This is a genomic window from Cedecea neteri NBRC 105707 = ATCC 33855, assembly GCF_001571265.1.
GTDB classification, from domain to species: domain Bacteria; phylum Pseudomonadota; class Gammaproteobacteria; order Enterobacterales; family Enterobacteriaceae; genus Cedecea; species Cedecea neteri.
The window spans coordinates 1-44374 of sequence record NZ_BCTL01000049.1; the positions used below are offsets into that span (position 1 = coordinate 1).

The 44374-nt window shown below is 56.8% G+C and carries 34 protein-coding genes and 1 tRNA gene; 15 read left to right on the top strand and 20 right to left on the bottom strand.

Features of this window, described 5'->3' with window-relative positions:
- Positions 1-111 precede the first annotated feature (111 nt).
- The 3 genes from treC to treR form a co-directional block, all read right to left on the bottom strand.
- Positions 112-1770: an alpha,alpha-phosphotrehalase gene (gene treC, locus CNE01S_RS19145; RefSeq protein WP_061277814.1), complete on the bottom strand. Its 1659-nt coding sequence runs from the start codon at positions 1768-1770 to the stop codon at positions 112-114.
- A 197-nt stretch (positions 1771-1967) separates the two neighbouring features.
- A complete protein-coding gene (gene treB / locus CNE01S_RS19150) occupies positions 1968-3386 on the bottom strand; it encodes a PTS trehalose transporter subunit IIBC (protein WP_061277815.1) in 1419 nt (472 codons plus the stop codon).
- Positions 3387-3506: 120 nt separating this feature from the next.
- Positions 3507-4454, bottom strand: coding sequence for a trehalose operon repressor TreR (gene treR, locus CNE01S_RS19155; protein ID WP_061277816.1), 948 nt, complete (start codon positions 4452-4454; stop codon positions 3507-3509).
- Between the two features lie 497 nt (positions 4455-4951).
- On the opposite strand from treR, the gene mgtA reads away from it, so the two are divergent.
- Complete coding sequence (mgtA, locus tag CNE01S_RS19160) at positions 4952-7669, top strand: magnesium-translocating P-type ATPase (RefSeq protein WP_061277817.1); 2718 nt, start codon at positions 4952-4954, stop codon at positions 7667-7669.
- A gap of 115 nt (positions 7670-7784) precedes the next feature.
- On the top strand, positions 7785-10175 hold the full coding sequence (locus CNE01S_RS19165; protein ID WP_061277818.1) for a beta-N-acetylhexosaminidase: 2391 nt from the start codon (positions 7785-7787) through the stop codon (positions 10173-10175).
- A gap of 55 nt (positions 10176-10230) precedes the next feature.
- Here CNE01S_RS19165 and ridA read toward each other — a convergent pair whose 3' ends face one another.
- The 9 genes from ridA to argF (CNE01S_RS19210) form a co-directional block, all read right to left on the bottom strand.
- A complete protein-coding gene (gene ridA, locus CNE01S_RS19170) occupies positions 10231-10617 on the bottom strand; it encodes a 2-iminobutanoate/2-iminopropanoate deaminase (protein WP_061277819.1) in 387 nt (128 codons plus the stop codon).
- 199 nt (positions 10618-10816) lie between these two features.
- Positions 10817-11278 carry an aspartate carbamoyltransferase regulatory subunit gene (pyrI, locus tag CNE01S_RS19175; RefSeq protein WP_061277820.1) on the bottom strand — a complete coding sequence of 154 codons (462 nt, stop codon included), beginning with the start codon at positions 11276-11278 and terminating at the stop codon, positions 10817-10819.
- A gap of 16 nt (positions 11279-11294) precedes the next feature.
- On the bottom strand, positions 11295-12227 hold the full coding sequence (gene pyrB / locus CNE01S_RS19180) for an aspartate carbamoyltransferase (protein WP_061277821.1): 933 nt from the start codon (positions 12225-12227) through the stop codon (positions 11295-11297).
- 267 nt (positions 12228-12494) lie between these two features.
- Complete coding sequence (locus tag CNE01S_RS19185; protein WP_061277822.1) at positions 12495-12974, bottom strand: arginine repressor; 480 nt, start codon at positions 12972-12974, stop codon at positions 12495-12497.
- A gap of 155 nt (positions 12975-13129) precedes the next feature.
- The gene (gene arcD / locus CNE01S_RS19190) at positions 13130-14599 is read right to left on the bottom strand and encodes an arginine-ornithine antiporter (RefSeq protein ID WP_061277823.1); all 1470 of its coding nucleotides are present in this window, start codon (positions 14597-14599) and stop codon (positions 13130-13132) included.
- A gap of 73 nt (positions 14600-14672) precedes the next feature.
- Entirely contained in the window at positions 14673-15677 is a 1005-nt protein-coding gene (gene argF / locus CNE01S_RS19195) for an ornithine carbamoyltransferase (protein ID WP_061277824.1), read from the bottom strand.
- Between the two features lie 134 nt (positions 15678-15811).
- Positions 15812-16726 carry a carbamate kinase gene (locus tag CNE01S_RS19200; protein WP_061277825.1) on the bottom strand — a complete coding sequence of 305 codons (915 nt, stop codon included), beginning with the start codon at positions 16724-16726 and terminating at the stop codon, positions 15812-15814.
- 13 nt (positions 16727-16739) lie between these two features.
- A complete protein-coding gene (gene arcA / locus CNE01S_RS19205) occupies positions 16740-17960 on the bottom strand; it encodes an arginine deiminase (RefSeq protein ID WP_061277826.1) in 1221 nt (406 codons plus the stop codon).
- A 649-nt stretch (positions 17961-18609) separates the two neighbouring features.
- Positions 18610-19614, bottom strand: coding sequence for an ornithine carbamoyltransferase (gene argF / locus CNE01S_RS19210; RefSeq protein WP_061277827.1), 1005 nt, complete (start codon positions 19612-19614; stop codon positions 18610-18612).
- Positions 19615-19777: 163 nt separating this feature from the next.
- On the opposite strand from argF (CNE01S_RS19210), the gene rraB reads away from it, so the two are divergent.
- The 8 genes from rraB (at position 19778) to CNE01S_RS19250 (ending at position 27503) form a co-directional block, all read left to right on the top strand.
- Entirely contained in the window at positions 19778-20206 is a 429-nt protein-coding gene (gene rraB, locus CNE01S_RS19215) for a ribonuclease E inhibitor RraB (RefSeq protein WP_038478623.1), read from the top strand.
- Between the two features lie 47 nt (positions 20207-20253).
- Entirely contained in the window at positions 20254-21015 is a 762-nt protein-coding gene (miaE, locus tag CNE01S_RS19220; RefSeq protein WP_061277828.1) for a tRNA isopentenyl-2-thiomethyl-A-37 hydroxylase MiaE, read from the top strand.
- A gap of 11 nt (positions 21016-21026) precedes the next feature.
- Positions 21027-21842 (top strand): hypothetical protein, encoded by an 816-nt coding sequence (locus tag CNE01S_RS19225; protein WP_061277829.1) that lies wholly within the window; start codon positions 21027-21029, stop codon positions 21840-21842.
- 92 nt (positions 21843-21934) lie between these two features.
- Positions 21935-22525 (top strand): response regulator transcription factor UhpA, encoded by a 591-nt coding sequence (gene uhpA, locus CNE01S_RS19230; RefSeq protein WP_061277843.1) that lies wholly within the window; start codon positions 21935-21937, stop codon positions 22523-22525.
- Complete coding sequence (uhpB, locus tag CNE01S_RS19235) at positions 22525-24027, top strand: signal transduction histidine-protein kinase/phosphatase UhpB (protein WP_061277830.1); 1503 nt, start codon at positions 22525-22527, stop codon at positions 24025-24027. Before uhpA ends, uhpB begins: the two co-directional genes overlap by 1 nt.
- Before the next feature lie 9 nt (positions 24028-24036).
- Complete coding sequence (locus tag CNE01S_RS19240) at positions 24037-25365, top strand: MFS transporter (RefSeq protein ID WP_061277831.1); 1329 nt, start codon at positions 24037-24039, stop codon at positions 25363-25365.
- Positions 25366-25503: 138 nt separating this feature from the next.
- The gene (gene uhpT, locus CNE01S_RS19245; protein WP_039298084.1) at positions 25504-26895 is read left to right on the top strand and encodes a hexose-6-phosphate:phosphate antiporter UhpT; all 1392 of its coding nucleotides are present in this window, start codon (positions 25504-25506) and stop codon (positions 26893-26895) included.
- Positions 26896-27050: 155 nt separating this feature from the next.
- Complete coding sequence (locus CNE01S_RS19250) at positions 27051-27503, top strand: DUF1198 domain-containing protein (protein ID WP_061277832.1); 453 nt, start codon at positions 27051-27053, stop codon at positions 27501-27503.
- A 20-nt stretch (positions 27504-27523) separates the two neighbouring features.
- On the opposite strand, the gene CNE01S_RS19255 is transcribed toward CNE01S_RS19250, so the two are convergent.
- The 4 genes from CNE01S_RS19255 to pepA all read right to left on the bottom strand — a co-directional run bounded on the left by CNE01S_RS19255 (position 27524) and on the right by pepA (position 33122).
- Positions 27524-28033 (bottom strand): GNAT family N-acetyltransferase, encoded by a 510-nt coding sequence (locus CNE01S_RS19255; RefSeq protein ID WP_061277844.1) that lies wholly within the window; start codon positions 28031-28033, stop codon positions 27524-27526.
- Positions 28034-28154: 121 nt separating this feature from the next.
- The gene (locus CNE01S_RS19260; RefSeq protein WP_061277833.1) at positions 28155-31010 is read right to left on the bottom strand and encodes a valine--tRNA ligase; all 2856 of its coding nucleotides are present in this window, start codon (positions 31008-31010) and stop codon (positions 28155-28157) included.
- Between the two features lie 6 nt (positions 31011-31016).
- Complete coding sequence (locus tag CNE01S_RS19265; RefSeq protein WP_039287963.1) at positions 31017-31475, bottom strand: DNA polymerase III subunit chi; 459 nt, start codon at positions 31473-31475, stop codon at positions 31017-31019.
- A 135-nt stretch (positions 31476-31610) separates the two neighbouring features.
- Positions 31611-33122, bottom strand: coding sequence for a leucyl aminopeptidase (pepA, locus tag CNE01S_RS19270; RefSeq protein WP_061277834.1), 1512 nt, complete (start codon positions 33120-33122; stop codon positions 31611-31613).
- 274 nt (positions 33123-33396) lie between these two features.
- On the opposite strand from pepA, the gene lptF reads away from it, so the two are divergent.
- Both lptF and lptG read left to right on the top strand, forming a co-directional pair.
- On the top strand, positions 33397-34497 hold the full coding sequence (gene lptF / locus CNE01S_RS19275; RefSeq protein WP_061277835.1) for an LPS export ABC transporter permease LptF: 1101 nt from the start codon (positions 33397-33399) through the stop codon (positions 34495-34497).
- Positions 34498-35577 carry an LPS export ABC transporter permease LptG gene (gene lptG, locus CNE01S_RS19280; protein ID WP_061277836.1) on the top strand — a complete coding sequence of 360 codons (1080 nt, stop codon included), beginning with the start codon at positions 34498-34500 and terminating at the stop codon, positions 35575-35577.
- Between the two features lie 90 nt (positions 35578-35667).
- Here lptG and CNE01S_RS19285 read toward each other — a convergent pair whose 3' ends face one another.
- Both CNE01S_RS19285 and CNE01S_RS19290 read right to left on the bottom strand, forming a co-directional pair.
- Positions 35668-36897, bottom strand: a complete 1230-nt coding sequence (locus tag CNE01S_RS19285; protein ID WP_061277837.1) for an amino acid permease — start codon at positions 36895-36897, stop codon at positions 35668-35670.
- Between the two features lie 179 nt (positions 36898-37076).
- The gene (locus CNE01S_RS19290; RefSeq protein WP_061277838.1) at positions 37077-38579 is read right to left on the bottom strand and encodes a helicase HerA-like C-terminal domain-containing protein; all 1503 of its coding nucleotides are present in this window, start codon (positions 38577-38579) and stop codon (positions 37077-37079) included.
- 136 nt (positions 38580-38715) lie between these two features.
- Between CNE01S_RS19290 and CNE01S_RS19295 the strand changes: the two genes are divergently transcribed.
- Positions 38716-40356 (top strand): dihydroxyacetone kinase subunit DhaK, encoded by a 1641-nt coding sequence (locus tag CNE01S_RS19295; RefSeq protein WP_061277839.1) that lies wholly within the window; start codon positions 38716-38718, stop codon positions 40354-40356.
- Positions 40357-40390: 34 nt separating this feature from the next.
- Here CNE01S_RS19295 and ahr read toward each other — a convergent pair whose 3' ends face one another.
- The gene (ahr, locus tag CNE01S_RS19300; protein WP_061277840.1) at positions 40391-41410 is read right to left on the bottom strand and encodes an NADPH-dependent aldehyde reductase Ahr; all 1020 of its coding nucleotides are present in this window, start codon (positions 41408-41410) and stop codon (positions 40391-40393) included.
- Between the two features lie 81 nt (positions 41411-41491).
- Complete coding sequence (locus tag CNE01S_RS19305) at positions 41492-42550, bottom strand: Gfo/Idh/MocA family protein (protein ID WP_061277841.1); 1059 nt, start codon at positions 42548-42550, stop codon at positions 41492-41494.
- Between the two features lie 207 nt (positions 42551-42757).
- Here CNE01S_RS19305 and CNE01S_RS19310 point away from each other — a divergent pair.
- Positions 42758-42842, top strand: a tRNA-Leu gene (locus CNE01S_RS19310).
- A gap of 200 nt (positions 42843-43042) precedes the next feature.
- Complete coding sequence (locus tag CNE01S_RS19315; protein WP_061277842.1) at positions 43043-44314, top strand: tyrosine-type recombinase/integrase; 1272 nt, start codon at positions 43043-43045, stop codon at positions 44312-44314.
- Positions 44315-44374: the final 60 nt, after the last annotated feature.

Consider the following 44374-nt stretch of genomic DNA (forward strand, 5'->3'; position numbering starts at 1 on the left):
AAATGACGGTGATTTCCCCGAGTCGTTCACCGGTTCGATGGCGGCATGTGAAACTGTATTTGAAGTGAACGGAATATTCGCCTGCTCTGCATAAATAGAGCAAGTACCAGGTTAACGCTTAACCCAGTACACCGCCTCAAACGGCCTCAGGCTCATCTCACCTGGCTTAGCGGCGGCGTCAGAGTAGTTACTCATCAGCACTTCCCATTCACCGTCATGGCCTTCCAGCTGCAGCCACTGCGCTTCACCGCTGAGGTTAGCGGCAACCACCAGCGTTTGCCCTTCGTGTTGACGGCTGTAGCTCCACACCAGCGGATGCTCCGGCAGCAGATCCTGATAATCACCCCAGGTCAGCACCGGCTCTGACTTACGCAGCTTGATCAATTGCTGATAGGTGTAGAACACCGAGTCGCTGTCTTTCAGCGCCGTCTCGGCGTTGACCGTCTGGTAGTTATCGCACAGGCCAATCCACGGCGTGCCTTCGCTAAAGCCTGCATTGTTGCCCGCATCCCACTGCATCGGCGTACGGCTGTTGTCGCGTGACTTGCTGGCAAGAATTGCCATCAGCGTGTCGCTGTCGCGCCCAAGGGTTCGCAGCTCGGCGAACATATTGAGGCTTTCCACGTCGCGATACTGATCGATGCTGGAGAAATGTGGATTGGTCATCCCAATCTCTTCCCCTTGATAGATGTACGGCGTGCCCTGCATACCGTGCAGCACCATCGCCAGCATCTTCGCGGACGTAGTACGCAGCTTGCCTTCGTGCCCGAAGCGGGAAACGATGCGCGGCTGGTCGTGGTTACACCAGAACAGCGCGTTCCAGGCCACGTTGTGCATGCCCTGCTGCCAGTGATTGAAGATGGACTTCAGCTCCACGTAGTCGGGTTTTGCCAGCGTCCATTTCTCGCCGCCCGGATAGTCGACCTTCAGGTGGTGGAAGTTAAATGTCATCGACAGCTCGCTGCCGTCGAGGGCGCCATATTTCTGGCAGTTATCCAGCGAGGTGGAGGACATCTCGCCGACGGTCATCAGACCGAGCGGCTTAAAGGCATCGCGGCTGAATTCCTGCAGATACTCGTGGACGCGTGGCCCGTCGGTGTAAAAACGGCGACCATCGCCTCCGTCAACGTCGTTCGGGAATTGCTGATCTTTGGAGATCAGGTTAATCACGTCGAGGCGCAGACCGTCCACGCCGCGGTTGGCCCAGAACTCACAGACCTTTTTCAGCTCGGCGCGAACCTCCGGGTTCTCCCAGTTGAGATCGGCCTGCTCGGGCGCGAACAGATGCAGGTAGTACTGCCCGGTTTCCGCCTGCCACTGCCAGGCGTTACCGCCAAACTTCGAGCGCCAGTTATTCGGCAGAACATCCGGCGTGCCGTCTCGCCAGATATAGAACTCGCGATACGGGCTGCGTTTATCCTGCGCCTGCTTGAACCAGTCGTGCTCCGTGGAGGTGTGGTTGAACACCATATCCAGCACCAGACGAATACCACGCTGGTGGGCTTCCGCAACCAGCAAATCAAAATCTTCCAGCGTGCCGTAGGTTGGATCTATCGCGCAGTAATTAGCGACGTCGTAACCGTTATCTATCTGAGGCGAGACATAAAACGGCGTAATCCATAGGGCATCGACGCCCAGCGTCTTGAGATAATCCAGACGCTTAATCACGCCCTTCAGATCGCCGGTCCCGCTGCCGGTCGTGTCCTGGAAACTCTTTGGGTAAATCTGGTAGATGACGCCGTTTTGCCACCACGGAGGAGTGATATTCATAGCGAGTTCCTGCTAGCTGAAGGGGCGGAGTTGCCCCACAAACTGATGACAAGCTTCTGGCAGTAGAAAGAACCTTAAGTGCCATCAAAAAATAAACAAGGAAAATCAATGGCTGATTTTCAGCTGATAACCCGCAAAGCGTAAAAATACACTTTGCTCTGACGAAAAGGGGGCATTTCTGCCCCCGGTCAATCTCACTACACCACCAGCAGCGTGCCCTGGCGGAATTTACGCTTGTAGACGATAGATGTCAGGACAATCGGCACAATCACCGCGATAACAATCGCAATGGCGTAGATGCCCCAGAACTTAGGCTGAATGGACAGAATGCCCGGCAGGCCGCCGACGCCAATCCCGTTCGCCATTACGCCGTTGAGTCCGCACAGCAGGCCGGCCAGGCCGGAACCTACCATCGCGCACAGCATCGGGAAGTGATACTTCAGGTTGATCCCGTACATGGCCGGCTCGGTGACGCCGAGGTAGGCCGAAATGGCCGCCGGGACGGAGATTTCACGTTCATTCTGCTTGCGGCTGCAAATAATGATGCCGACAACCGCAGAAGCCTGCGCAATGTTAGACAGCGCAATCAGCGGCCAGACCGGCGTGCCGCCCAGGCTCTGAATCATCTGCATGTCGATGGCAAGCGTGGTCTGGTGAACGCCGGTGATAACCAGCGGCGCATACAGGAAGCCAAACAACGCGGCGCCTACAGGGGCGAAGCTGCCGGTCATCAGATGGCGAACCGCAAACGCAACGCCGTCACCGATCATGCGGCCGAATGGCCCAATCACGGTGTGAGCCAGGAACACGGCCAGGATCAGCGAGCACACCGGCACGATAACCAGATAAAGGTAATCCGGCACGATGCGTTTCATGCGAGTTTCAATAAAGCCGAGCGCCAGGCCCGCCAGCAGCGCAGGAATAACCTGTGCCTGGTAGCCCACTTTCTCGATGGTGAACCAGCCGAAGTTCCACACTTCTGGGATCTTGGTGCCCAGCTCGTAGGCGTTCATCAGCTGCGGGGATACCAGCGTAACGCCCAGCACGATGCCGAGGATCGGTGTGCCGCCCATTTTCTTCACCGCAGACCAGCAGATACCCACCGGCAGATAGAAGAAGATCGCCTCACCAATCAGCCACAGGAAGTCATACACGGTTTTCAGCGCCGGATACATCTGGGCAAGGGTTTCCCCGTTGCTCATCGGCAGGTCGCCAATCACGTTACGGAAGCCGAGGATCAGACCCCCGCTGATCAGCGCTGGCAGCAGCGGGAAGAAGATCTCTGCGAAGTGGGAGATCAGCTGCTCGTGCCATTTCATGTTTTGACGGGCCGCCGTTTTGGCCTGCTCCTTGTCGGCGGAGTCCAGTCCGGTCGTGGCAATCAGCGCTTTGTAATAATCATCCACATCGGTACCGATAACCACCTGGAACTGACCGGCGTTGGTAAAGCAGCCTTTCACCATCGGCAGGTTTTCGATCTCTTTAGGATGGGCATTTTCGGGATGGTTCAGCACAAAACGCAGTCGGGTAATGCAGTGGCTCACGGTAGCGATATTCTCGCGTCCACCAACGAGTTCGATCAGTTTGTCGATGTCTTGTTGTTTTACTTTGCTCATAAGTAACACCCTGGGTAGGAGGTAATGACCTGTAGTAAGGGTAGCCGGGAATCTATTTTACGAAAATGGGAACGTTCCCGAAATCAAGCGAAGATCACAAAATCCCGCTTAGGGGAGGTTTTATTGCAGGTGGCTTGGGATGACGATTTGCCGCAGCTGTTGGCCCTGAGAAATCTGCCCGATCAGCTGTAAAGCCGCGGCGCGACCGGCTTCGGCGTAGCCCGGATCAACGGTGATGATTTCAGGATGCAGAAACTTCATCAGCGGCGTGTTCCCCACGCTCGCCAGTTGAATATCGCTGCGGTTTTGCTGCTGGAGGTATTTGCTTGCGCCCAGCGCCAGGGTGTCGGTGGCGCAAAGCAGGGCGGTGGTTTTCGGGGTCAGTACTTCAACTACATGCTCGTAGCCCTGCTTCATGGCGAGGCCCGGCAGAGCGGCATTGGGAACAATATCGTGGTCACGACAAAAAGCGAGATAGGCCTGATGACGGCGATACCCGGTGGTGACGTCGCCGTGCGGCACGCCAAGGAAGCTGATGTCGCGGTGACCTTGCTGATAAAGGCTGGACATCAGGATGTGAATGGAGCCTTCATCGTCATAACACACCGAAGCGAATCCGCTGGCGTCTCTTGCCATCAGCACCAGCGTGGAGCGCCAGGGCTGCAGCATCTTCTCGTTAATGCCGGTGAAGCCAAACAAAATCACGCCGTCGATGTTGCGGCGGCGCAGCATGCCGAGATGTTCTTCAACCATGTCCGGTGAGAACTGGCTTTCCATCATGATCGGATCGTAGCCCTGCTCGTAAAGGCAGGGCAGCATGGTTTGCACCGCCAGATTTTCCGACAGGGAGTCAAGGCGCGTCACGATAATGGCGACCACTTTATCGCTTTGCCCACGCATGGCGCGCGCCGAACGGGAAGGGGAGAACTCGTGCTGCTGCATTACCGCTTCAACTCGTTCCCGCGTGCGGGCGCTGACGCCGCTTTCATTGTTCAATACGCGAGAGACGGTAGATTTCCCCACGCCGCTCAGGCGGGCAATATCTTTGATGGTAAGGCGACTTTGCATAGCTGTTCTTTTCCCTGGCGGTCACGGTGCAAATTGGCTCGTTTGGCAATGGCGGCGGCCCCGTTCCTTTTGGGACACGAATGCGGTGATTGTCACTCGTTTGCCACTAACCTGTAATCCGGATTATTTAGAATATACTTACCAAGAGTAAAATTTTAACGCTGTATCCCGTTCCCGATATGGGCAAAATCTGGTTTACAGAAGGTTTAGTTTTACGGGCGTAGTATACCTGGCATTCTCATTATGCCAGAAGGCGTAATGCTATTTTTCTTTCAACGCTACCGGAGATGACATGGAACCCGATCCCAGTCCTCACCCTGAAGTAACAGGAATTTTCCGGTAAGCCACAGGTTAACGCCCGCTGCCTTACCGGTTTTGTAAGGCAGTGACGACCACTCTCATTTACGTCCCTGCTTGTTGATGCTCTCCTGCCTGGTGCAGCTTTGTTGCGCCTGCAGGAAACTTAGGTACCGCTCAAGACGGTGCTAAGGACGTTTATGCAATTCAAAAACCTCACTCGCCAGCTGATGTCCCAACTGAGCCGTCACCTGCCGCGCCGCCTGGTGCAGCGCGATCCTATGCCTGACGGAAAAGTAGTGGCGAAGGCCGCCGATATTCCGGCGACGCTGACGCAAGCCTGCCTGAAATATGCCGCCGCCAGCGAAGAGCAGCTCTACGTTGAGTTTGGCAGCCATCCGGAAGGGCTGGATGCTCGTGAAGTTGAAAAAGCGCGCGAAACCCACGGCCTGAACCAGATCCCGGCGCAGAAACCCGCGCCGTGGTTTGTGCACCTCTGGGTTTGCTACCGCAACCCGTTCAACCTGTTACTGACGGCGCTGGGCATCTTCTCCTACGCAACGGAAGACGACCTGTTTGGCGCAAGCGTCATTGCTCTGATGGTGGTGATTTCCACGCTGCTGAACTTCATTCAGGAAACCCGCTCCACCCGCGCGGCGGATGCGCTGAAGGCGATGGTCAGCAACACCGCAACCGTGCTGCGCGTTATCAACGATCAGGGCGAATATGCCTATGTCGAGGTTCCGCTGGACCAACTGGTGCCGGGAGATATCGTTAAGCTTGCCGCAGGCGACATGATCCCAGCCGACCTGCGCGTTATGCAGGCGCGTGACCTGTTTGTTGGCCAGGCGTCGCTGACCGGGGAATCTCTGCCGGTCGAGAAAGTGGCCGTCAGCCGCCAGCACGATCAGCACAACCCGCTGGAGTGTGACAACCTCTGCTTTATGGGCACCAACGTGGTGAGCGGCACGGCGCTGGCCATGATTATCGCCACCGGCGGGAACACCTGGTTCGGGCAACTGGCTGGACGCGTCACCCAGCAGGAAAGCGAGCCTAACGCCTTCCAGCGGGGTATCAGCCGCGTAAGCTGGCTGCTGATCCGCTTTATGCTGGTGATGGTGCCGGTGGTACTGCTGATCAACGGCTTCACCAAAGGCGACTGGTGGGAAGCGGCGCTGTTCTCACTCTCCGTGGCCGTCGGCCTGACGCCGGAAATGCTGCCGATGATCGTCACCTCCACGCTGGCGCGCGGGGCGGTGAAGCTGTCGAAACAAAAAGTCATTGTGAAGCACCTCGATGCTATTCAGAACTTCGGCGCGATGGACATCCTGTGTACCGATAAAACCGGTACCTTGACCCAGGACCGCATCGTGCTGGAAACCCACACCGATATCTTCGGCGAGCAAAGCGATCGCGTGCTGCACACCGCCTGGCTGAACAGCCACTACCAAACCGGGCTCAAAAACCTGCTGGACGTGGCGGTGCTGGAAGGCGTTGATGCCGACCACGCCCGCACGGCGGTTGCCCAGTGGCACAAAATAGATGAAATCCCCTTCGACTTTGACCGCCGCCGTATGTCGGTTGTGGTCTCCGAGCAGTCAGACGTGCATCAGCTTATCTGCAAAGGCGCGCTGCAGGAGATCCTCAACGTTTGTACTCACGTGCGCCACGGCGACGAGATTGTGCCGCTCAGCGAAGGGATGCTGAAACGCATTCGCAGCGTGACCGACTCGCTGAACAGCCAGGGCCTGCGCGTGGTTGCCGTTGCCACAAAATTCCTGCCTGCCCGCAGCGCAGACTACAGCCGCGTGGATGAGTCCGACCTGATCCTCGAAGGCTACATCGCCTTCCTCGATCCGCCGAAAGAAACCACCGCTCCGGCGTTAAAAGCGCTGAAAGCCAGCGGCATTGCGGTAAAAATCCTGACCGGCGACAGCGAGCTGGTTGCGGCGAAAGTGTGCCGTGAGGTCGGGCTGGAAGTTGGCGACCTGATCGTCGGCAGCGACATCGAAACAATGAGCGATGACGAGCTGGCGCGAGTGGCGCTGCAAACCACGCTGTTTGCCCGCCTGACGCCGATGCACAAAGAGCGTATCGTTCGCCTGCTGCGCGGTGAAGGCCACGTGGTGGGCTTTATGGGCGACGGTATTAACGATGCCCCGGCACTACGTGCGGCAGATATCGGTATTTCTGTAGACGGCGCGGTGGATATCGCCCGTGAAGCCGCCGATATTATTCTGTTGGAAAAAAGCCTGATGGTGCTGGAAGAGGGCGTTATCGAAGGTCGTCGTACCTTCGCCAACATGCTCAAGTACATCAAAATGACCGCCAGCTCCAACTTCGGCAACGTCTTCAGCGTGCTGGTGGCCAGCGCCTTCCTGCCGTTCCTGCCGATGCTGCCGATTCACCTGCTGATCCAGAACCTGATGTACGATGTCTCTCAGGTCGCGATTCCGTTTGATAACGTCGACGATGAACAAATCAAACAGCCGCAGCGCTGGAATCCGGCCGACCTGGGCCGCTTTATGGTGTTCTTCGGGCCGCTCAGCTCCATCTTCGATATCGTCACCTTCGGCGTGATGTGGTGGATTTTCAAAGCGAATACTCCGGAGGCGCAAACGCTGTTCCAGTCCGGCTGGTTCGTGGAAGGCCTGCTGTCGCAAACGTTGATTGTGCACATGATCCGTACCCGCCGTATTCCGTTCCTACAAAGCCGTCCGGCGTGGCCGCTGATGATGATGACGCTGCTAGTGATGGCGCTCGGGATTGCGCTGCCGTTCTCGCCGCTGGCCGAGTACCTGCACCTGCAGGCGCTACCGCTGAGCTACTTCCCGCTGCTGGTGGTTATTCTGGCGGGCTACGTGATGCTGACCCAGGCCGTGAAAGGCTTCTACAGCCGCCGCTACGGCTGGCAGTAATCCCAAAAAATAGCGAGATGTGATCCACGTCTCGCCGCCGCCTTGCTGAAAAATCCTTCACGTGATAACAGATTGTTTTTGCTATTTTCTGGCCCGTCACGTGAAAGGATTACTCATGTTCAAAACGCTTCGTTTTAGCCTGCTGGCAGCAGGTATCGCCGTTGCCTGCCAGGCGCACGCCGCCCCGGCAGGGGACTTACCGCTCATGCCCTGGCCGCAGCAGGTCGAGCTCCCGGAAACGCAGGGCAGCCTGCCGCTGACTAACGCTGTTTCTATCGCCATTAGCGGCGACAAGCTCGATGGGGCTATTGACCGTTGGCGCCAGCGCATTAGCCTGCAAACCGGCTGGCAGCTTCAGCCTGCGGCCACAAAGCCGGAAAAACCCACAATCGCTATCCAAATCAAACATGCTGTCGATCCGCTGCCTAAAGCCGACAGCGACGAAAGCTATGCATTAAGCGTGACGGCGGACGGCGTGAAGCTCACCGCTAACACGCGCTTTGGCGCGATGCGCGGCATGGAAACCGTGCTGCAGCTGATTCAAAATGGCCCGCAGAATACGTCGATTCCTTATGTAGACATTAAAGATGTGCCACGCTTCCCGTGGCGCGGGCTGCTGCTTGATTCAGCCCGCCACTTCATGCCGGTGAACGACATTCTGCGTCAGCTGGACGGCATGGCCGCCGCCAAGCTGAACGTTTTCCACTGGCATCTGACGGACGATCAGGGCTGGCGTTTCGCTTCCACTCATTATCCGAAGCTGCAGCAGCTGGCGAGCGACGGGCAGTTCTACACTCAGGATCAGATGAAGCAGGTTGTGCGCTATGCCACCTCGCTGGGCATTCGCGTGGTGCCGGAAATCGACCTGCCTGGGCACGGCTCAGCGCTGGCGGTGGCATATCCGGAGCTGATGAGCGCGCCGGGCCCATACCAAATGGAGCGTAACTGGGGCGTCCTGAAGCCGCTGCTTAACCCGGCTAATGAAGCGGCGTACAAATTTGTTGATACGCTAATTGGCGAAGTTACCGCTATTTTCCCGGACAGTTATCTGCATATCGGCGGCGATGAGGTAGACGACAGCCAGTGGAAAGAAAGCGCCGCCATTCAGCAATTCATGAAGCAGCGCAACCTGGCCGACTCTCACGCGCTGCAAACGTATTTCAACCAGCGGCTGGAGAATATCCTCGAAAAGCATAAGCGCCAGATGATGGGCTGGGACGAGATTTACCATCCGGATCTGCCGAAGAACATTTTGATCCAGTCCTGGCAGGGGCAGGACTCGCTGGGCGCGATCGCGGCTAACGGCTACAAAGGCATTCTGTCCACGGGCTTTTATCTCGATCAGCCTCAGTCCACCGCCTACCACTACCGCAATGAAGTCCTGCCGGTAGGGCTGAACGGCGTGGATCATATTAGCGAAGCCGACAGCGCGCAAAGCTGGTTCTTCAGCATGCCTCGCCTGAAAGGCAGCGCGGTGGAAGGCAGCTTCACGCTGGTGAAAAACGATGGCGGCTGGCGCGGATTTATCGACTTCAAGGGCAAATCCCGCCGCGTGGTTCACGATGTGAAATGGCTGAGTCCAACCCAGGTGACCTTCACGGTGGATACCTGGATGGGGGAAACTCGCCCGGTGGTGACGGTGGAAAACGACAAGCTTAGCGGCTACTTCCTCGTGGGCAACGTGCGTTATCCGGCCACCGGGCAGAAGCTGGAAGGTGTGCCGGATGGCAAGCAGCCTGTGGTGCCAACCGAAGCGCAGATGAGCAACATTCTCGGCGGTGAGGCGGCGCTGTGGGCGGAAAACGTAATCTCCCCGCTGCTGGACATCAAGCTCTGGCCGCGCACCTTTGCGGTAGCCGAGCGGCTGTGGTCGGCTAAAGACGTCACCGATGTGGACAATATGTACCAGCGTATGCAGGCGATTGACGCCTGGTCGACGGTGTCCGTTGGCCTGCGCCAGCACACCGAATCTGTCACGCAGCTGACGCGCCTTGCCGGTACGCCGGAAATCATGCCGCTGCAAATCCTCGCTCAGGCCATTGAACCCGCGCAGTATTACACGCGTCAGCACCTGAAGTTCCAGGCCGGAAACTACAATCACTTTGAGCCGCTGAACCGCTTTGCAGATGCGCTGGGGGCTGAAAGTGGCCAGGTGAGGGCAATTAATAGCTGGGTGGATAAACTGATTGCTGACCCGGAAGACAGCCACAGTGCGGAAGCGCTGCGTCATATCTTCACCCGCTGGCAGAACAATACCCCGGACGTGCTGGCGCTGATCGACGGTAACTATGTGCTAAAACCGCTTAAGCCGGTTGCCGAGGACGTGGACAAGCTCGCCGGGCTGGGCTTAAGGCTGACTGATTTGGTGGCGAAGCAAGGTTCGCTCAGCGATGATGAGCTTAAAGCCATTCAGGCTCAGCTGGATGCTGCGGCGCAGACTCGTGATGAAGTGGTGATTGCGGCGGTGTACCCGCTGGAAAAACTGCTGCGGGCCATTGTGAAGTAAGGGCAAAAAAATAGCCCCGTGAAAGCGGGGCTACAAGCAAAAGCGCTGCGGCGAATTAGCGGCGAACGGCGATGGCTTCGATTTCGATTTTCACGTCTTTTGGCAGACGAGCCACTTCAACGCAGGAGCGAGCCGGGAAGGTCGCTTTATGCTCGTTGAAGAAGGCTTCGTAGGTAGCGTTCACGGTCGCGAAATCGTTCAGATCTTTAACGAACACGGTAGTTTTCACGATGTCGCCCACTTTCAGACCCGCGGACTCAACGATAGCCTGCACGTTTTCGAGGGACTGACGAGCCTGAGCGGCTACGTCTTCCGGCACTTCGCCGGTTTTTGGGTTCACCGGGATCTGCCCGGAGGTGATTACCATGCTGCCAAGATCTACGCCCTGAACATAAGGACCGATAGCGGCCGGTGCGTTTTCCGTGCTAAGCGTACGTGACATACTTTCTCCTCAGTATTAGATACAAAGCTCGCGACCATTATATACCCGTCATACTTCAAGTTGCATGTGCGTTGCCTACATCCGCTTACCCCAGTCACATAGTTATCTATGCTCCTGGGGATTCGCGGACTTGGCGCCTTCCTGAAACTCGAATTATTTAGGGTATAGGGATGCGAGCTTGCTTGTCATTAGTCGCTCGTTAATCTGCCAGCACGACGTGACGGGCGAACTCTTTTTCGCAGTATTTGCACTTCAGGCTGATATCGTCGGCACGCTGTTTCACAGCGAACGAAGAAGCGACCGGCTCGTTGTGGCTGATGCAATTGGTGTTCGGGCAGAGCAGCACTTTCTCGATACGCTCCGGCAGGCTCGGGGTGCTTTTACCTACCACTTCGTATTCGTCGATGCGGTTTACCGTCGCGTTAGGGGCATACAGCGCCAGCTGGTTCACCTGCTCGTCGGTCAGGAAGGTGTTCTCAATTTTAATCAGATCTTTGCGGCCCAGCTCGCGGGATGGCAGATTCAGCCCGATGGTGATGCGCTGGTCGGTTTTGGTCAGTTGGAACAGCGTCAGCAGCTTAAAGCCAACCTGAGCCGGAATGTGGTCGATAACGGTGCCGCGCTTGATGGCTTCAACCTGCAATTTATTATCGTGCGTCATCTTCTTGTCCTCTCACTTAAACCAGTTCGCGATTCAACACCAGCGCCAGCAGCGCCTGGCGAGCAAAAATACCGTTACCGGCCTGCTGGAAGTACCAGGCATGCGGCGTGCTGTCTACGTCGGTGGTTATCTCATCCACGCGCGGCAGCGGGTGCAGCACCTTCATGTTGCCGCGTGCGCCGGTCAGGTCGGCGGCGCGCAGGATAAACTGCGCCTTAACGTTGGCGTACTCTGACGGGTCGAGGCGCTCTTTCTGCACGCGGGTCATGTACAGAATATCCAGTTCCCCCACCACGTCGTCGATGGACTCGTGGCGGCTCCAGGCAATGCCTTTTTCATCCAGCATGTCGAGAATGTACTGCGGCATCGCTAGCGCGGCCGGGGCGATGAAGTAGAAACGGTTGCCGTTGAACTTCGCCAGCGCCTGGGCCAGCGAATGCACGGTGCGGCCATACTTCAGGTCACCGACCATGGCGATATTCAGGTTTTCCAGGCGGCCCTGGGTTTCCTGAATGGTGAACAGGTCCAGCAGGGTTTGGGTTGGGTGCTGGTTCGCACCGTCGCCTGCGTTCAGGATGGGGATTTCACCAGAAAACTCGGTGGCGAGGCGAGCCGCACCTTCCTGCGGGTGGCGCATCACGATGGCGTCAACATAGGTACTGATGACGGAGATGGTATCTGCCAGCGTCTCGCCTTTCTTGCCCAGCGAAGTGTTGCTGCTGTCGGAGAAACCCACCACCGAAGCGCCCAGGCGGTGAATGGAGGTTTCAAACGAGAGGCGAGTGCGGGTGGATGCTTCAAAGAAGCAGCTGGCGATAACCTTGTGCTTCAGCAGCTCCGGCTGTGGGTTAGCTTTTAGCTTTGCCGCGGTCGCCAGCACCAGTTCAAGTTCTTCACGACTGAGATCATTGATGGAAATGATGTGTTTTTTATAGAGCGGGTTAGTCATGCTTCTCTCCTGTTCTCGGGCCGACGGGCAAAAAAAAGGCCCCTCAACGAGGGGCCTTAGCAATTTGGGAATTTAGAAATTCGACGGTGCAACGGGAAGAAAAACGCCCTGCCGCGTCTGCTTTCAGACGTCGAGCTGCGACATTTTTTTGAACACAGTAAACCATGCTTCCTCCCGGCAAATTGTGGCGCATTATACGCGCGTGAGTGTTCTCTGCAAGCGCTAAAATCACACTTTTTAGGGGCGCTGCAATCGGTTGCGGTGAGCCTATGCTAAACCCAGCGTGCGCATAATACGGTGATGCACCTGCGGCGTTTTACGGATTTCACGGGGGGCAATCCACACCACGCTGCTGCCGGCGACTACGCCCAAAATCTCAGAGATGGCGTGGTGATCGAGTATTTTGGCTATTGCTCTGCCGTAGCCGGATACCGTATGTACCATCACAAACTCGCTGTTGTGCTCAACGCTGATAACCATTTCGGCCACCGAGCGCGCCGCATTCGGCTGCGGCAGGGTCATCGGGCTGAGGGCATAGATCTTTTGCCCTTTAGCGTTACGCAATTTGATGACGCCCAGCAGCTTGAGCAGGCGGGAGACGGTGGACTGGCTGATGGCTTCAAAGCCGTGCTGCTTCAGGTCATGACGTAGCTGCTCCTGGGAGTGATAACTCTTATGGCTGATCAGCTGCTGGCACAGCTCAAGCTGGCGCTGCTCTTTCTCGGACGAGAGGCGGGAGATCCTCATGATATTCACCACTCCTTTGATTGCTGGCGCGTTACCAGGCATGGTTGATGTCTGAAACCGTTTGATAGAAAAGCCTTTGCCGATCTTATCGTTTAAAAATATCGTCAATCGGTTAAATTAAAGAACTTAACGCCACTAATGTGGCGTTAATGTCGTCAGGCTATCTGTAAATTTCCGCTTATCACCAGTTTTAATGTCCACGCGGCCAACGCCAGGATGGCAATCGCTATCGCCAGCTCATAGCTTTTCAGCAGCGGTTGGCCCTGGGACTTTTTCTGCCACAGGAACACCAGAATCCCTGGCGTAAACAGCAGCGAACTCAGCAGCATTGAGTCACCGGCGGCGTAACAGAGCCAGAAGCCGTAAACCGTCGCAATCAGGCCAAGCACAATGCCACCGGTGCGCGATTCTCCCTGTTTGTAGCGTTCTCCGGTCCAGGCCAGCTTTAACCCGTAGGCGGCGCTGAACAGGTAAGGCGGCAAAATGGCCGCGGTGGCGATGGAAAACAGCGCCTGATAGCCCGCGGCGTAGAACAGGGTCAGGATCAGGAAGATCTGAATTAAACCGTTGGTGATCCACAGCGAAAATGAGGGCGAGTGGCGGGCATTTTCTTTCGCAAAAACTTTGGGGAAAATGCCGTCAATCGCGGCGACACGCGGTAATTCTGCGGCGAACAGCGTCCAGGCCAGCAGCGCCCCGGCAACCGAAAGAATCACCCCGCCGGCAACGAACTTAGCGCCCCACGGCCCGACCACGCTTTCCAGCACCCCGGCCATCGACGGGTTTTTCAGTCCGGCTAGGCTCGCCTGATCGAGAATGCCCATCGACAGCACGCTAACCAGCACGTAAATCGCCAGAGCGCCCAGCAGGCCAATAACCGTGGCCTTACCGATATCCTCACGTTTTGCGGCACGGGCGGAAACGACGGTCGCCCCTTCAATACCGATGAACACCCAGGTGGTCACCAGCATGGTATTTTTCACCTGATCGAAAATCTCCGGGCGTGACCCTTCGACCAGCATCATGCGGCCCCAGAAATCTGCCGTGAACACGCCAATCCGGAAGGCAATCAGCACTGCGACGATAAACACCAGCAGGATAATGACCTTCACCACGGTAAGAATCGTGTTGATATAGGCGGCTTCGCGCACCCCGTGAAGCACCAGGGCATGAACTAACCAAAGCACGACGGAAGCGCCGATAATCGACGGCAGGTTATTCCCGTCGCCAAAAACCGGGATGAAAAAGCTCATGGCGCTGAACAGCAGCACCGCATAAGAGACGTTGCCGAGCCAGGCGGAGAACCAGTAGCCCCAGGCGGACTGGAAGCCGATAAAGTCGCCAAACCCGGCTCGGGCATAGCTGTAAACGCCGCCGTCAAGTTCCGGGCAGCGGGCGCTGAGATTCTGATAAATAAACGCGAGGCAAAGCATGCCCACGCCGGTAATCGCCCAGCCAATCAACAGCGCGCCGGGTGAGGCTACCGAAGCAAAGTTTTGCGGCAGGCTAAACACCCCGCCGCCGATCATTGAGCCTATGACCAGCGCAACCAGCGCGCTGAGCCCGAGTTTTCTCTCACTGCTTGCGGAGGTGTCTGTCGCACCTTCATGGGTAACATCGGCCATTTCCTTTTCTCCCGCTGCGCCAGGCAGCATAAGGGCAAAACGGGCAGCGAGAGGTTCCCACTGCCCGACAGCGTTACGCGCCGAGCGTGGCAACCATCACGGCTTTGATGGTGTGCATACGGTTTTCGGCTTCGTCGAAGACGATGGAGTGTTTTGACTCAAAGACCTCTTCGGTCACTTCCAGCCCCTTCAGGCCGTAGGTTTCTTCGATCTCTTTGCCGACTTTGGTGTGTTCGTTGTGGAAGGCGGGCAGGCAGTGCATGAATTTGACGTTCGGGTTGCCGGTCGCGTTGAGGACGTTTTGGTTAATCTGGTACGGCGTCATGATGCTTACGCGTTCGGCCCAGGCTTCTTTCGGTTCACCCATCGAAACCCAAACGTCGGTGTAGAGGAAATCTACGCCCGCGACGCCCTCCGCCACGCTGTCGGTCAGCATGATGCGCCCGCCGGTTTCTTTGGCGATGGCGCGGCATTGTTCGACCAGCGCCGCCTCAGGCCAGAAGGCTTTTGGCGCTACCAGGCGAATGTCCATGCCCATCTTGGCGGCGCCCACCATCAGGGAATTGCCCATGTTGTTGCGGGCATCGCCGAGATAGGCGAAGGAGAGATCCTGAAGTTTTTTGCCCGGCGCGTGCTCCAGCATGGTCATCAGGTCGGCGAGGATCTGGGTTGGGTGGAATTCATTGGTCAGCCCGTTCCACACCGGCACGCCCGCGTATTCCCCCAGCTCTTCGACGATGTCCTGGCCATAGCCACGGTATTCAATCCCGTCGTACATGCGCCCCAGTACGCGAGCGGTGTCTTTCATCGACTCTTTATGGCCGATTTGTGAACCGCTTGGCCCTAGGTAGGTCACCAGCGCGCCCTGGTCAAATGCGCCGACCTCAAAGGCGCAGCGGGTGCGGGTGGAGGTTTTCTCGAAGATCAGCGCGATGTTTTTACCGCATAGCGTTTTTTTCTCAGTGCCGGCCTGTTTGGCCGCCTTCAGGTCACGGGCCAGGTCGATGAGGTACTGAATTTCTGCAGGTTTAAAGTCGAGGAGTTTCAGGAAATTACGGTTTTTTAAGTTGATAGTCATTTTCGTTATCCTTTGAAGAGTAATAGTTTGCTGACCCTCACCCCGGCCCTCTCCCTGAAAGGGAGAGGGGGAAGTGCGGGCGACTCTATTTATCCCCTCTCCCCTCGGGGGAGAGGGTTAGGGTGAGAGGGCTTTCAGAGTTCCCGAATAAGCGTGCCTTTCTCACCGGCCAGAATCGCCGGGCCATCCTCCAGCGCGCCAATCCCGGCGATGCCGTGGCAGCTGGCGACAAAGCGGCTGCAGGCGGCCACTTTGGGCCCCATCGATCCGGCGTCGAAGCTCATCCCTTCCAGCTCAGTCGGCGTTACGCTGGTGAGCGGACGCTGCGCCGGCGTGCCCCAGTTGAGGTAAACCGCGTCGGCGTCGGTCAGGATCAGCAGGGCGTCGGCCTCTATCTGGCGGGCCAGCAGCGCGGCGGAAAGATCCTTATCAATGACCGCCTCAATGCCGTGGTAGCCGTCGGCCTTCTCCACTACCGGCACGCCGCCGCCGCCGTTGCAGATGACCAGATGGTCACGCTGAATAAGCGCCGTAATGGCGTCGCTCTCGACGATGCGTTTAGGCTGCGGTGACGGCACCACGCGGCGGAAATACTGCCCGTCGGCTTTTACCGACCATCCTTTGTCACGTACCAATTCATCCGCCTGCTCCTTGCTGTACACCGGGCCGATATACTTGGTCGGATTGCTGAAGGCCGGGTCCTGTGGATCCACCTCAACCTGAGTCAGCAGCACGCTGGCTTCGCGGTCAGGCAGATGATTTTTCAGCGCCTGCTGCAGCATGTAGCCGATCATTCCCTGGCTCTCCGCGCCGAGAACGTCCAGCGGATAAGGGCTCACGTTTTGGTAGGCGCTGTTTTGCAGGGCAAGCAGGCCAACCTGTGGACCATTGCCGTGCACCAGCACAACGCGCCAGGCGCCGGTGAGCTGGGCGATAGTTTTTGCCGCCAGCTCAATGTTTTTGCGCTGCAGGTCGGCTTCCAGCGGTTCTCCGCGCTTCAGCAGGGCATTCCCGCCGAGCGCCACAACCAGCGTTGGTTTCAGTTCCATATGCTTTGCTCCCTTAAATTCCGTCGCGGTCCAGCGGGCAGCTCATGCAGCGTGCGCCGCCGCGCCCGCGCCCCAGTTCATCGCCAGGGATCGGCAGAACGGTGATCCCGGCTTTGTCGTATTTCTCGTTGGTCCAGATGTTGCGTTCGTAGCCGATGACAACGCCGGGACGAACGGTCAGCACGTTGTTGGCGTCGTTCCACTGCTCGCGCTCCGCTTCAAAGGCGTCGCCGCCGGTGGTGATGAGCTTGACCTGATCGATCCCCAGCGCTTTTTCGATGGCGTTCACCAGGCTGGTTTCCTGGTGGCGCTTGATGCCGCCGTGGCCGTCAGGGGTTAAGGTCCAGCACTGCACGTCTTTGCGGACGACTTCCGGGTAAACGGAGAAGGTGTCAATATCGAGATGGGTCATGACGGTGTCGAGGTGCATGCAGGAGCGATGTTTCGGCAGCTCGACGGCAATCACGCGGCTTGCCTGCTGGTGTTTGAATAATGATTCAGCGAGAAACTCTATGCCCTGAGGCGTGGTGCGTTCGGACATGCCAATTAATACCGCACCGCGGCCAATGACTAATACGTCTCCGCCTTCCAACGTGGCGTGGTCGTAATTAATATTTTCATCGCCGTAATATTTAATGAATTTTCCGTCGGTAAATGCCGGATGCCAGCGATAAATTGCCCTTAAATTATTGGTTTCGCGTTGGCGAGCCGCTTTGGCCATTGGGTTAATAGAGACGCCGTTATAAATCCAGCAGGATGTATCGCGGGTAAATAAATGATTTGGTAGTGGCTTCATAATAAAATCGGTCAGGGCGTGGGTATCCACTACCATATTTTTTATATGCGTTGGAATTTCCCCGTAGGTCAGCCCGCCGGAAAGGCGACGCGCCAGTTCACGGTGTGGCATATCGGCCAGCCAGCCGCGCACATCGGAGGCGAAAGCTGGCCCCAGCCGATAGTCTGAAACTTGCGTATTCAGCAGCCAGGCCTTGGCATCGCTGACGTCCAGCGTCTGCGTCAGCAGGTCGGTGAGCAGCAGAACCTCAACGCCTTCACCGCGCAGGGTGTTGGCGAACACATCATGTTCTTCACCGGCGCGTTCAACCGACAGCACGTCGTCAAATAATAATTCCTGACAGTTTGAAGGGGTAAGTCTTTTCAGGCTGAGGTTTGGGCGATGCAGCATCACGCTACGTAATTGACCTATTTCGGAACCGACATAATGTTTGTCCATGACTATTCCTTTGCATTAATTCGGAGATAAAAGTGCCTGTGGCGCAATGAATATTGCGTCGCGATTTTAATAACCCGTTAAGTTGTCTTCGTGGCGTATCTTAATTTCTTCACAACCATTTAATGTGAGATTTATCACGTGCTCAAGGCCGTTTTTATTTGTCTTGCTATTAATTGATGAACGTCAGAAAACAGTAATTATGCTGATAATGACAAATGCATAATTACTCGCTGGAGGGTTTTTAATTATTTCTGAGTGTTAAAGGGTTGTGATTTTATGCGAAAAGAGAAATTTCTTAATGCATTGATTATTAATGTTATTTATTTTCAGAGTGAATGATTATTCATTGCGGGTTTTGTTTAATGCCGTGAAGGGAAGAAAAGGAACAATAGTTATTTTCAATCGGGCATTAATGCAGTGAATTGAAACTGTGAGCGGAAAGAGTTTTTTCTTATTACTTTCAATAAAACAAGGTGTTGGTGGTTCATTTAAGCTGGCGTTGTATGAGGTTATGTCTTTTTTGTGCATAAAAAACGCGGGTGATGCACCAGACGTGCAACATCTTTAGTAATAAACATGCGGGAGAAAAGAAAACCCCTCGGGCGGGAAAGCCGCCGAGGGGCCAGGATAAGCCCTGGGAGCGAAGAAACTATTTTGCCAGCGTGGCGACCATAACGGCCTTGATGGTGTGCATCCGGTTTTCAGCCTGGTCGAACACCACGCTATGGGAAGACTCAAACACTTCGTCGGTAACCTCCATGCCGCCGTGGAGATCGAACTCCTGCGCCATTTGTTTCCCCAGCGTGGTTTGATCGTCGTGAAATGCCGGCAGGCAGTGCAGGAATTTGACCTGCGGGTTGCCGGTTAACGCCAGCATAGCGCTGTTAACCTGATAAGGGCGCAGCAGGGCGATACGCTCGGCCCACTTCTCTTTGGCTTCGCCCATCGACACCCAGACGTCGGTATAGATGAAATCCGCCCCTTTAACGCCCGCGGCAACGTCCTCGGTTAGCGTGATTTTCCCGCCCGTTTTTTCGGCCATAGCTTTGCATTCGGCGACCAGCTTTTCATCCGGCCAGCAGGCTTTAGGCGCCACCAGGCGCAAATCCAGCCCGGTCAGCGCGGCGGCTTCCAGCATGGAATTACCCATGTTGTTGCGCGCGTCCCCGGCGTACACCAGCGCCATCTCATTCAGGTTTTTGCCCGGCAGCTGTTCTTGCATGGTGAGCAAATCCGCGAGCAGTTGGGTCGGGTGATACTCGTTGGTCAGGCCATTCCACACCGGCACGCCCGCATAGCTGGCAAGGGTTTCGACGATGTCCTGGCCATAGCCGCGGTACTGGATGCCGTCATAAATACGCCCCAGTACGCGCGCCGTATCCTTAATTGATTCTTTATGCCCAATCTGGCTGCCGCTTGGGCCGAGGTAAGTGACGCGAGCGCCCTGGTCGTAAGCGGCAACTTCGAAAGAGCAGCGAGTACGAGTCGAATCTTTTTCGAAGATGAGCGCAATATTTTTTCCATTAAGATGCTGAATCTCCGTTCCTTTTTTCTTATCGCTTTTCAGTTTGGCGGACAGAGTCAGCAATTCGTTCAGTTGGGCAGGGGTAAAATCGAGCAGCTTAAGAAAGTTTTTCTGATAGAAGTGACTCATTTTTTCCTCGCGTGGCGCAAGCCTTAATTGAATTAAAATTCAATTTATATGTATGAATATTCAATTGCAACCCCGTGTGTTAAAACTTTGCGGTGAAAGGTGGAGGCAAACCCCGGCGTGTGTGAAAATGAGAGTATCTACCTACACATTTGAGGAAAGGGCCATGGCAAATCCAGAACAGCTGGAAGAACAGCGCGAAGAAACACGTTTAATCATTGAGGAACTGCTGGACGACGGTAGCGATCCGGACGCGTTGTACACCATCGAACACCACCTTTCTGCGGATGATTTCGAAACGCTGGAGAAAGCCGCCGTTGAAGCTTTCAAGCTGGGTTATGAAGTCACCGACCCGGAAGAGCTGGAAGTTGAAGAAGGCGATACCGTCATCTGCTGCGACATCCTGAGCGAATGTGCGCTGAACGCTGAACTGATTGGTGCCCAGGTTGAACAGCTGCTGAACCTGGCAGAGAAATTCGGCGTGGAATACGACGGCTGGGGCACCTACTTCGAAGACCCGAATGGCGAAGAAGGTGAGGAAGGCGAAGAAGGCGACGAATATCAGGACGAAGACGACGACGGCGTGCGTCACTAAAAGTAAGCGGTGCAGCGGCGTTCAGCCGCTGCGCTTCAGGATACCTCATGGACTACCAGCAACTCCTCTCCCCGATTACCCAATTCCTGCTGTGCCCCACGCCCGAAGCGTGGATTCAAAAAGCCCGTCGCCCGGAAAACCTGGCGCTGCTGTTAACCGACCACATGGTGTGCGAGCTTAAAGCCGCGCAAACCGCCATGCTGCTGATCCGCAAATACGTTGCCGATAAAGAGAGTTCGCAGGCGCTGCTGGCCTGGCTGCAGCCTTATGAAGCCTTTACCTTCCGCGACGGTGAGGAACCGGATTTTCTCTCGCTCCACAAAGGGCTGAGTAAAAGCATCATGCCGAAAACGGAGCATGGCTGGGGGCAGCGGCTTATCGACAGCATGGTGCTGCTGATCAAAGAAGAGCTGCACCATTTTTGGCAGGTGCGGGAAATTATGATTGCCCGTAACATCCCGTACGCCAAAATCACCGCCAGCCGCTACGCTAAAGGTTTACTGAGTGAAACACGCACTCATGAACCGCTGATGTTGGTCGATAAGCTTATCTGCGGGGCCTACATTGAAGCGCGATCTTGTGAACGATTTGCCGCGCTGGCGCCGCACCTGGATGATGAATTACGGCGTTTTTACCTGTCGCTGCTGCGCTCTGAAGCGCGTCATTACCAGGATTATTTAACCCTGGCGGAACACATTGCCGGGGGCGATATCAGTGAACGCGTTTGTTTCTTTGGCCACGTCGAGGCCGGGCTTATCCAAAGCCACGACGACGAGTTTCGTTTCCACAGCGGCGTACCCGCAGAGTAGAAGGAAGTAACATGAACTGGACCCATGTCATTATTGCAGGCTATGTCGGGGCTGTGATAGCCGCGGCGGTGGCGGTATTTCGCAAGAAAGGCTGGGTCGGTAAAGCGGGCGCGGCGGTCATTGCGCTGGTTGCCATCATGGCGTGGAACATCTTCGACGTAAAATACCTTATCCCTCGCGATCGGGCCGGACAGGAGCTAGCGGGGCTTGATGAGGCGATGGCCCAGATGCCGGTTTACCAGGTGCTGAAAGAGCAAGAGCCTGCGCTGTGGATGTCTATCCGCCAGCAGGCGGTCGAGATGCACCAGCAGGGAAAAACCGAACAGGAGGTTATCGACACCATCCAGCCGCAAATCCTCGCCGTAGAGACGAAACGCCTGCAAAGCGCGACGGATGACAACGTCGTGGCGTTTATGCAGGTAAACATGCAGCAAACGGCGATGGTGCAAAAATCCAGCGATGACGCCTGTTTCCGCTTCCTGTTCCCGGACGTGAAAGGGGGCATCAACTCCACGAAAATTCTGCCCCGCGACGTGACGCTGCGCCGCATGCAGGTGGATGCAGCGATGATGCGCTCCGCCTACGGTTCGGACAAACACAGCGTGACTGACGCAGAACGCGAACAGGCGCGGCAGGATATTCAGCCTATCGTCCGGCAATTGACGAAGCGTTATGGGAGCGATCTCCAGCTCATGTCGGACCCGCATAAAGCGGTGGGCAAAGAGGGGCTGGTCTGTAACCAGGTTCAGGAACTATGGCGCAACGTTCTTCAGCTTCCTCCCGCTCGAGCGGCTGGGATCATCCGCCTGTCGGTTGCGCAGGAATAACCCGCAGCCATAGCGTCAGAATCGCTTAAGACTTGAACAGCCACTCGCTTGCCGCTAAGGTAAGCGCGTTTTTTACCTTCCTGGAAAGCATCATGACCGCTATCGCCCTTATCGACGACCACCTTATCGTCCGCTCCGGCTTTGCCCAACTTCTTGGGCTGGAGGCGGATTTTCAGGTTGTGGCCGAATTTGGCTCCGGGCGTGAAGCGCTGGTGGGGCTGCCGGGTCAAGGCGTGCAGGTCTGCATCTGCGATATCTCAATGCCGGATATCTCCGGGCTGGAACTGCTTAGCCAACTGCCGAAAGGGATGGCGATCATTATGCTGTCGGTGCACGACAGCCCGGCGCTGGTGGAACAGGCGCTGAACGCCGGGGCACGCGGCTTTTTATCCAAACGCTGCAGTCCCGACGAACTCATTGCCGCGGTGCGTACCGTGGCGACGGGTGGCTGCTACCTCACGCCGGATATCGCCATGAAGCTGGCGGCCGGGCGGCAGGATCCGCTGACGAAGCGCGAGCGCCAGGTGGCGGAAAAACTGGCGCAGGGCATGGCGGTGAAAGAGATTGCCACCGAGCTGGGGCTGTCGCCGAAGACCGTGCACGTGCACCGCGCCAACCTGATGGAAAAGCTTGACGTCAGCAACGATGTGGCGCTGGCGCGACGCCTGTTTGACGGTTGGTAATGCGGCCTTTCTTCTCGCGGCTGATCGCCGTTATCGCCAGTTTCTTTATCTTCTCAGCCGGATGGTTTTGCCTGTGGAGTATTAGCCTGCACCTGGTGGAACGTCCCGAGCTGGCGGTGCTGCTGTTTCCCTTTGGGCAGCGTTTAGGGCTGATGCTGCAATGCCCGCGCGGCTACTGGCCGGTTCTGCTGGGCGCAGAGTGGCTGATGCTGGCCTGGCTCGCGCAGGAAGTGGCCCTGGCGCATCTGCCGCTGCTGATGCTGGGCGGGGTGCTCACCATCCTGCCGGTGGCGCTTATCTCCCGCTATCGCCATCAGCGTGACTGGCGAACCCTACTGCGGCAAGGTGCGGCGCTGATTGCCGCAGCGCTGCTCCAGTCGCTGCCGTGGCTGAACCAGGGGCAAGAATCCTTGAATGCGCTATTGCTGACGCTGACCGGCGGCTTAACGCTGGCGCCGACCTGCCTGGTGCTCTGGCACTATCTGACCAGCACCGTCTGGCAGCCTCTTGGCCCGGCGCTGGTTTCCCAGCCGGTCAACTGGCGCGGGCGTCACCTGATTTGGTATTTGCTGCTGTTTGCCGTTAGCCTCTGGCTGCAGCTGGGGTTACCCGCCGAACTCTCCCGTTTTACGCCGTTCTGCCTGGCGTTGCCGATTATCGCCCTGGCCTGGCACTACGGCTGGCAGGGGGCGCTGATTGCCACCCTGATGAACGCCATCGCGCTGATCGCCAGCCAGACCTGGCACGATCATCCGGTGGATCTTCTGCTTTCATTGCTGGCTCAAAGCCTGACCGGGTTGTTGCTAGGCGCAGGGATCCAGCGCCTGCGTGAACTTAATCAGTCTTTGCAAACCGAGCTGGCACGCAACCGCCGCCTTGCCGAACGCCTGCTGGAAACCGAAGAAAGCGTGCGGCGGGAAGTGGCGCGCGAACTGCATGACGACATTGGGCAGACCATCACCGCGATCCGCACCCAGGCCGGCATCGTCCAGCGTCAGGCGCCGGAAAACGAAGGCGTTAAGCTCAGCGGGGCGCACATTGAACAGCTTTCGCTGGGGGTTTATGACTCGGTTCGTCGCCTGCTGGGGCGCTTGCGTCCGCGCCAGCTGGATGATTTATCGCTCGAGCAGGCAATACGTTCTCTGCTGCGCGAAATGGAGCTGGAAAGCCGCGGCATCGTCAGCCACATAAACTGGCAAATCGATGAGCCCCTGCTTAGCGAAGGGCAGCGCGTGACGCTGTTCCGCGTTTGCCAGGAAGGGCTCAATAACATCGTGAAGCACGCCAGCGCCAGCGCGGTAACATTACAAGGCTGGCAGCAGGACGAGCGGCTGATGCTGGTGATTGAGGACGACGGCAGCGGTTTGCCGCCGGGTTCCGGGCAGCAAGGCTTTGGGCTTACCGGGATGCGCGAACGCGTCACGGCGCTGGGCGGAACGTTCGCGATTTCCTGCACTCACGGCACGCGCGTCAGCGTTAGCCTGCCATTGCGTTATGCCTAAGGGGCGAGCATGTTCAGTTTTTTAAAAGTCCCGGCAAGCGCCGCGCCGCTTAGCGACAAAAGTGAGATTGATGCCCGCTACCGTTACTGGCGTCGTCATATCCTGATAACTATCTGGCTCGGCTATGCGCTGTTTTACTTTACCCGCAAAAGCTTTAACGCCGCCGCGCCGGAAATCCTCGCCACCGGCGTGATGGAGCGCACCGATATCGGCCTGCTGGCGACGCTGTTTTACATCACCTACGGCCTGTCGAAATTCTTCTCCGGGATCGTCAGCGATTTCTCCAACGCCCGTTATTTTATGGGCATCGGGCTGATAGCCACCGGCATCGTGAATATCCTGTTTGGCTTCTCGACCTCGCTTTGGGCGTTTGCGCTGCTGTGGGCGCTGAACGCCTTTTTCCAGGGCTGGGGATCGCCGGTCTGCGCCCGCCTGCTCACGGCCTGGTATTCCCGCAGCGAGCGCGGCGGCTGGTGGGCGGTATGGAACACGGCGCACAACGTGGGCGGGGCGTTAATCCCGATTATCATGGGCGCTGCGGCGCTGCAGTACGGCTGGCGTGTCGGGATGATGATTGCCGGCGGGCTGGCGATTATCGCCGGGCTGTTTTTGTGCTGGCGGCTGCGGGACAGGCCGCAAACCGTGGGCTTACCGGCGGTCGGCGACTGGCAGCATGACGAGCTGGAAATCGCTCAGCAGCAGGAAGGTGCAGGGCTGACGCGCAAAGAAATCCTCTACAAGTACGTGCTGGTGAATCCTTACATCTGGCTGCTGTCCCTGTGCTACGTGCTGGTTTACGTGGTGCGGGCGGCGATCAACGACTGGGGCAATCTTTACATGTCGGAGACGCTCGGCGTCGGGCTGGTTACCGCCAACTCGGCGGTGACGATGTTCGAACTGGGCGGGTTTATCGGCGCATTGGTGGCGGGGTGGGGCTCGGACAAACTGTTCAACGGCAACCGTGGCCCGATGAACCTGATCTTCGCCGCAGGCATTCTGCTTTCCGTTGGCTCGCTGTGGCTGATGCCCTTTGCCAGCTACGTGATGCAGGCGGCCTGTTTCTTTACCACCGGTTTCTTCGTGTTTGGGCCGCAGATGCTGATCGGCATGGCGGCGGCAGAATGCTCGCACAAAGAGGCCGCGGGCGCGGCGACGGGGTTTGTCGGGCTGTTTGCCTATCTTGGCGCGTCGCTTTCCGGCTGGCCGCTGGCGCGGGTGATCGACATTTGGCACTGGAGCGGCTTCTTCGCCGTGATCGCGATTGCTGCCGGAATATCGGCTTTGCTGCTGCTGCCGTTCTTGAACGCCCAGGCCCCGCGCGAGGCTAACGAAGCGTGATACGCCTCACTCTTTTGCCCGATAAAGGGCAAAACTAAGAAATTTTCCCGGTTCGGCCTGGACGCTGTCTCAGGCCAGTTTGCTCGCTGATTTTTACAATGCCTGCCATTAAGCAGGTATTCAAATCAGGAGTCATCCATGCTGGCCTTTCTAAACCAGGTGCGCAAACCCACTCTGGATCTGCCGCTCGAAGTGCGGCGAAAAATGTGGTTCAAACCGTTCATGCAGTCGTATCTGGTGGTGTTTATCGGCTACCTGACGATGTACCTGATCCGTAAAAACTTCAACATCGCGCAGAACGACATGATCTCCACCTACGGGCTGAGCATGACGCAGCTGGGGATGATCGGCCTCGGCTTCTCCATCACCTACGGCGTGGGCAAAACGCTGGTTTCCTACTATGCGGACGGCAAAAACACCAAGCAGTTCCTGCCGTTTATGCTGATCCTTTCCGCCATCTGTATGCTCGGCTTCAGCGCCAGCATGGGCGCGGGTTCCGTTAGTCTGTTCCTGATGATCGCCTTCTACGCCCTGAGCGGATTCTTCCAGAGCACCGGCGGATCGTGCAGCTACTCGACCATTACCAAATGGACGCCACGCCGCAAGCGCGGCAGCTATCTGGGCATGTGGAACATCTCCCACAATCTCGGCGGCGCAGGTGCGGCCGGTGTGGCTCTGTTTGGCGCTAACTACCTGTTTAACGGCCACGTTATCGGGATGTTTATCTTCCCGTCCGTTATCGCGCTGATTGTCGGCTTTATTGCCCTGCGCTACGGCAGCGACTCCCCTGAGTCCTACGGCCTCGGGACTGCCGAAGAGCTGTTTGGCGAAGAGGTCAGCGAAGAAGACAAAGAAGCCGAAGATAACTCGATGACCAAATGGCAGATCTTTGTTGAGTACGTGCTGAAAAACAAAGTGATCTGGCTGCTGTGCTTCTCCAACATTTTCCTGTACGTGGTGCGTATCGGCATCGACCAGTGGTCCACCGTGTACGCCTTCCAGGAACTGAAACTCTCCAAAGAAGTGGCGATTCAGGGCTTCACGCTGTTTGAAGTGGGCGCGCTGGTTGGCACCCTGCTGTGGGGCTGGTTGTCTGACCTCGCCAACGGCCGCCGTGCGCTGGTAGCCTGCGTGGCGCTGGCCTTGATCATCGCTACGCTGGGCGTGTATCAGCATGCGAGCAACCAGTACGTTTACCTGGCTTCGCTGTTCGCGCTTGGCTTCCTGGTCTTCGGGCCGCAGCTGCTGATTGGCGTGGCTGCCGTGGGCTTTGTGCCTAAGAAAGCTATTGGCGCGGCAGACGGCATCAAGGGCACCTTCGCTTACCTGATCGGCGACAGCTTTGCCAAGCTGGGCCTGGGAATGATTGCCGACGGCACGCCGATCTTCGGCCTGACCGGCTGGGCGGGCACCTTTGCCGCGCTTGATGCTGCCGCAATCGGCTGTATCGTGCTGATGGCCATCGTAGCGGTATTTGAAGAGCGTAAAATTCGCCGTGAGAAAAAAATCCAGCAGCTGAATATCGCTTAAGCGCATTTTGAGCAGTTCCAGCCCGGCATAACGCCGGGCTTTTTTATGCCCGCGATTAACGCCAGTGCCAGGCATTACTGGGAAAAGTGATTGCGCTATACTGCACGGCATTCATTGCTAGCAAATTGTCGTCAAGCTGCCGGGTATCTAACTTCATGATTTGGATTATGTTAGCCACGCTTTGCGTGGTGTTTATTGTCGGCTTTCGGGTGTTAACCTCTGACTCCCGGCGGGCGATTCGCCGGCTGAGTGAGCGGCTGGGGATCGACGTGGTGCCGGTAGAATCGATGATCGATCAAATGGGGAAAGCGCAGGGCGACGCGTTTTTGCAGTACCTGCATCGCCCGGATGAGTCCCATTTGCAAAATGCGGCGCAGGTTCTGCTTGTCTGGCAGATGGTGATTGTGGACGGCAGCGATCGGAATCTGCAGCAGTGGTACCGGAGGCTACAAAAGGCGCGGCTTGCCACGCCGATTACCGACGCTCAGGTTCGCCTGGCGCAGGGGTTTCTACGAGAAATGGAGCCGGAGAAGCCGGAGATCACGGCTTTTCAGATGCGGTACAACGGCTACTTCCAGCCTGAAGATGGCATGCACTGGCTGCACTAAGACTCGTTTTTGCGCTGTAATTACAGCGCTTTGAGCATAGTGACTTCGCAATCTACGTGGCCGGTGCAGCCGAGCGGGGCAGGGATATGTTCGAAGCCAAGGTGTTCGTACAGCCCAACGGCTTCTTTCAGAAACGCGGTGGTTTCCAGATAGCAGCGCTTAAAGCCCTGGGCCCGGGCGTGATCCAGCGCCTGCAGCGCCAGCTTTTTCGCCAGGCCTTTGCCGCGAACCACCGGCAGAAAATACATCTTCTGCAGTTCACAAATGTCTGGCTCGCTACACGATAACGGCGCCACGCCGCCGCCTCCCACCACTTCGCCATTAATGTCCACCACCCAGTACGCATGGCCTGGCTGGCTGTAGAGCTGGTACAGCTCATCAAGGTTAGGGTCGGCGACGGTGTAGCCTTTATCGGCGGTCAGGCCGTATTCGGCCGATACCTGGCGAATAACCCGAGCGATCGCCGAATTATCTTCGGCAGTAATCCGGCGCAGCTGGAGCTTCGTATCAACCGGAGCAGTGGTGTTCATCATGCGACTCATAGGCTTAGGGAAGGATAAAAGCAGTTAATAGCACTTCATTACGGAGGGTGCAAGCTGGATAAAAAACGCCCCACACCGAAGTGCAGGGCGGATTATGCAGCGCGACTGATTACAGGGCGGCGATAACGGCCTGCTGTTCAATCAGCTTAGCTTTCGCGTCGGCAAAGCCTTCGAGACGCTCGCGCTCTTTGGCGACAACGTCAGCCGGGGCACGGGCTACAAAGCCTTCGTTGGAGAGTTTGCCTTCGATCTTGCCGATTTCGATTTCGATCTTCGCGACTTCTTTCGCCAGACGCTCGATCTCAGCGGCTTTATCGACCAGGCCCGCCATCGGGATCAGCAGCTCTGCGCCATCGATAATCTTGGTCACGGAAACCGGACCTTTGTCATCGACAGGCAGAATAGTGATGCTTTCCAGACGAGCCAGGTTCTGCAGGAAGGTGCGGTTTTCGCTCACGCGACGAATCGCCTCTTCGCTACAGCCGCGCAGCAGCACGTCCAGACGCTTGCTTGGGGCAATGTTCATCTCGGCGCGAATGTTACGCACCGCGGTGATCACGTCCTTCAGCCACTCGGTATCCGCGAACGCCGCTTCATCAACCTGAGACGCATCGTAGGCCGGGAATTCTTGCAGCATGATGGTGTCTGCGGTAATCCCCTTCAGCACTTTCACGCGCTGCCAGATGGTTTCGGTGATGAATGGAATGATCGGGTGCGCCAGGCGCAGCAGGCCTTCCAGCACGTTCACCAGCGTATTACGGGTGCCACGCAGTTCCGCTTCAGTACCGCCGTTCATGACCGGCTTGGTCAGCTCCAGGTACCAGTCACAGAACTGGTTCCAGGTGAACTCGTACAGAATGTTGGCGGCGATGTCGAAGCGGTAGCTGTCCAGCGCTTCACGGTACGCTTTCACGGTGCGGTTGAACTCGGCCAGAATCCAGCGATCGGCCAGAGACAGTACCATTTCACCGCCGTTGAAGCCGCAATCCTGCTCTTCGGTGTTCATCAGCACGAAGCGGCTGGCGTTCCAAAGTTTGTTACAGAAGTTACGGTAGCCTTCGAGGCGCTTCATGTCCCAGTTGATGTCGCGGCCGGTAGAGGCCAGCGCTGCCAGGGTGAAGCGCAGGGCGTCGGTGCCGTGTGGCTCGATGCCGTTCGGGAACTGTTTCTCGGTGCGTTTGCGGATTTTCTCCGCGAGCTGCGGCTGCATCATGTTGCCGGTACGTTTCTCGAGAAGATCTTCCAGAGAAATGCCGTCCACCATGTCCAGCGGGTCGATAACGTTGCCTTTGGATTTGGACATCTTCTGGCCTTCGTCATCGCGGATAAGGCCGGTCATGTAGACGGTCTTAAACGGTACCTGTGGCTTGCCGTCTTCATCTTTGATGAAGTGCATGGTCAGCATGATCATGCGGGCAATCCAGAAGAAGATGATGTCGAAGCCGCTGACCATGACGCTGGTCGGGTGGAAGGTGCGCAGCGCTTCGGTGTTTTCCGGCCAGCCCAGGGTAGAGAAGGTCCACAGGCCAGAGGAGAACCAGGTGTCCAGCACGTCTTCGTCCTGGTTCAGCGCCACGTCGGCACCCAGGTTGTTCTCGGCGCGAACTTCTGCTTCGTTGCGGCCAACGTACACGTTGCCTTCCGCGTCATACCAGGCCGGGATACGGTGACCCCACCACAGCTGACGGGAGATGCACCAGTCCTGAATATCGCGCATCCAGGAGAAGTACATGTTTTCATACTGCTTAGGTACGAACTGGATGTCGCCCTGCTCAACGGCTTCTACCGCCACTTTTGCCAGCGGCGCGGTACGCACATACCACTGGTCGGTCAGCATTGGCTCGATAACCACGCCGCCACGGTCGCCGTAAGGAACGGTCAGGTCGTGCGGTTTGATTTCGTCCAGCAGGCCAAGTTCGTCGAACTTCGCGACCACGGCTTTACGCGCGGCAAAACGCTCCAGCTTCTGGAACTCTGCCGGAATGTCGGACGCATAAACGTCGGATTCTTCGCCGTTGGTATCGAAGACTTCTGCCGCTTCACGGATATCTCCGTCGAAGGTCAGAATGTTGATCATTGGCAGCGCGTGGCGGCGGCCAACTTCGTAGTCGTTAAAGTCGTGCGCCGGGGTGATTTTCACGCAGCCGGTGCCTTTTTCCATGTCCGCGTGCTCGTCGCCCACGATAGGAATGCGGCGGTTAACCAGCGGCAGTACCACGAATTTACCAATCAGGTCTTTGTAGCGCGGATCTTCCGGGTTCACGGCCACGCCGGTATCACCGAGTACGGTTTCCGGGCGAGTGGTGGCTACGATCAGGTAATCTTTACCGTCTGCGGTTTTGGCACCATCGGCCAGCGGGTAACGCAGGTGCCACATGGAGCCTTTAGATTCGCGGTTCTCAACTTCGAGGTCGGAAATCGCGGTGCGCAGTTTCGGGTCCCAGTTGACCAGGCGTTTGCCGCGGTAAATCAGGTCTTCTTTATACAGGCGAACGAACACTTCTTTCACCGCGTTGGACAGGCCTTCATCCATGGTGAAGCGCTCGCGCTCCCAGTCTACGGAGTTACCGAGACGACGCATCTGACGGGTAATGGTGCCGCCGGATTCTGCCTTCCACTGCCAGATTTTGTCGATGAACGCATCGCGGCCGTAATCGTGGCGGGTTTTACCTTCTTCGGCGGCGATTTTACGTTCTACAACCATCTGGGTCGCGATACCGGCGTGGTCGGTGCCCGCCTGCCACAGGGTGTTTTTGCCCTGCATGCGCTGGTAACGGATCATGGTGTCCATGATGGTTTGCTGGAAGGCGTGACCCATATGCAAACTGCCGGTGACGTTCGGCGGTGGGATCATGATGCAGAAGCTTTCCTGGCTGGTGTCGCCATTCGGTTTGAAGTAGCCCTGCTGTTCCCAGTGCTCGTAAAGCGGCTGTTCGATATCTTGCGGGTTATATGTCTTTTCCATTGTCTGCTATGTCGTTCCCGGCGGGGTATAGGTCGCCGTAGTCAAGTGGAAACCGGCAACGCGGTACGCTTTGTAGCGCTCGCGGGCCAGTTGTTTCTGGGATTCTTCGTAAGGTACGAAGTCTATCACTTCCAGGAAAGCGGTGGCAAAATCTGCGAACTGTGGCAGCAGGCTAATCAGCAAATCTCGAGGCGCGCTGCCGCGGCGTTGGGGCCATGCCAGCTCAACCGGCGCCCCATAGCGCGGGCCCTCGCCAGCCAGATTGTGCGGGACGAACGCCTGGGCATCTCGCTGCCAGAGCGCTTCGTCGAGGCGAATCGCCTGTTGTTCGTTTTCGCAGGCAACCAGCACCCGCTTGCCTGCACGGAATCCATCCGCAGCCAGCTCGCACACCAGCTGTTCTACGGCACTGAGCCCTTCGGCGTGAGTGTCGTTATCCAGCAGGTAAAACGTTGCGTTTTTCATGAGACCAGCTTGTTAAGTTGAATGTTGTTGCCCCTCACCCTAACCCTCTCCCCAAAGGGGCGAGGGAAACAAACTGAATTGTTTTCCCCCTCTCCCTTCCAGGGAGAGGGGCGGGGTGAGGGTCAGTTTTACAAATTACTCTTCACCGTTAAATCCGGAGCGGTTCAACAGGAACTGAGACAGCAGGGCGACAGGGCGGCCAGTTGCGCCTTTTGCCTTACCGGAGCGCCATGCGGTGCCGGCGATGTCCAGATGAGCCCAGTTGTACTTGCGGGTAAAGCGGGACAGGAAGCATGCCGCAGTAATCGCGCCGCCAGGACGGCCGCCAATGTTTGCCATATCGGCAAAGTTGGACTCCAGCTGCTCCTGGTACTCGTCGCCAATCGGTAGACGCCATGCGCGGTCGCCCGCCTGTTCAGACGCGCTAATCAGCTCATGCGCCAGCGGATTGTGATTCGACATCAGGCCGGTGATGTGATGGCCAAGGGCAATCACGCAGGCGCCGGTCAGGGTCGCGACGTCGATAACCACTTCCGGCTCGAAGCGCTCGACGTAGGTCAGCACGTCGCACAGGACCAGACGGCCTTCGGCATCGGTGTTCAGCACTTCAACGGTCTGGCCGGACATAGTCGTCAGCACGTCACCCGGGCGATAAGCGCGGCCGCCAGGCATGTTTTCACAGCCTGCAAGCACGCCAATCACGTTCACCGGCAGGTTCAGCTCGGCAACCATGCGCATCACGCCGTAAACGGACGCCGCGCCGCACATGTCGTACTTCATCTCATCCATGCCTTCGGCAGGCTTGATGGAGATACCGCCGGAGTCGAAGGTTAAGCCTTTGCCGACCAGCACAATCGGACGAGCATCCGGGGATGCATTGCCTTTATATTCAATCACCGACATCAGTGATTCGTTCTGCGAGCCTTCGCCTACCGCGAGATAGGAATGCATACCCAGCTCTTTCATCTGCTGTTCACCAATCACGCGGGTAACCACGTTTTTGCTGAACGAGTCCGCCAGTTGACGAGCCTGAGAGGCCAGGTAAGCGGCGTTACAGATGTTTGGCGGCATGTTGCCGAGATCCTTCGCGGCTTTGATGCCGGAAGCGATAGCCAGGCCGTGCTGAATGGCGCGCTCACCGCTGGTCAACTCACGGCGAGTTGGCACGTTGAACACCATTTTACGCAGCGGGCGGCGTGGTTCGGTTTTGTTGGTTTTCAGCTGATCGAAGCTGTACAGCGTCTCTTTAGCTGTCTCAACCGCCTGGCGCACTTTCCAGTAGGTGTTGCGGCCTTTGACATGCAGTTCGGTCAGGAAGCAAACGGCTTCCATTGAGCCGGTGTCGTTGAGCGTGTTGATTGTTTTCTGAATCACCTGCTTGTACTGGCGCTCATCAAGCTCACGCTCTTTGCCGCAGCCAATCAACAGAATGCGCTCAGACAGCACGTTCGGTACGTGGTGAAGCAATAAGGTTTGCCCTGGTTTTCCTTCCAGCTCACCACGGCGCAGAAGCGCGCTGATGTAGCCATCGCTGATTTTATCGAGTTGTTCTGCGATCGGGGACAGGCGACGCGGTTCAAAGACTCCCACAACGATGCAGGCACTACGCTGTTTCTCGGGGCTACCGCTTTTTACACTGAACTCCATGCACTACGCTCCTGAATCTTAAAGACAACGGCGGGGGCTACAGGCTAGAATTGCAAGCTTTCGTAACTCATCTCCGCTGTTGCGATGACTTCGTGTTAATCTTAACGAATGGATTTACGTTTTCTATTGTGTCTGAACATCGTCCCGTAATGCGAGTTCGCCGGGCTATCTAATCTTAGCGATGTTTTCGACGATTAAAGAGAATAAATGACGTATAAGCGATGAAACAAGCGATTTTCCTGCAAAAAGACTCGTTTCTACAGGCGTATTTAATGTGATTATCATAAAATATCTGGTTCGGGAGACGCTTAAGAGCCAGCTGGCGATCCTTTTTATCCTGCTGCTGATTTTCTTTGCTCAGAAGCTGGTCAGGATCCTCGGTGCTGCTGCCGACGGCGAAATCCCGACAAATCTGGTGCTTTCTTTATTGGGTTTAGGTGTGCCTGAAATGGCGCAGCTAATCCTTCCCCTGAGCCTTTTCCTCGGCTTGCTTATGACGCTCGGCCGCTTGTACACCGAGAGTGAAATCACGGTAATGCATGCCTGCGGTCTGAGTAAAGCAGTACTGGTCAAAGCCGCGATGGTTCTCGCACTCTTCACCGGTATTGCGGCCACCGTAAACGTGATGTGGCTGAACCCGTGGTCCGCTCGTCACCAGGACGAAGTGCTGGCTGAAGCCAGAGCGAACCCGGGTATGGCTGCCCTGGCGCAAGGGCAGTTCCAGGTTGCGACTAACGGCAGTGCGGTACTGTTTATCGAAAGCGTACAGGGGAAAACGTTCAAAGATGTTTTCCTTGCTCAGGTGCGGCCTAAGGGCAGTACTCGCCCTTCCGTTGTGGTTGCGGACTCAGGCCAAATATTCCAGCGCCCGGACGGCACGCAGATTGTTAAGTTGAGCACCGGAACCCGTTTTGAAGGTACCTCAACGCTGCGCGATTTCCGCATTACAGATTTTAAAGATTACCAGGCCGTGGTGGGGCATCAGGCGGTGATGCTTGATCCCTCCGATATCAGCCAAATGAGCATGACCGACCTGTGGAAGAGTCCGGATCCTTCCACGCGCGCCGAGCTGCACTGGCGGCTGACGCTCATCATGTCGGTAGTGATTATGGCGCTGATGGTGGTGCCGCTGAGCGTGGTGAACCCGCGACAGGGGCGTGTGCTGTCGATGCTCCCAGCCATGCTGCTGTATCTGGTCTTCTTCCTGCTGCAAAGCTCTTTGCGCTCCAGCGGGTCAAAGGAAAAGCTGGATCCGATGATTTGGATGTGGGTGGTCAACCTGGCGTACCTGGCGTTGGCCGTTGCCCTGAACCTGTGGGATACGGTACCTATGCGCAAAGTGCGTGCCCGCTTTAGCTATAAAGGAGCGGCTTAAATGTTTGGCGTACTTGACCGTTACATCGGTAAAACCATCTTAAACACCATCATGATGACGCTGTTTATGCTGGTGTCCCTATCGGGGATTATTAAGTTCGTTGACCAGTTGAAGAAAACGGGCCAGGGTTCTTATTCCGCGGCAGGAGCGGGGATGTACACCCTGCTCAGCGTCCCTAAAGATGTTCAAATCTTCTTCCCGATGGCCGCGTTATTAGGCGCGCTATTGGGGCTGGGAATGCTTGCTCAGCGCAGTGAGCTGGTAGTGATGCAGGCGTCCGGCTATACCCGGATGCAAATCGCCTCCTCGGTAATGAAAACCGCGATTCCGCTGGTTCTGCTGACCATGGCAATCGGTGAGTGGGTAGCTCCTCAGGGCGAGCAAATGGCACGTAATTATCGTGCGCAAATGTTGCTTGGCGGCTCATTGCTGTCCACCACCAACGCCATTTGGGCGAAAGACGGCCATGACTTCGTCTATATCGATCACGTCAACAGCGAAACAGAAATTGCCGGCATCATGATTTACCATTTTAACGGTGAACGTCGCCTGCTTTCGGTACGGAATGCCGCCGCGGCGAAGTATGACGCCGAGCATAAAGTCTGGCGTCTGTCGCAGGTTGACGAATCAAATCTCTCCGATCCAAAGCAGATTACCGGGTCGCAAACCGTGAGCGGGGAATGGCAAACCAACCTGACGCCAGACAAACTTGGCGTAGTTGCGCTCGATCCTGACTCGCTGTCGATCAGTGGACTTTATGGTTACATCAAGTACCTGAAAACCAGCGGCCAGGACTCACGCCGCTACCAGCTGAATATGTGGAGCAAGATTTTCGCGCCGGTTTCGGTGGCGGTAATGATGCTGATGGCGCTGTCGTTTATCTTTGGCCCGCTGCGTAGCGTGCCGATGGGCGTGAGAGTGGTGACGGGGATAAGTTTCGGTTTTATCTTCTACGTGCTGGACCAGGTTTTTGGCCCGCTAACGCTGGTGTATAACATCCCACCGATTGTCGGCGCGCTGCTGCCTAGCGTGACCTTCCTGCTGATCAGCCTCTGGATGCTGACGAAAAGAGCGGGATAAGTTTTACCCTCATCCTAACCCTCCCCCTAAAAGGGGGAGGGTATATCACTGATAATACTCTGCTTTCTTCTTGCTTATGGGTGAGGGAAATCAGTGAATAAACATCACCGACACACACAAAACTCCAATAATCAGCGTCAGCAGATTGGCCAGCGAACGCCACGGCTTAAGCGCGGGCACAAGATAGGTCGACAGGGTTGGCATAATAAACAGAATCAGCGCGATAAGCGGCCCGCTGATGGCGTAAATCATCGCCAGCGCATTCGGGTTGATGTAACACACCACGAAGGTCAGCAGCGAAATCAGGGTAATAGAAAGCGCCCGGCAGAAAGCCCGGCTCCTGCTCATACCCGCTGCACCCAGAGTGGACTTAACAATCGCTGTAGCCCCTTCAATCACGCCAAAATAGGTGCCGAGGAATGACTTGGACATCGCCACTATCGCGACGATAAAGCCTGAAATGCCCAGCCAGGCCGGCGTGCCCGGCACCATCGACAGCGCGGACAGTATCGTCAGACCCTGCGCCTTCGCGGCGGTAATATCCTGAGCCGGAATCGACAGGAAGCAGCTAAAGACGAAGAACAGCACGCTGCAGCAAATCACAAAGTAGGCGACGCGCATGATTTTCTTACAGTTATTCATCGCGCCTTCGCCGTGGCTTTCGCGCTGGGCCACCGCAAAAGTAGAGATAATTGGCGTGTGGCTGAAGGCAAAGACCATCACCGGAATCGACATCCAGATCTCACCCAGTGCGTGGCGGTCAAGCACCAGGCCTTCGGTGAGCAGGGACGTCTGCCAGCTGCTGGTCAAATAGAGGGATAAAAACAGGAAGTAAGCAATCAGCGGGAACACCAGGAACCCCATCACTTTGATGGTCACCTGCCGCCCCATCAGAAAGATCAGGTTCAGCGCCGCAACGACGCCGAGGCTAACCAGCACTCTGATTGTGGTCGTAATCGGCCCGTGCTTGGCCAGTTGCTCGATCAACGAGTTGGTAATGGCGACGGCATAAATCAGGATCACCACAAAAAACGCGACAAAGTAGAGGCCGGTGATCAGGTTGCCGATGGTTTTGCCGTAGTAGTGGGTCACGGCGCTGGTGATACCGCCGCTGCCCGACGTTTTAGCCGACAGGATGAACTGGCAGAGCGCCCGGTGCGGCCAGTAGGTCAGCGGGTAGGCAATCAAGGCCGTAAGGAGAAGGACGATAGCTCCGGCGGAGCCGAGCTGAATAGGGAGAAAAAGGGTTCCTGCGCCAACGGCAGTACCATATAAGGCGAAACTCCACAAAGTTTCTTCTTTTGTCCAGAATTTGCGCATTATTTAATCTTTTCTTCTGACTGATTTCCAAAAACCGGCGTAATCTAGCACAAAACTGGCCTGGTGAGTCATGTGGCTGTTATTGCAGGTTTTATTACCGTCTCTCGGCGTAAGGCAGAAAAAGAAAAGTCCCCTCTCCCTTGAGGGAGAGGGTTAAGGTGAGGGGGGAATGACGGAAACTACCGCTTACGCCCTCCCATAATACTGCCCAGCACGCCGCGAATAATCTGGTTCGTCACCTGCCGCGCCGCACTCTTGGCCATCGTCTGCACCACTCCGTCGCGCTTGCCGCCTCGCGGCCCGGTGCTGCCAAACAGAATATCTTTTAGCCCGCCGAGGATCCCGTCGTCCACCTCCACGCTCTGGCCTTTGGCCGGTGGCGCATCCTGCTTATCGCCCGCGGCCTGCACGCCTTTTTGCAGCATTTCGTAGGCCGATTCCCGGTCAATCACTTCGTCATACTTGCCGTACAGCGGGGAGTGATTCAGCAGGCCGTTACGCTCGTCGTCCGTCACCGGCCCCATGCGTGAACAAGGGGCGATCACCATCGCGCGCTCGACCACCGTCGGGCTGCCTTTGGCGTCGAGGAAGGAAATCAGCGCCTCGCCGGTGCCCAGCTCCTGAATGGCTTTTTCGGTATCGAAAGCCGGATTCGCCCGCATGGTCTGCGCCGCCGCTTTCACCGCCTTCTGGTCTTTGGGCGTAAAGGCTCGCAGGGCATGCTGCACTCGGTTCCCGAGCTGGCCGAGCACAATATCGGGGATGTCTGAAGGGTTTTGCGTCACGAAGTACACGCCCACGCCTTTCGAGCGGATCAGGCGGATCACCTGCTCGATTTTATCCAGCAGGACCTGCGGAGCATCGCTAAACAGTAAATGCGCCTCGTCAAAGAAGAACACCAGCTTCGGCTTGTCGAGATCGCCCGCTTCCGGGAGCTGCTCGTAAAGCTCGGACAGCATCCACAGCAGGCTGGCGGCGTACAGCTTCGGCATCTGGTAGAGCTTTTCCGCCGACAGAATGTTAATGATCCCTTTGCCGTTTGCGTCGGTGCGCATCCAGTCTTTGATATCCAGCATCGGCTCGCCGAAGAAATACTCTGCGCCTTGCTGCTCAAGGGAAAGCAGTCCACGCTGAATCGCGCCTACGGAAGCGCTGCTGATATTGCCGTACTGCGTCTGGAAGGATTTGGCGTTATCGCCGATGTACTGAGTTAAGGCGCGCAGATCTTTAAAGTCCAGCAGCAGCAGGCCCTGGTCGTCCGAGATACGGAAGATGATTTGCAGCACGCCGCTTTGCACGTCGTTCAGGTTCAGCAGGCGAGCTAAAAGCAGAGGCCCGAGGTCAGACACGGTGGCGCGAACCGGGTGGCCTTTCTCGCCGAAGATGTCCCACAGCACCACCGGATTGCCGTGCGGCGACCAGTCCGTCACGCCGATATTGGCCAGCCTCGCGAGAAGCTTTTCAGACTCGGCCCCCTCTTCGGCGACGCCGGTTAAATCTCCCTTCACGTCGGCCATAAACACCGGCACGCCGATCTCCGAGAATGACTCAGCCAGCTTCTGCAGCGTCACGGTTTTGCCCGTCCCGGTCGCGCCGGTGATTAACCCGTGGCGGTTCGCCATGTTGGGCAGAATATGCAGTTCAGTCTCTTTGGTTCTGGCAATCAGCAGTGGTTCAGTCATCAGCGTTTCCCTGTGGCAGCATTTGTCTAAAGCATAGCTTTCCGCACGAATTGAGCATCAGGATCTTCCCATGTTTACCCCGTCGACCCGCCAAAGGGCTATGCTTGGCAGACCTCACACAAAACCAGGGAAAGCTATGTCCAGATTCTTTTATAACGATCGTAAGCAGCTGGTCAACGATGCCATCGAAGGCGTGATTGTCAGTTCCCGCTACCGCAACCTTGTGCGCCTGGATATCGATCCGGCGATTCGCGTGGTCGCTCGCAGCGACTGGGACAAAAGCAAAGTGGCGATTATCTCCGGCGGCGGCTCCGGCCACGAACCGGCGCACGTGGGCTTTGTTGGCAAAGGGATGTTGACCGCAGCGGTGTGCGGCGACCTGTTTGCCTCGCCGAGCGTGGACGCGGTGCTGAACGCCATCGTGGGCGTTACCGGCGACCGTGGCTGCCTGCTGATCGTCAAAAACTACACCGGCGACAGGCTGAACTTTGGCCTTGCAGCCGAAAAAGCCAAAAAACACGGCCTGAAGGTCGAGATGGTGATCGTCGGCGACGACATCTCACTGCCGGATAACAAACAGCCGCGCGGCATCGCCGGTACGGCATTGGTCCACAAAATTGCGGGCTTTGCCGCAGAGCAGGGTAAATCCCTCGGTGAAGTTCGGGACATTGCGCAAAAAGCCTGCGACAGCATTGCCAGCATGGGCGTGGCGATGCAAACCTGCAATCTGCCGGGCAGCGATGATGCAGAAGGGCGCATTAAGGGCGGCTACGTCGAGCTTGGGCTGGGCATTCACGGCGAGCCGGGCGCCAGCACGGTGGAGAGCCAAAACAGCGCAGAGGTGATTGCCACGCTGGCTAAGCACCTGCGTAAAGCCACCGGTAAAGAAAGCGACCTGGCGGTGCTGATCAACAACCTCGGTGGCGTTTCGTCGCTGGAGATGGCGCTGCTGACCAAAGAGCTGATGCACTCGGATCTCGGCGCGCAAATCAAATACCTGATCGGCCCCGCGCCGCTGGTGAGCGCCCTCGATATGAAAGGTTTTTCGCTCTCCACCATTAAGCTGACCCCGGACTTTATTCAGGCGCTGGAGTCAGACGTGGAAACCGCAGGCTGGCAGCCGATGGTGAAGTACCACAAGATGCCGGAGCAGAAGCAGAGCGCTATCCGCGAAGATCGCGAGGTGAAGCCTTCCGCTAACGACGAAGTGAAAGCCCTGGTGGCGAGCGTGACTAAAACGCTTATCGAGCAGGAAAACCACCTCAACGCGCTGGATGCCAAAGTGGGCGACGGCGATACCGGCTCAACCTTTGCCGAAGGTGCACGGGACATTGCGAACCTGAACGACAAAGGCAAGCTGCCGCTGAACGACGCCGCCGCGCTGCTGGGGCTGGTGGGCGAGCGGTTGGCAACCGTGATGGGCGGTTCCAGTGGCGTGCTGATGTCTATCTTCTTCACCGCCGGCGGGCAAAAAGTGGGCGAGAAACAGCCGCTGGCCGAGTCCCTGCTGTTTGGCCTGGCGCAGATGAAGCGCTACGGCGGCGCGGACCTGGGCGACAGAACGCTGATCGACGCTCTGGAACCGGCTCTGGAAGCGCTAAGGGATAAAGATCTTAAGGCCGCCGCGAAAGCAGCAGAGAAAGGTGCCGACGACACGGCGAAGATGCAAAAGGCCAACGCCGGGCGCTCGTCCTACGTGAACAGCGATAATCTGGATGGGGTGAAAGATCCGGGCGCAGTGGCCGTGGCGGCGGTGTTTGCCGGGCTGGTGAAGTAACTAAAAAGGCTCCCGGTTGGGAGCCTTTCTTACATCAGAAATCTGACTTCAGCACCACGCGGTAGCGGGCTTTGCCGTCGCGCACGTGCTGGATAGCCTCGTTGATTTTCGACATCGGGTACAGCTCGATTTGCGGCTGAACCTTCGCGCGGCCCGCCAGCTTCATCAGCGAACGCAGCTCGTGCGGGGAGCCGGTTGCCGACCCGGAGATGCTGCGATCCCCGGCAATCAGAGTGAAGGCCGGCACCTCGAACGGCTTCATGACTGCGCCAACCGTGTGGAAGTTGCCGCCGTAGGCCAGCGCCTTGAAGTACGGCATCCAGTCCAGATCGACATTGACGGTATTAATGATCAGATCGAACTGGCCCGCCAGAGCGGTTAACGCCTCCGGATCGCGGCTGTTCACCACTTTATCGGCGCCCATCGCCAGTACTTCTTCTTTTTTGGACGGGTTAGAGCTGAACGCCGTCACCTCGCAGCCCATGGCGTGCAGCAGCTTGATGGCGATGTGCCCGAGGCCGCCGATACCGATCACGCCCACGCGGCTGGTGGCGGTGATGTGGTGCATCAGCAGTGGTTTAAACACCGTGATGCCGCCGCACAGCAGCGGCCCGGCGGATTCAATATCAATCGACTCCGGCAACGGGATCGCCCATTGCCAGTCCACGCGAATTTTATCGGCGAAGCCGCCGCGGTTGACGATGGTCGGGACGCTGCCTTGCTGGCAGTTGATTTGGCTGCCGCTGATACAGGCGTCGCAGTGGCCGCAGCTTCTTGCCGTCCAGCCAATGCCCACGCGTTGCCCAACTTTCAGCCCTTTACTCTGTGCCGCCGAGCCCAGCGCATGCACGCGGCCAATCACCTCATGCCCGGCGACCAGCGGATACTGCGAGAACCCCCATTCGTTGTCGATCATCGACAGATCCGAATGGCAGATACCGCAATAATCGACCTTAACCTCGACATCTTCCGGCAGCAGATCGCCCGCGTCGAAATCCTGAAGCTCCAGCTCCGCACCGGCCTTTGGCGCGGCATAACTTTTGATGACAGACATTCGCTCTTCCTCTGTGTTGGCTCTGCAACCAGTTTAGAACATTGCGCGAGACTGGAACCTGGTGGAATGTGCCCTGACGCGCTAAAGCGTTACCCAGCCGCCGCCCTGTTCAGCCGATGCATAAAGTGCGGCGACGATCTGCTGCACGACATAACCCTGTTCGGCATCGGCCACCATTGCCGACTCGCCCTGAACACGGCGCACAAAGCTCTCCATGGCGCGGAAATGACGGCGATCGTCGGCGGCTTCGCGGCGCTGGAGCGTTTCCAGCTTGCCGTCTCGATCATGGTAAATATGGGCCGGGAACAGCGTGGCACCGGCGCGTTCGCCGCAGAACTCGACGTTCATCTGCGAGGTTTCTTCCACGTTGAGGATAAAAGAGGTGTCCAGCCGCAGAATGCCGCCTCCCTCGAACTCGACCACGCCGAACAGCGCGTCTTCCACCGTATAAAGCGCCGGATCCCACTCGCCATACTGGCCGCTGTTTTTGCTGTTGCCCAGCCTGCGGAAGCTGTGGGCCATCACCCGCGTCACCTTTGGGAAGCCGAGCACGTAAAGCGCGGCGTCCAGCATATGAATGCCGAGATCGATCAGCGGGCCACCGCCCTGTGAATCCTTGCTGATGAAATTCCCCCACGACGGCACGCCGCTGCGGCGCAGGGCTTTGGCCGTGGTGACATAGACATCGCCCAGCGCACCGGCCTGAACCTGCTCGCGCAGCAGGGCGCTGTCCAGCGCGAAGCGATGGTGGAAATTATAGGCCAGCACCCGATTGGCCTTTTGCGCCGCTTGCCGCATCTCGTAGGCTTGAGCCACCGTCATCGCCGGAGGCTTCTCGCAAAGCACATGGCAACCGGCCTCTAGCGACTGCATCACGTGCTCGTAATGCAGAATATTGGGCGAACAAACGCTGACGATCTCCGGCTTCGCCTCACGTAGCATCTGCCCGACATCGTCGTACGCCGTGGGAATGTTTAGCTTAGCCGCAAACGCCCGGGTACGCGCCAGGTCGCGCCCGCAGGCCGCCACCAACGTCAGCGATGGATTGGTCGCGTAGTAAGCCGCATGAACGTTCTCCGCGATCTGCCCCGGCCCGATGATGGCAACTCGCATGGGGGACGTGGTGGTTGGGTTGGGCATGGGGAGCTCCGTTGAGTGGCCAGGATGAGAGCGAATCTCATCGCAAACGAGCGGGAATGTAAACCGTGGAGTTGTTCATAGGAGGGGCCCGGAGGAAAAGGTCAGGCCGCTGAAAAATTCAGCACTTAACGCCACTTACGCACAGCGCCGCTTGCAAGGCCGCCAGCGACAGGTATAATCCACAACGTTTCCGCATACCCCTTCAGTGCCGAAGTGGCGAAATCGGTAGACGCAGTTGATTCAAAATCAACCGTAGAGATACGTGCCGGTTCGAGTCCGGCCTTCGGCACCAAAATTATATAAATAGACGTCAATAGACGTCTTTTTTTATGTCCAAAATCCGCGCCACACAAGGCTTTTCCCGCTTTTTCCCTCAACTGAAGTCAACCTAACTCAACCCACATCAACAAGCTTGTGAGTATACTAATGAGTATATTTGTCGATTCGATATTGCTTGTATACTCACGATATACCAATGGAAGGAGGACCATTATGGCCCTAACGGATACTAAAGTTCGTTCTGCTAAACCTGAGGAGAAAGAGTATTCACTTGTTGACGGCGACGGCATGTCCTTACTTGTAAAGCCTAACGGCTCAAAGTATTGGCGATTTCGTTTCCGTTTTGGCGGTAAACAGCATTTGATGGCGTTTGGCGTCTATCCTGAAATCTCGTTAGCTAATGCCAGACAAAAGAGAGAAGAGGCCAGAAAGCTGGTTGCTGCTGGCATTGATCCTCGTGAGCATAAGCGTGCTTTAAAAGAAGAGCAGGCGAAAGAGATTATTACTTTCGAGAAGGTTGCCAGAGAGTGGCTTGTGACTAACCAAAAATGGTCGGAAGATCATGCTAATCGCGTAAAAAAGAGCCTGGAGGACAGTATCTTCCCGGCAATTGGTACTCGCAATATTGCTGAATTGGGCACTCGTGACTTACTGGCACCCATTAAAGCGGTGGAACTGTCAGGACGTCTTGAGGTGGCTTCTCGTCTCCAGCAGCGTACCACGGCCATCATGCGTTATGCAGTGCAAAGTGGGCTGATTGATTACAACCCAGCGCAGGAGATGGCTGGAGCCGTCGCCTCTGGCAATCGACAACATCGCCCGGCGCTGGAATTAAAGCGTATCCCTGAGTTACTTGAGAAAATAGATGGCTATACCGGCAGGCCGCTAACCCGCTGGGCAACTGAACTCACTCTGCTTATCTTTATTCGCTCCAGTGAGCTGCGCTTTGCTCGCTGGTCAGAGATCGATTTTGAAACGTCAATGTGGACTATCCCGCCTGAGCGAGAGCCTATTCCCGGCGTGAAACATTCTCAGCGAGGATCAAAGATGCGTACACCTCATCTGGTGCCGCTTTCAAAGCAGTCGCTGGCGATTCTGAAGCAGATAAAACAGTTCTGCGGCGAACATGAACTCATTTTTATTGGAGATCACGATCCGCGTAAGCCCATGAGCGAGAACACGGTAAACAGTGCGCTACGGGTGATGGGCTATGACACTAAAATTGAGGTTTGCGGCCACGGCTTCCGCACAATGGCTTGTAGTTCGTTAATTGAGTCAGGGCTATGGTCGAAGGATGCGGTGGAGCGCCAGATGAGCCATATGGAACGTAACTCGGTACGCGCAGCATATATCCATAAAGCGGAACATCTGGAGGAACGCAAGTTGATGCTGCAATGGTGGGCGGATTTTCTGGATTCGAACCGGGAGAAGACTATCAGCCCGTTTGATTTTGCGAAAATTAATAACCCCATGCTGACCAGATGATACGTGCTGCAATATGTTGGCCCATAACTCCGTAGAGTAAACATGAGTTATTACGTAAAG

Coding starts and splice junctions, on each gene's coding strand:
- treC (WP_061277814.1), bottom strand. CDS start 1,770: ATGAATATCACTCCTCCGTGGTGGCAAAACGGCGTCATCTACCAGATT.
- treB (WP_061277815.1), bottom strand. CDS start 3,386: ATGAGCAAAGTAAAACAACAAGACATCGACAAACTGATCGAACTCGTT.
- treR (WP_061277816.1), bottom strand. CDS start 4,454: ATGCAAAGTCGCCTTACCATCAAAGATATTGCCCGCCTGAGCGGCGTG.
- mgtA (WP_061277817.1), top strand. CDS start 4,952: ATGCAATTCAAAAACCTCACTCGCCAGCTGATGTCCCAACTGAGCCGT.
- CNE01S_RS19165 (WP_061277818.1), top strand. CDS start 7,785: ATGTTCAAAACGCTTCGTTTTAGCCTGCTGGCAGCAGGTATCGCCGTT.
- ridA (WP_061277819.1), bottom strand. CDS start 10,617: ATGTCACGTACGCTTAGCACGGAAAACGCACCGGCCGCTATCGGTCCT.
- pyrI (WP_061277820.1), bottom strand. CDS start 11,278: ATGACGCACGATAATAAATTGCAGGTTGAAGCCATCAAGCGCGGCACC.
- pyrB (WP_061277821.1), bottom strand. CDS start 12,227: ATGACTAACCCGCTCTATAAAAAACACATCATTTCCATCAATGATCTC.
- CNE01S_RS19185 (WP_061277822.1), bottom strand. CDS start 12,974: ATGAGGATCTCCCGCCTCTCGTCCGAGAAAGAGCAGCGCCAGCTTGAG.
- arcD (WP_061277823.1), bottom strand. CDS start 14,599: ATGGCCGATGTTACCCATGAAGGTGCGACAGACACCTCCGCAAGCAGT.
- argF (WP_061277824.1), bottom strand. CDS start 15,677: ATGACTATCAACTTAAAAAACCGTAATTTCCTGAAACTCCTCGACTTT.
- CNE01S_RS19200 (WP_061277825.1), bottom strand. CDS start 16,726: ATGGAACTGAAACCAACGCTGGTTGTGGCGCTCGGCGGGAATGCCCTG.
- arcA (WP_061277826.1), bottom strand. CDS start 17,960: ATGGACAAACATTATGTCGGTTCCGAAATAGGTCAATTACGTAGCGTG.
- argF (WP_061277827.1), bottom strand. CDS start 19,614: ATGAGTCACTTCTATCAGAAAAACTTTCTTAAGCTGCTCGATTTTACC.
- rraB (WP_038478623.1), top strand. CDS start 19,778: ATGGCAAATCCAGAACAGCTGGAAGAACAGCGCGAAGAAACACGTTTA.
- miaE (WP_061277828.1), top strand. CDS start 20,254: ATGGACTACCAGCAACTCCTCTCCCCGATTACCCAATTCCTGCTGTGC.
- CNE01S_RS19225 (WP_061277829.1), top strand. CDS start 21,027: ATGAACTGGACCCATGTCATTATTGCAGGCTATGTCGGGGCTGTGATA.
- uhpA (WP_061277843.1), top strand. CDS start 21,935: ATGACCGCTATCGCCCTTATCGACGACCACCTTATCGTCCGCTCCGGC.
- uhpB (WP_061277830.1), top strand. CDS start 22,525: ATGCGGCCTTTCTTCTCGCGGCTGATCGCCGTTATCGCCAGTTTCTTT.
- CNE01S_RS19240 (WP_061277831.1), top strand. CDS start 24,037: ATGTTCAGTTTTTTAAAAGTCCCGGCAAGCGCCGCGCCGCTTAGCGAC.
- uhpT (WP_039298084.1), top strand. CDS start 25,504: ATGCTGGCCTTTCTAAACCAGGTGCGCAAACCCACTCTGGATCTGCCG.
- CNE01S_RS19250 (WP_061277832.1), top strand. CDS start 27,051: ATGATTTGGATTATGTTAGCCACGCTTTGCGTGGTGTTTATTGTCGGC.
- CNE01S_RS19255 (WP_061277844.1), bottom strand. CDS start 28,033: ATGAACACCACTGCTCCGGTTGATACGAAGCTCCAGCTGCGCCGGATT.
- CNE01S_RS19260 (WP_061277833.1), bottom strand. CDS start 31,010: ATGGAAAAGACATATAACCCGCAAGATATCGAACAGCCGCTTTACGAG.
- CNE01S_RS19265 (WP_039287963.1), bottom strand. CDS start 31,475: ATGAAAAACGCAACGTTTTACCTGCTGGATAACGACACTCACGCCGAA.
- pepA (WP_061277834.1), bottom strand. CDS start 33,122: ATGGAGTTCAGTGTAAAAAGCGGTAGCCCCGAGAAACAGCGTAGTGCC.
- lptG (WP_061277836.1), top strand. CDS start 34,498: ATGTTTGGCGTACTTGACCGTTACATCGGTAAAACCATCTTAAACACC.
- CNE01S_RS19285 (WP_061277837.1), bottom strand. CDS start 36,897: ATGCGCAAATTCTGGACAAAAGAAGAAACTTTGTGGAGTTTCGCCTTA.
- CNE01S_RS19290 (WP_061277838.1), bottom strand. CDS start 38,579: ATGACTGAACCACTGCTGATTGCCAGAACCAAAGAGACTGAACTGCAT.
- CNE01S_RS19295 (WP_061277839.1), top strand. CDS start 38,716: ATGTCCAGATTCTTTTATAACGATCGTAAGCAGCTGGTCAACGATGCC.
- ahr (WP_061277840.1), bottom strand. CDS start 41,410: ATGTCTGTCATCAAAAGTTATGCCGCGCCAAAGGCCGGTGCGGAGCTG.
- CNE01S_RS19305 (WP_061277841.1), bottom strand. CDS start 42,550: ATGCCCAACCCAACCACCACGTCCCCCATGCGAGTTGCCATCATCGGG.
- CNE01S_RS19315 (WP_061277842.1), top strand. CDS start 43,043: ATGGCCCTAACGGATACTAAAGTTCGTTCTGCTAAACCTGAGGAGAAA.